Consider the following 57,671-nt stretch of genomic DNA (forward strand, 5'->3'; position numbering starts at 1 on the left):
TTCGGAATGCTACGACGAGTGCATATGGGTTGATGATCCAGATTACCCCGAAGAACCTGATCCTTGCGAAGATGTAGCGAATTGGGATGAATGTTATGGGGATGATGGAGGATATGATCAGCCTTCAGGAGGAGATGGCGAATATATTCCCTTTAATATTACAAACCAATTAACGGGGAAAGCTAATTGTGTATATGGCAAACTTGTAGGAACGGCTTTGGACAATCACAATATAATTAGACAAACATTTATGGATTTTGGTAATGGTCTTAATTATGATCAAAGTCAATTGATATATAAACAACAAGCGGGACTAACTGGCGAAGACGGAAAACCGATTAATGGATCGACTGGAAAAGCAGGGAGTGTTTATACCGTAACTTTGAACTCTGATTTTATAGACAATAGAGCTCCGATTGAAATAGCCAAAACAATTCTTCATGAATCCGTTCACGCTATAATAAGAAGACAGTATAATGTAACCACAGGGGGTTTTTTGGAATATTTTGAGGCGTATGTAAAAGATAAAGTGGGATATAGTATGGAACTTAGCCATGATATAATGAGAGATTATTATATTATTCCTATTGCCAATAATTTAAAGCAATTTGATAACAACCAGGAACCATTTGATTTCTATGAAAATCTTGCGTGGGAGGGACTGCATCAATTTCTTTCGGCTAATGAAATAAGTGCAATAGCGAATGACATTAACTATGCAAGAGGGAAAGGGCTGGATTGTAATTAGATATAATCAATAAGAAGATTATGAAAAAAATATTGCTTATACTAATTTTTTTTGTACTTGGCTTAATAATAATTAATCACAAAAAAGTCGGAAATATATTTTTTAAAGAAAAAGTCTATATCTTATTTGATAGGGAAAGAGATGTATTTAAGAAACCCGACTGGTCCAAATATATCGGATTATTCCCTCCGGATTTTGATCCTGAAAAAGCCAGTGATATTGAGCAGTTGGCCAAACTGAATGAAAAACAGCGAAAACAATACGATAATATTAGGAAAATATTGTATAAATACCCACGGAAGGTAATATCTTTTACTAATGAAAATAGAAAATATGTTATCATGCTGTCTTCTAAAGAGGCCATAGAGTATACAATAATAAGTACAAAACCTGTGGATTATGAAGAAAGTAAGAGTTTCGATGTCATCCCTGTGGATTCTGTAGTAAATATTACTCCCGGGGTAAGGTTTGCACATTCTGAAGAAAAGAATAATAATTTACTGTTTAATATTATTGAAATAGATAGCATTAATAAAAAAGCGTTTATTAGTCAAGTAAAACCAATTATTGTGGAGTATGATTAGGGTATGAATATTGGGAAGAAAGTATAGTCATTCATTTTTATTTTTCCGGGAGCCGGAGTTTCCCAATCCCTGCATAATAATAGTTCCAACACCAATGCAACTTTATATGGATTTAGCTTGGGAGGGATTAAATCATAGTAGTATTGCCGCTTGGCAAAATATAGCATCCGAACAAGAAAGAGACAGAATAGATCAAACTATTTCAAATTATATTACCCAATATAAAAATGAAAATTGTACGCCATGAAAGCACTTGCTCATTTGTTTATATTTTTATTCGTTACAATAGTGTCTTATGTGCAGGAAAAATAAACATTGAAAAATAAAAGAGATGAGAAGTGTAAAAACAATATGGAAAAAAAGCGGGGTTTTCGTTGTTTTGGCGATGTGTTCAGGTCTTGTACACGCGCAAACCCCACCCCAACCAGGGGATAATATCCTTGATCCCGAATCGGATAAATTTATCGGGGAATGGCGATGGGTAAACGGGCAGGACACCTTGGAAATAAGCCTGAAAAAAGGGAACATCGCCGACCCGTTTGGTGTGGGGTATCGGCTCGATGTGTTAATCGGATTTCACCGGTATAAAAAAGGAAACACCGTCATTGAAAGTTCATATGCCAATATTTCAACAGATGCCGCTGATAAAAAATGGACGCTGTTAGGTGGCTCAGACAATGATGACGCAATGGTATTTTCAGGAAGGCTTAAAGATATATCCAAAAATAAATCCGGAAACTTGCGAATGGTACTAAATGCAGACAGGACGCAGTTAACATGGGAACTGAGCAACAGTGAAGGGGTCCGGATTGGAGAGTATGACTGGGGTTTTACGCTTCCCAAACAATTAACGCTGCACAAGGTAGATTAGGTGCAAAGTCATCCGTATGTTAGGATTGTTTTTAAACTATGGCAAACATGAATAAATTAATAATTCTGGCAATTTTTAAAAGAACAACAACATTCTTTTGTGGTGTTTTTTTCTGTTTATCATCATATTCGCAAACCATAGATATTAAGGAAATTAATGTGGGAGATTCTATCCTGAAGGAACAGATAAAAGCATATATAGTTGATACAAAAAAAAGAAATACCCTGTTTTCCAAACGAGGATATATGGAAGTAAGACTATTATACTCAAATAATGAAGCAATTAAGGACCAATTAAAATTAAGTTATAGAATTAAAGATCAATATTACAATATACATGTTCGGAGACCATCCGAATTCCCGATATTCTATGGATACATCTCTGACAAATTGGTATTATTTTATGATCTTATGCCTGGTTTGATTTGTGCTTCAGATATTTCTAAGAGAAGCAGGCGACGTTTATCTAAGAGGATTAAACCTTATTTAAAGGAAAGAGAACATATTATAGCAAAAGACAGTGAAGGAAATGTAATAATTAATGACAGAGATTTTGTTGACGAAACCTATAATATTCATGGAGGTATCATATTGAAAATATACAATGATGGGAAATGGGAAGTTGAGCATTAAAACGAATGGTCAGCATTAAGAAATATAAAAGTAAGGTTAATGAACAAATTACATATAACATTATTACTTTTTAGCACAGTATTGTTTTCCTGTTCCGATCCTGTAGTTTCCGGTCCGGCAAGGGAACAGAGATCTCTCGATCACCATTGGCGCTTTTATCCCGGGGACGTGAGTGATGCCCATCAAAAGGATTTTGACGACAGCACATGGCGGATGCTCGATCTTCCGCACGACTGGAGTATCGAAGGAGCATACGACAAAAATAACCCGGCCGGGATTGCCGGGGCTTTTTTGCCTACGGGGATCGGATGGTACCGGAAAGCGATCGACTATCAGCCGGAATGGGACAACAGGAGGGTCGCCATTCTTTTTGACGGGGTGTATATGAACTCGACAGTGTATATCAACGGCAAGGTATTGGGAACACGCCCCTATGGCTATATCGGGTTTCAGTACGACCTGACCGATTACCTCGTGCCGGGAAAGAATGTCATTGCCGTAAAGGTGGATCATTCGAAAGCTCCCAGTGGAAGGTGGTACACGGGATCAGGGATCTATCGCCATGTCAATCTCCTGGTAACGGGACAGCTTCACCTGTCCAGGCACGGAGTTCAGGTACAGAGCGAGCTGGAACGCCTGGACCTGGCCACGGTACGTATCACATCTACCCTTGAAAACCATTCCTCCGGACCCGGATCTGTAGTGCTGCACCAGATCTTAAGGGATAAGGAAGGACGCGTTGTGCACGAACAGCGGTCGGAAAAAACCGCGATCGACCGGGAGGAAGTAGTCGATCAGCAATTCACGCTTGAAGATCCCCTGTTGTGGTCTGCCGAAAGCCCCGAAAACCGGTATGTGCTGGAAACAAGGGTGTTGGATGGCCGGGAGAATGTCATTGATGAGGTTTCCAATGTCATCGGTTTCAGGAAAATAGAAGTATCCGCAGAAAAAGGGCTGCTGGTCAACGGGAAAAAGACGATTATAAAAGGGATGTGTATGCATCACGATGCCGGTCCCGTAGGAGCGGCAGTCCCGGAAGATGTATTGCGCAGAAGGCTGGAGCTGCTCAAACAGATGGGATGCAATGCCATAAGGACCACTCATAACCCCTTTGCCCCCGAATTTTACAGGATGTGTGATGAAATGGGGTTTTATGTCATGGATGAGGCCTTCGACGGCTGGGAAGTGGCCAAGGCCGAGCACGATTACGGCAATTATTTCGAGGAGTGGTGGCAGCAGGATCTCACCGAGTTCATTAAAAGGGATATGAACCATCCGAGTGTGATCTTCTGGAGCATAGGCAACGAGGTACGGGGCTTTACGGATAAGCGGCAACACGAACTGGTCGGTTTTATTGAACGGCTCGACCCTACCCGCCCGGTTACCCAGGGAGAAGGAAGCGAGGGAACGGCCATCGGGATAGCCGGGATGAACGGGCATGGAGAAATGAAAGGAGCCATAGCTGACTTCCACCGGAAACATCCCGGAAAACCCATTATCGGTACCGAGATCACCCACACCTATCAGACCCGGGGAGTGTACAGGACCAGAACCAGCTACCGGAGACGGGATTTTCCGGCCCCCTGGGAGCAGGGGCAATCCTTTGACGGGTTGAAAGACAAAATATACCTCATTCCCGACCTTTCCGAAAAGGAGGTCTTTCCCGAATCCGGACTTCCCTACCAGTCTTCTTACGACAATTCGATTGTCCGGATGGGGATCAGGGACTATTGGAGGGAAACCAAAGACAAGCCGTATTTTCTCGGAGCATTCCGGTGGACGGCATTCGACTACCTCGGGGAATCCTTCGGGTGGCCGGCACGTACGGCTCCTTTCGGCATTATGGACCTGTGCGGATTTCCGACGGATAATTATTACCTGTACCAGAGTATCTGGAGCGATAAGCCCATGGTACACCTGTTGCCGCACTGGACGCATCCTGGCAAGGAAAATGTAAAGATCCCCGTAGTGGTCTATACCAACACCGGGGGTGCCGAGCTTTTCCTGAACGGGAAGTCCCTGGGCAGAAAGATGCTGAAAGAAGATGAACTGCAACTGGTATGGCAGGTGCCCTATCAGCCTGGTGAGCTGAAGGTGGTTGCCCGTACCGATGCAGGAAAGGAAATCACAAAAAGCTATAAGACGGCCGGTACTCCTGCTGCCGTAAAGATCAGTACCGATCGTACGGGGCTGTCGTACAAAGAAGGAGATGTCGCTCACCTGGAAATCACTATTGTGGACGACAAGGGAACAGAGGTCCCCCAGGCCAACCGCAAGCTTCATATTGAAGTCAGTGGCGGAGGCAGATGCCTCGGATTGGAAAACGGGGATATACTCGATCATACCCCACACCAAAGCCCGTACAGGAAGACTTTCAACGGAAAGCTGCTCGCACTGGTCGGGGCCGACGACACAGCACAGGATATCGGAATCACGGTATCCGGAGAGGGATTGGCCCCGGCCCGGCTGACCCTGGAAAAACTGGATTAGAGCGGGAAATATAATATGGCCTGTATTTTTGCGATGTGGCAATAATTTGTTTTTCTTCTTGCCGATTCCGGAAATTCCACCCGGAGGGGGAAGGTATTTTTTGTGGTGGGCACAAAAAATAAACCTTTCGGATTCTCCCGAATGACTTCTTATAAGCCCGGGAATTTATTATATCTTTAAAATATTCCTAATTTTGGGTTAAATATGCACTGGTCAATCTACTGTTGCCTGGAAAATGTCACATGCTCAGGTCAGTGATAATGCCCCTTTGAAACAGAATACTGCTTAGAGACATATGGGCAGATATGCTGCAATGGTATGATGCTGAAAAGGAGAACACGGGCTATATCCGGGTTTTTGGTAAACATAGGGAAAGACGGTAATGAAAGCAGATTTCAGATTGGATTACGGGGTATCCGAAGAATCCGGACAAGAGGGGAAACACCCCCCGGGGGCGTTGTCTCCGGATGCGTTGCTCTGGACCAGGTTTCAATCCGGTGATCCGGATGCTTATGAGGAGATATATGTAAAACATATTCCTTCCCTATACCGTTATGGCCTGCGGCTTACGGACGATCCGGACCTGGTGAAGGACAGTGTACAGGAAATTTTTATGGAGCTTTGGGACAAGAGGGAAAACCTGGGTAAAGTCAGTGCTATCCGTCCGTACCTCTATACCGTATTGCGCAGGAAACTCCTGGCCCGGGCACAGGGAAACGCCAGATGGCTTCAGCTGGAAGAAGAGAATGAAAACCAGCTTCAGGCAAGCGGCTCTCCGGAAAGTGAAATTATCGAATCGGAACGGTCTGCAATACTATCCGGAAAACTTCGGGAAGCCGTAAAAAAGCTGAACCCGCGTCAGCAGGAACTCCTTCACCTGAAATACCATGCCCGGCTGAACAATATGGAAATCGCGGAGATCACCGGGATGCATTCCAAAAAAGTATCATACCATATCAGGACAGCTATCGGGATCCTTCAGGGGATGATGTATGGAAAAGACCTGTAAATTGGATTTACTTCAATAAAAAGGCCCTTTTTATCTTGTTGTCTTATAGTGCTTTGTGATTTGTTCTGAAAAAAATGAATTTTTTTTTCGGAAAAAACGGAAACCTCCCCTCTCTATATATAAAGGCAATTCCTTTTTTTTAGTGTAAAGAGACCAGTCACCATGAAATACGAAAAATTTCAGGAAGAAGATTTTATAGCGGATGATGATTTCCTGCAGTGGGTATGGTACCCGGATCAGCAGAACGAGTTGTTCTGGAGCCGTTTCCTCGAAGAGTACCCGGAAAAGCAGAATACGGTGCAGCGTGCCAGGGAGCGCGTGTTGTCATTATCTGAAGAGGAGGATGTACCGGGGGAGGTCTTTTCGGAAATCAGGGATAATATCAGGAAATATACCCATGCGGAACCGGAACGGAAGAGAAGGAGATTATTCGGTACGGCATTTATAAAATATGCCGCTGCTGCGGTGATCCTGTTGGGTGTTGCCGGAGGGCTGCTGTTTTTCGATGGCCGGGAGCAGGAGAAGGCTCCGGTTCAGCTTGTGGCCGGGTCGGGAAAAGCCATGCTCACGCTCGATAACGGGGAAGTGATCGAACTTTCGGAGGAAACCGAATACCAAAGCGGAGGGGTACAGGTAAAGAACAGGCAGTTGCTTTACGACCGCAGGGAGGCCCCTTCGGAGGCATTGAGTTATCATTACCTCACCATTCCCAGGGGAGGAAAATTTACGGTGGCATTGCCTGACGGAACCAAAGTATGGCTCAATTCGGATTCGAAACTGAAATACCCGGTTCATTTCAGGTCCGGGCAGCCCCGCGAAATAGAACTGTTGTACGGAGAAGCCTATTTCGAAGTGTCGCACAGTACGGAACATGACGGAGATTCTTTCCGGGTGATTACCGGAAACCAGGATGTTGAAGTGCTGGGGACACAATTCAATATCAGGGCTTATCCCGAAGAAAGCGAGGTGTATACAACCCTTTCCGAAGGAAGTATAGCCGTGAGCAACGGGGAGGAACATGCAGTGATTATGCCGGGACAGCAGGTGATTACCGGAAAACCCGGTATACCGATGAGGATAAAGGATACAGATACCGGGTATGCCGCGGCCTGGAAAAACGGCCTGTTTGTGTTTGAAAAAGAAACCCTGGGCAGAATGATGGACGAGCTGTCCAGGTGGTATGATGCGGAAGTTGTATTTGAACATCCCGAAAAGGCTGCCTACCGCTTTTCCGGTGAACTGAAAAGGGATGAAGACATCAGGCTCCTGCTCGATAACCTGGAACAGACCGGTGAGGTCGGATTTGAAATAAACGGAAAGACAATCACCATAAAATAGACAGTAAAAAAAGGAATTAAAGTTCGCACCTTCCACAGCAACAAACTGAAATTCCTTTATGTGATTATTTAAAACAATGTTTAATTAACCTTCTACAAATTTATGAAAATTAATTTTACCAGCCTCCGCGGTTTCCCGTGCCGCGGCTTTTACAAATTCTTTATGAGAACGTTTGTATTTCTGCTTTGTAACGCCGCGTTGGCATTGAATTCCGGTATCGGGTTTTCCCAGGATGCCCCGATTGTTGTCGATGAAAGCAAAACTCTTTCCCTGGAAGAAGTTTTTACCTTGATCCGGACACAGACTGATTATCAATTTGTTTACCGTTACGACAGTATTAAAGATGCTCCTCCCGTGTCGGTGGAACAGGGTGTTATAAAAACCTCAGAACTTCTGAAAAGGAGCCTGGAAAGGTCGGGGTTGACCTTTAAATTCAAGGATAATACTGTAATTATCAGTAGAGAAAAAGAAATTCCGGCTCCGAAACAGGCCGTGATCGATGTTACCGGTACGGTGAGAGACACTCTCGGGATGCCTTTGCCCGGGGTTACCGTTCTGGTCAAAAACACGGACAAGGTGGTAGCTGCCGATATGGAAGGAGCATTCCGGATTGCCAATGTCCGCATCGGCGCTACTATAGTATTCAGCCATATGGGGTTTATGGAGCGTGAGGTGATTATTTCTCCCGAAAATGCAGAAAATATGGTGGTTGTACTCCGCGAAGATGTCAACGAACTGGAAGAGGTGGTTCTTGTCTCTACAGGATATCAGACCATTTCCAAGGAAAGAAGTACAGGTTCTTTTTCAAAACCGGACATGGAGGTATTTGAGAACCGAAGTAGTAGTATGAATGTGGCCGAACGGTTGGATGGCCTTGTGCCGGGACTTACAGTAAACAGAAGCCCGGGCGCAGAATTGTTCAACCCGTTGTTGATACGGGGCTTGTCTACCCTGTCATTGCTTCAGACCAGTCCGCTGATCGTTGTAGATGGTATTCCAGTTGCCGATATATCAACACAGACGAACAGTGATGTGGCCTTGTCGGGGCTGCTGAATATCAATCCGCAGGATATCAGGGACATTACCGTGCTGAAAGATGCTACTGCAGCTTCTATATGGGGAGCCCGGGCAGCCAACGGAGTGATCGTGATCAATACGAAAAAAGGATCTTCGGCCGGAGGAGTGGAATTCCAGTACGATGCTTTCGTGACTATGGAGGGACGCCCGGACCTGGATTATCTGCGTACACTGGACAGCAAAGACTTTATACGTGTTGCAGAAGAAATTTTTGATCCCGAACGCAATGTCTACGAAGAAGTTACCGGGTATACCACTTCGGGCAACGGGGTCTCTCCCCACGAACAGATCCTTTACGACCGTTATCGGGGCACAATTAGTGTAGCGACCGCCGGACGGCGCCTGGATAGCCTGAGTGCTATCAATAACAGAGGGCAGATCAAAAATTTGTGGTATCGCCCGTCTGTATTGACCACACATACTTTATCCGTATCTGCCGGTAAGAAGGGGTATACCTTTTATGGCTCGGGAAACTACACCAGTACGCAAAGTCATAGTCCGGGAGAAAAGAACAACCGCTATAAGCTGAACCTGAGACAGAATTTCGAAGTGGGAAAGCGGTTTAAATTTGATCTGATCACGGACCTTACCTATCAGGACAGATACTCTCCCAACAACATACAGGCAGACAGCCGTTTTCTGCCTTATCAGCTGTTCAGGGATGCTGATGGGAACAATATCGACATGTCATTTATGACTGAACTGAACGATTCGATACGAGGGGTGTATGAAGACGCAAGCCGGCTGGACCTGGGGTATACACCGCTTGACGAAACCGGCTATGCCTATACTAAAAACAAGACCAAGTCTATACGGAACATCCTGGGAGTTGAGGTAGATATAATAGACGGGTTAACTTTTCAGGGAAAATACGGCTATACTTCAAATACGGTAGATAACGAAGAATATACGGATCACCTGGCGATAAGACAGCGGACAGAAGTGGCCGAATTTGCCGTAGTGTCCTCACCGGGGGCAGAACCGGTATATTATCTGCCGGCTACCGGGGGAAAATACACCACCAGGAACACCGGTGTGGAGGCCTGGACGGTAAGGAATCAGTTGTCTTATGTAAAGAGCTGGAACGACAGGTTACACCAGCTCAACCTGATCGCGGGACAGGAGGCACAGGAACAGGTGAGTGTACTCAAATACAGTAGTGTAAGGGGGTATGACGATCGGTTACAGAGTTATGAACAAATTGACTACGGCGCACTGGCCAGGGTAGATAACGTGGTAAAACCTAATCAATATAACCTCCCCGAATACGGACTGGTTTTCAGCAGTCTCGACGGTGAAAGGTATTTCGGGCGTAGTGAAAGTACTACCAGGTTTGCTTCCTATTACGGCAATGCTGCCTATACCTATAATCAGAAGTATTCAATCAATGCCAGTATACGGAACGACCAGAGCAATCTTTTCGGACTCGACAAGTCGGCACAGAACAAACCAGTCTGGAGCGGAGGAGTCAAATGGGATATAGGAAAAGAATCCTTTCTCCAGGAAGTGTCCTGGGTCCATATGCTGGGGATAAGGGCTACTTATGGTATAGCCGGAAACGCGCCAAGACCGGGAACAGCAGCGTCTTTTGATATCCTGACCCCGGTAGCCTCTATCTTTTTCCCGGAAACCGGGTTGAGAATCTCAACACCTGGTAACCGTAAACTAAGCTGGGAACGCACTGCCACGAAGAACTTCGGGATAGATTTCGCATTTCTGGGACGTATTTCCGGTTCTATAGACTATTATGACCGCAGAACCTCTGACCTTTTGGGGGTTATTCCCACCAACCCTTTTACGGGATACAGCAGTGTTACAGGCAATCTGGGAGACCTTAAGAACAAAGGGGTTGAAATATCACTGAATACAAGGAATATAGTGTTTAAGGATTTTGCATGGAGTTCGAACCTGAACATAGCTTTTAATGAAAACAGAATTACCTATCTCAACGTGATCGATGAAACTACCTCTGGAGATATCAGGGTCGGGCAACAGTTTGTAACAGGTTATCCTTCTTTTGCGCTCTTTGCCTATGATTACGCCGGGCTTGATGCCAATGGCGATCCCCAGGTAAGGCTGGCAGATGGTACGGTGACTACAGAGCCCAATGTCACCACTCCCGACGACATCAAGCTGATGGGTACCACCCAGCCGAAATGGAACGGAGGTTTTGGAAACACTTTCCGGTATAAGAATATTTCTTTGAATATCAATACGGTTTACAGCCTCGGTCATGTGATGCGAAGGGATGTGAATAATTTCTATTACGGTACGCGACTGGATGCTGCCAACTATAGTTTTATTTCCGGAAATATCAATGAAGATTACCTCGACAGGTGGCAGCAACCGGGTGATGAAGCCTATACCGATATCCCCCGTCACCAGGATGTAGGCGACGGTTCACGCAATACCAATTATTATACGCTTGGAGACCATAATGTGATCAGCGCTTCATATATCAAGATCAGGGATATTAACCTGGTCTATCGACTACCTAATACCCTTTTCGGTAATACAGGCATCCAACAGATTACCGTAAGAGGACAGGTGTCCAATATTTTGTTGTGGGCGGATAACAAGTACGGGATAGACCCGGAGTATCATTATTACGGCGGGAGCCGGGTCTTGAGATATGGGCAGAGTCTGACCCTGGGATTAAATGTAAGATTCTGATGACTTGTACACAAAATTTAAAAGAGATGAAAAATATATATAAGAGATATTATAAGGTGCTTTTTGGAATTCTTGGAATAATGATATATAGCTCCTGCTCTGATGAGTTCCTTGAGGTCGTCCCCAAAGGGCAGCTGATAGGTGAAAAGGTGGTAGATTACGACAAGATGTTTTACAACCTGAATCTCATAAATATGACTTCGACCAATGCACAGGTTCCGCTTGGCGCAGAACTTGTTGCCTTCGAGCCTTATATTAGCGGCTCGGGCCTTCGCACGCAGCGGCTGTACCGTTGGGAAGCAGAGGTTTACAACGACGGTGACAATGCTGCGGAACTGGAGAATACCATGGAGAATATTTATATCTATAACAAGATTATCAATGAAGTTATGGAGGCCACGGAGGGTTCAGAAGCCGAAAAGCGTTCGTTGCGGGCTGAAGCGTTGGCCGGTAGGGCATGGACCTATTTCCTGCTGATCAATTATTACGGACTTCCGTATAACGAAGGGACGTCGGCTACGGATGCGGGATTTCCCATTGTAGAGGTAGCAGATCTTGTAGCCTCGGATTTCCGGCGCGCTACGGTACAGGAAGTCTATGATTTTATAGTGGACGACCTGACCACTGCACTGCAGGACCTTCCGGCACAGGTACCCAGCAGGTTCAGGTTTTCACAGGCGGCAGGGAAAGCATTGTTGGGAAAGGTATACACCTTTATGGGGAAGTTTGAAGAAGCCTCCCCATTGCTGACAGAAGCCCTTGATCAGATAGAGGATACAGGTACAGAAGTACGACTTCTGGATTATAATGAGGGTTATAGTAATCCCCGTGTAGACACCGATCCCGAAGGGATATACGGGAAGCAGTTTTCCAATAACTGGGCTAATACAGCCAGTGAGCTGGTGGTAAATCCCGAAATCATGGCACTGTTTGATGAAAGTGATCTGCGGCTGGAATACCTGTATACAGAAACGGCACAAAATGGTAATGAATACCCCCTGGAAGGCGTGTTCAGAAAACAGATAGGAACAGGGCAAACCTTCTTCGGGGTACGGGTACAAGAGGTGTATTTGTTCCTGGCAGAAGTAAAGTGCCGCCTTGGGGACCTCACAGCAGCGGTGAGTATACTCGAAGAATTCCGTAAGCACCGTATGCCGGAAGAAAATGCTATAGTCCCGCAGGAGATTGCTGCAGACCGTGAAACCCTGCTGCGCTTTGTCTTTGACGAACGGCTCCGGGAATTTGCAGCACAGGGAGTGTACTGGTTTGATATGAGAAGGTTAACCGTAGACCCCGATATTCCCGTGCCGGTATCGTCTTATACTCATACGATCTACGATACCGACGGATCGGTAAAGGGAGAATACCAGCTTACCAAAGAACGGCTGGTGCTCCGGTTCCCGAAAACCGTGACTGATCAGAATCCCAACCTGGAGAACAATCCCTGACCGCATTTTGTCGTTCCGACCGTAGTGGAGGGATCTCCGGGTTTTCCGCTATACTGTTGTAAGTTCTTCGGTCTGTCACTGAGATTCTTCGACTGCGATGCGCTCCCCCGATGCTCGGGACAGGCTGCTTAGCATGAAAATAGCGCTGTCATTCCGGCAGCAGGAGGAATCTCAGTCTGGATATTGTGCCTCAAATAAAAGCATAGTATAAATTTAAAATTAATGAAATGAAAAATAGTTGTTTTCTTGCTGCTGCCATGATGACTCTGATATCCTGTAAGGATAAAAGCCAGGCTGAAGGATTTATAATCAAGGGGACCCTGAACGATCTTCCCGAGGCATCCATGGCTCTACTTTCCTATACGGAGAATGAAGTTGAAGTTGTCGATTCGGTACCGGTAAAGAACGGAGCCTTTTCCTTTGAAGGAAAGGTCGATGCCCCGGCACAGGCCTATATCAGTATACGGCACGGTGATATATTTCCCGAAGCGTCGTGGGACAGAGATACTTTTCACTTCTTTATTGAGAATACGGAAATGCGACTTGTTTCGAAAGATTCCATCAAAAGAGCAACCCTTGAGGGTTCCCTGCTCAATGCAGAGGCTGACACTTTGAATTCGGCGGTAAGCCCGCTGCGGCAAAAAATTCAGGAATTGAGCTTTTCCCTACAGGGAAAACCCAAGGATTCTGCCTATATGGCTACCGTGGATACGATCAAGGCAACAGGAGAGAAAGCGGAAACCACAGTAAGGGAGTTTATCGAAAACCATCGCAATTCGTATATAGCCCTGCGCGCTTTTGCCAATTATGAAATGGGTTATGATTTTGATCCTGCAGTGGCGGAAAGGGAATACGACCAGTTTGGAGAAACCATAAAAAACACGCCGCTGGGGAAAAAAGTCAGTGCTAAAATAGCGCTGGCAAAGAAGACGGCGATCGGGCAGAAAGTGATAGATTTTACCCAGGAAAACCTTTCTGGGGAGGCTTTCACCTTAAGTTCCCTGAGGGGAAAATACGTGCTGGTCGATTTCTGGGCCAGCTGGTGTGTGCCGTGCAGGATGGAAAACCCCCATGTGTTAAAGGCCTATGAGCAATTCGGAAATCAAAACTTTGAAATCGTGGGCGTTTCACTCGATGAAAAACGGAAAAACTGGGAGCATGCTATTGAAAAAGACGGTTTGCCCTGGATACACGTCAGCGACCTGAAAGGGTGGAAAAATGAAGTGGCACAACAGTATGGAGTTACTGCCGTTCCGCAGAATCTGCTGATAGACCCGGAAGGTATCATAGTGGCCAAAAACCTGAGGGGAGAAGAACTTTCCGAGCGTTTGTCCGCTGTTTTCAACTGAGGAACCCCGTTCTTGATGTTGTGTTGCTGAAGTTTCGTTTAACTAAAATTTATCAGAATGAAAAAATACCTGTATATCAGCCTCGTTTTCACCTTGCTTTCCGGAGCATGCAAAGACCATAAGGGAACCAAGACCCCGGATGGGGGCTATACCCTTACCGGTACCGTAAAAAACCTGCCCCCGGCTTCACTGGTCATACTGTCGTATCAGCAGAACGACAGCACCGTGGCCGATACCGCTGTGATAGAAAACGGCAGGTTTACTTTCGGCGGAAAGGTCGTACATCCGTCGGAAGCCATGCTGCAATTGCGCCACGGAAGCCGTTTTCCCGAAAAGATGTGGGAAAGCGATACGTACCGCTTTTTTATAGAGAACAGCACCATGCAGCTAACCACAGAAGATTCATTGAAAAATGCGGTTTTAAAAGGTTCCGTCCTTACCGGTGAAGCGATTGAAATAGAAAACCGTATACGTCCCCTTACCGATGAGATCATAGCCCTGCAAAACCGTATGGACGGCAGAAGCAGGGAAGAAAAACTGATAACGTATGACACTGTTCAGGTTTATGTAGACAGCATACGTAATGTAACACACCGGTTTATCATGTCTCACCCGGATTCCTATGTGGCATTGCAACGTTTTTTACGCCACGAGCTGCCCAAGAACTTTGACCCCGATGAAGCCGATAAAAATTTTAATACCCTGTTTGGTGAAACCCTGCGACAGACCCCGACAGGGAAGCTTATAGCCGAAAAGATCGCCATAGCCAAAAAGTCGGATATCGGTAAAGTGGCCATGGATTTTACCCAGGAAACCCTTGAAGGAGAGCCGTTTACCCTGAGTTCCCTGAGAGGAAAATACGTGCTGGTCGATTTCTGGGCCAGCTGGTGCAAGCCCTGCAGGGCCGAAAACCCGTTTGTGGTGAAGGCATATGAAAAATATAAGGAGGATAATTTCGAGATCGTAGGCGTGTCGCTCGACGCCGGGAAAGAGGCGTGGAAAGCCGCGGTGGAAAAAGACGGGCTTCCCTGGATTCACGTCAGCGACCTCAAATACTGGAAAAATGAAGTGGCCGTGCAGTACGATATCAATTCCGTGCCTTCCAGTTTCCTGGTAGACCCGGAAGGGGTTATTATAGCCAAAAACCTTAGGGGGAAAGCTCTGGAAGACAAACTGGCCGAAATTTTTCCAGATAAATAAATATCAAAAGCATCCTTCTTATGAGACGTTACTTCTCCCTGTTCCGCATTTTTTTTCCGGGGGTACTGTTGATGGCAGGGCTTCAATCCGCCACCGGGCAGCAAGATACGCCCGGGCCGTTCCGCGCTGTCGCCCTGGCTTCCGGGGTTCTGGATAACGGCCTGCACTACTATATCATGCACAATGAAAACCCGGAGAAAAGGGCTGCGTTTTATTTTGCGCAGCATGTAGGCTCTGTGCAGGAGGAAGATTCCCAGCGGGGCCTGGCTCATTTCCTGGAACATATGGCCTTTAACGGGACCCTGCACTATCCGGGCAAGGAGATGCTGAAATTCCTGGAAAAGAACGGGATTAAATTCGGGGAAGAGATCAATGCATTTACCGATTACGACAAAACGGTGTACAGTATACGGAATGTGCCCGTGCATAACGAGAGTGTCCTGGATTCCGTATTACTGATACTGCACGACTGGTCTGGCGGTCTTACCCTCTCTGAAGAGGAGATCGACATGGAGCGGGGTGTGGTGCGGGAAGAATGGCGCACGAGATATCATACCCGGAAACGTGTAGCCGACAGCGTTAAAAACCGCGGTTTGCTCCGGGGTTCCAGGTATGCGGAGCGCATACCCATAGGGAAGATGGAGGTCATCGACAATTTTGAATACCAGGAGCTTCGCGACTATTACCGGAAGTGGTACCGGCCCGATCTGCAGGCGGTGATTATTGTGGGGGATATCGACGCCGGGAAGATGGAGGAGAAGGTCAGAAAACGGTTTTCAGGCATACCCCTTCGGGAGGGGCTTCCGGAACGCCTGCAATTCGACGTTCCCGTCGATGATGCATTTACCTATATCAATATCACCGACAAGGAACTCGGTCCCCCCGATATTGAATTCTATATCAAACACTCAGTAACATACCACCCCGGTGAAGAAGAAGAGATCAGGAGCAGTATAAAATCCGGTCTTGTCCATACTGTGCTTAACCGGCGGTTGGCACGGATGTCCGGCCGGCCGGACAGTCCGGTGTTGTCGGCGCGTTTCGATATCGAAGAAGTGGCAGGCCCTCTCGAAGTCCTGAAAATGACGGTCAAACCTAAAAAAGACAGTATCCTTCCGGCCCTGGAATTTGCGCTTTCCGAATTAAAGAGAATGGCGATATACGGGGCCACTGATGAAGAGTTTGACCACGTGAGATCTGTTTCCCTACGCAGCCTTGAACCTGGTGCCGGGGCTTCCCGCGGCCAGAGTCATGTATATCTTGCCATTAAGCTATATGAAACCTTTTTTAAAAATCAGCAACTGCCGGACCCTGACTGGGAACGGGATTTCCGAGGGGCATACCTGCAACAGCTCCATGCCGATAGCCTTACCGCCTTTCTCAACTCGTATTATACCGAAAAAGGAAATGTAGTAGCCATAACAGGATGGGAAAAGACACAGTATCCTGCCGAAAAAGAAATTTTGAAGGTTTTTGAAAGTGTACGCAACTCCCTGCCGGAACCCTACCGGGAAAGAGAAGTGCATGCAACACTGGAAATGCCGCCGGTGCCCGGGGGAGAAATTGTCAGGGAAACGTATGCAGACAGTGCGGGCAGTATAAACTACGTATTGTCAAACGGAGCCAGGGTACTCCTGTATAAAACGGACGGGGACAATGAAGGAATATATTTCGAAGCGTTCAGTCCCGGAGGGAGATCGGCCCTGGACGAAAACCTGTTGCCCAATGCCCTCTTTGCCACCGTATTTTCCGGGGCTTCCGGCCTTGCCAACCTCGATAATACAGCGTTGCGGCAATCGGAAAAGGTTATTCCCGTAAAGGTAACCATAGACGAATATGAAGAATCCTTGTCCGGACATGCGGCGGCAGGTAACCTGGAAAAACTGCTTCGCGGTGTATTCCTCGCCTTTACGGCCCCGAGGTTCGATCCGGAAGTATTTGACGGTACCAGGCAGCAGCTGGAAATGCTCCGGGCCACCCTTAAGGGAAATGCGCAAAGCATATTGGGCGATTCGATGCAGCGGGCCATAAACAATTACAGCAGTCGAACCGTACTCTTTGATGAGAAGCTGATGGACAAGCTGTCGATGCCGGATGTGGAAGCGGTTTACCGCGACCGTATCCGCAATGCCGCCGATTTCGAATTCGTATTTATGGGAAATCCGGACAGCCTGCAGTTCCGGGAGCTGGTCAAAAAATATATCGGGAGCATCCCCGGAGATGCCCGGATGCGGGAAGTACCGGAAGATCACGGCATGAAACCGGAAAGGGGTACACGTAATGTGCACCTGGTAACCGCCATGCAATCGCCCAAATCGGTGGTGAGTATTCACCTTGAAAGAGCGATAGACGATACCCCCGAAAACCGGTTGCTGCTGGAAATTACCGGGAAACTCCTGAATAAACGTTATATGGAGCGGATACGGGAAGATGAAGGCGGTACTTATGGCGTTAAAGTAACTTCCGGGCTTTTGCATGTGCCCGAAGAACACTTGACCCTGGATATCCGCTTCGACTGTAACCCTGAAAAGACCTCCCGGCTGGTGGCCATAGTCTATGAAGAGCTGGAAGAGTTGCAGCAAAAAGCAGATGCCACATCGCTGGCGGAAATAAAGAACCAGATGAAAAAGGAAATTTCGGAAAAGGTGGGCCATACCACTGCCCGTTTTGAAGAGATCATGCATAGTGCCAGGACAGGCATCCCGGTACCCGACGCCGGTCTGCCGAAAGCCATCGATGCCGTATCTGCACAGGATATCACGGAATTTGTTACAAAAATGATGGATGACCCCGCCATAGTGGAAGGGGTGCTGATGCCTGAAGAAAAGAGATAAAAAACGGACGGTTTTCAAGTAATGAATCCGTAATCTCCGGGTTGATCTCTCAAAACCACAGTAAACAGGGATAAATACTTTGTTTTTTATAAATATTTCCCCGGATTCATAAAATAGTTTAAAATATTTCTCCCGAATTAATAGATTTGTATCGCTTTTCACAAAGAACAGTGCCTTTGATCTTACTTTTTACAGATGGAGTGAGAGGTATACTAATCAATTAAAAAGGCGTATGATGCATAGTGGCCGGCTTCGGGACCATCACGGAGAGGAAAGGGATTTTCGGGAAAATGAGATCAATATCGGCAAGCTTTCCGATACGGAACTCTGGGAGGCATTCCGGAAGGGGAACCGTATGGCGTTTGAACTGATCTACCGGCGTAACGAAGAACGACTGTTTTATTACGGCATGAAAGTCGTTGCCGATGAAGACCTGGTCTGGGATACCGTTCAGGACCTGTTCCTGGACCTTTGGAAAAAGAAATCCGGTATCGGAGAGGTCCGGGTTATCAGGTCTTACCTGTATAAAGCCCTCCGGAACCGGTTGATACGGAATGTTGCCCGCCGCAGGAAGATACTTCACTTCGCAGGCGAAGAAGAAGCCGTCCCGGAACCCGGGCGTGTGCCTTTACGGGAACAGCCCGAAGAACAGGAAGATGACGGTGACCGGGAAAAAAGGATCAGGCAGGTCCTCTCCCTGCTGAGCCGTAAACAACAGGAACTCATCTACCTCCGTTTTTACGACGGCCTGTCTGCAGATGAGATCGCCGGAGTTACGGGGATGAAAAGGAGAACGGTGTATTACGGACTTTCCAGGGCGATGGAACTCTTAAAAGGGCTCGGTAAGGACGTCTTTCTTCTCGTGGTACTCCCGCTATCCCTGCAGTTGCGAAAATTAAACGGTATCAAATCTGCACGATAACTATTTTTATTCTCGTGGTTTTAAGACCTGTTTCGTCATATATCATGTCCTGTCCTCCTGCGTCAGCTATTACAGTATTTTTAAAGTTTTTTTAAAAAAAGTATCATGTTTATTGCACAAAGTGACCGGGTGAGGTATCCTGTAAATGGATGTTATGGTTTTCCGATAAAAAAATCCGGTCATGAAATACAAGAATTACAGCGGTGATGATTTTCTGAAAGACGATGATTTTCTGATGTGGATCTGCGCTCCCGATCCGGAGTCGGATGCCTTCTGGAAAGCCTTTCTCCTGCAACATCCCGAAAAATCGGGAACGATCGCTGCGGCCCGGAAAAAAGCGGAAGAATACGGCAGGCTGGCCATATATGACGAGCGGCAGAAATACAGCCGGGCGACCTCCGAGGCGGTTTATTCGGCCATTGTACAGGGTGTGGAACAGGCAGACCGTACCCGGAAAATATCCGGAAAAACCTTCCCGTTTTCACGGCTGTGGGCGGTGGCCGCCAGTATGGTCGTACTACTGTCTGCCGGATGGTATTTTTACCGTTATGTGCAGGATGCCGGAAGTCCGGAAGACCGTATAGAAGCCGGTAGCAGCAAGGCCGTACTGACCCTTTCCGATGGTTCGGAGGTACTCCTGCAGCAGGGAACGGACTACATTTCCGGGCGTGCCAGCAGTGACGGAACTTCGGTCATCTACAGGCATGCCGTAGCCCCGGAGAAAGAGATGGCCTATAACGAACTCACCATACCCCGCGGAGGGGAATTTTTCCTGTTGTTGTCCGACAGTACTAAAGTATGGCTCAATTCGGAAACCAGGATCAGGTATCCCGAAAGTTTTACAGACGGAAAACCCAGGGAGGTAGCGCTGCTTTACGGTGAAGCCTATTTTGAAGTCTCTCCTGCCGCAAAACACGGGGGCAACAGTTTTAAGGTACGGACGAAAAACCAGGAGATCGAGGTATTGGGTACGCAGTTTAATATCACCGCCTACCCGGAAGATCACGGAGTTACCAGTACCCTGATCGAAGGGGAAGTAGCTGTAACCGCCGGGAACGTCCGAAAGGAACTACAGCCCGGGCAACAGGCCGTGGCAGCAAAAAACAATACCATTACCGTAAAAGAAGTGGAGGTCTTTACGTATACCGCCTGGAAAGAGGGCTATTTCGGTTTCAGGAGCAAACCCCTGGCAGAAGTCATGAACACCCTTTCGCGGTGGTATGACGTAAATATCATTATCGAAAACCCCGAACTGGAAAAAATACGCTTTAACGGCATGCTCGACCGCAAACAATCCATTAAAGAAATCCTGTCCATGATCGATCACGATATCCGGTTTGATATCCGGGAACGCAATATTACCATATACTGAGATTCATCCGCAATTATGCCACAACATTACCAGAGATCCACGCGAAGTCCCTGAACAGAGCGGGTAGTAAAATAACAGCTTGTCAGACAAAAAAAGGGTAAAAAGTCTATCAACTCTCACATCGCCAGACTTCTACCCTTAACCATCATTAATTAATTACTAACCAATGAATTCACAAATGTATGAAAATTAAATACAGCAACCTCCGGTACCATAGGGTATACGGAAAAAAAATAGTACTCTTTGGCATGAGATTATTTATCATCCTTTTTTGTACGATAACCTTCGGGTTTACTTCTCCGGATATCCTTGCGCAGCATTCAATCACGGTAAAAGCAACTAAAACCATAGGACCAGACGAACTGTTTGAACTGATCATGCAACAGACAGACTATGTGTTTTTTTACCCGGAACACATACTCAAGGGGCTTACGCCTCTTACGCTGCACAAGGGAAAAATAAAAGTGTCGGAACTGTTAGACCGATATCTGTCATCCACAGACGTGGTTTATGAAGTCGATAAAAAGGTCATTAAGATCTTCCGGAAAACGAGTTCCCCGGATACACCAAAACAGCACCAGAGGCCCGATTCGTCCCAGCAACAATACCTGCGTATCGGAGGTGCCGTTACCGGTTCGGAGGGAGAGGTTCTGCCAGGGGTAAATATTGTCGTTAAAAATACGGGCAGGGGCACCATGTCGGATGAAGCAGGGGAATATAACCTGCGGGCAAACCCGAACGACACGCTTGTTTTTACATACATCGGGTTCAAAAAAACAAGTATACCGGTAAACGGCCGGGAACAGATCGATGTGGTCATGCAGGAAGATATCATGTCTCTGGAAGGCGTGGTAATCAATGCCGGGTACTATAAGGTAAAGGACAGGGAGCGTACGGGAAATATCACAAAGGTAACATCAAAAGATATAGAAAATCAACCGGTGACCAACCCGATCATGGCATTGCAGGGGAGGGTAGCGGGACTGGATATTACTCCTTCGAGCGGAATTGCCGGTGGTGCATTCCATATCGAAATAAGGGGCAGGAACAGCCTGTCAAACACCAATGGTTCCCGGCCGCTCATCATCGTAGATGGAGTGCCGGTAAACCTGGAACAGATCAATTCTTCCAATCCGCTCTTGAACGCCTCGGGAGGATATGACCCTCTGAGCACCCTTGATCCGGGCAATATTGAAAGTATGGAAGTGTTGAAGGATGCCGATGCCACGGCGATTTACGGGTCGAGGGGAGCCAATGGCGTGGTCCTGATCACCACCAAAAACAACAACAGGAAAACCGGTACCCATATCAATGTGCGTTTTTCTTCCGGTATTGCAGAAGTTCCCCATAGGCTCCAACTACTCAACAGTTCACAATACCTCGAAATGCGCCGAGAAGCATTTGAAAATGCCGGACAGGAACCTACTGCCGCCAATGCCCCCGATCTTATGGTATGGGACACTTCAAGGAATACCGATTGGCAAAAGGAACTTCTGGGAAACACCGCAAATATCACCGATTTTCAATCCCGTATAAGCACCGGAACGGGCAACACCACCTTTAGTTTCGGAGCGGCGTATCACAAGGAAAATTTCGTGTTCCCGGGAGACTTCTATTACGAAAGAATGAACCTTAATTTCAATGCCAACCACCTCTCGGAAAACGGGAAGTTCAAGGCCGTGGTTTCCGGAAATTACGGGATTACCAACAACAGGTTGTTCTCCGGGCAGGACATAACGGGTGTAGCCCTGAACCTTCCCCCGGTAGCACCGCCGATATATGATGAAAACGGACATCTCAACTGGGAGAACAATACCTTTAACAATCCCCTGGCAGTGTTGGAAAAAAAAGATAAGAACCGGATCAATAATTTGATCTTCAACACAAATATGTCTTATACCATATGGCCTACCCTATCTGCGTCGATAAGTATGGGCTATAACCGCCTGGACCGGAAAGGGCACACCATAGCTCCGATTAGTGCTCTCAATCCCAGTAATATAGGTCCTGAAACCACAGGCTCCGGAGAGTTTTATGTCAATGACCGGACCTCGTGGATCATGGAACCGCAATTAAACTATGCCGAATCGTTCGGAGACCATGCACTGGATATGCTCGTAGGGACTACATTTCAGAAAAACAGTTCTTCATACCAGCGTATCGAAGCCCTCGGATATTCTTCCGATTCTCAATTGGAAAGTCTCGTAGCTGCTTCAACCATCAATTATGTAACAGATGATGAAATCATTTACAAATACGCCGCCATATATGCCCATATAGGATATAATTATAAAAGCAGGTACTTTGTAAACCTTACCGGAAGAAGAGATGGTTCTTCCCGTTTCGGGCCCAATAACCGTTTCGGGAATTTTGGGGCTTTAGGTGCGGCGTGGATCTTCTCTGAAGAGCATTTTCTCAGGGACAATGCTGTGCTGAACTTCGGAAAACTGAGGATGAGCTACGGAACCACGGGAAGTGACAACATAGGAGATTACAGTTACCTGGACCTCTATACCAGCAAGTACTATTCATATTTAGGCGTTACCCCCGTATCTCCTCTGGCGCTTTACAATGCCGATTACCAGTGGGAAATTACCAGAAAATTGGAAGCAGCAGCAGAAGTGAGCTTTCTGAATGATCGTATTCATCTCGAAACAGCCTGGTACAGAAACCGCTCTTCCAACCAGCTGGTCGATTACCGTTTGGCAAACACTACAGGGTTTAGTTCGGTGATCACCAATCAGAATGCTGTTGTGCAGAATACGGGTTGGGAAATTTTATTGAACACCCGGAATATATCGGGCGATGACTTTTCCTGGATGACATCGTTCAATCTCACCATACCCAGGAATAAGCTGATAGCCTTTCCCGATTTCGAGAATTCGTCCTATGCGTCTGTTTATGAAATAGGGCAGCCCCTCAGCCTTGCCAAACTGTACAGGTTTAAAGGAGTAAACCCCGACACCGGGGTTTATGAAGTAGAAGATGCCAATGCCGATGGTGTTATAGATAATAATGACAGGGTGGTCTATCAGAATACAGGACGAAAGTTCTACGGAGGCTTACAGAACACCTTCAGGTATAAGGATTTTGAACTCAACGTTCTGCTTCAGTATTCCAGGCAGGTAAACCGGACTCCGGTCTCGCTCATTGGGATGTACGCCGAAAACTACCCCGTACGTATCCTGGACCGATGGCAGGCTCCCGGCGATGATGCTTCCTTCCAAAAATATTCCTCAGACTCCTCTATTGTCCTTCCCTGGTCTTATGCCTCACAAAGTACCTTCGGGTTTGTGGACAATTCGTTTGTACGATTAAAAACACTAAATCTCACCTATCATGTTCCCGGAAAGATCAAGAAATCCCTGAAGCTCAAAAGCGCCAAGGTCTATCTGCAGGGGCAGAACCTCCTGACATTTACAAAGTCCGGGGATTACCAGCTCGATCCTGAAACCAACAACGGGTTTCCTCCCCTGCGTATGATGCTCCTCGGGATAGATGTCAACTTCTAATACTAAAAAAATGAAATACACACTTCTGAACATATGCTGTACGATCTCCGCGATATTCCTCTGTATATCCTGTGAAGATTTTCTGGATGCCGAACTGAACAAGTCGCTGAGTACCAAAGAAACCATTTTTGCAAGCGATGAAGGGGCTACTTCAGCCATGTTTTCGGTCTATTACGACATGATGTCTTACAGTAAACTGAGTGGTTATCCCGAAGGGCTTTTCGATATGGCCGGAGTTGGTGCCGATAACCTGCATTACTATCCCGAAAGCGGGAGCCTCTACGAATTTGAAACACACAATATCGATCCCGAAAACACCCATGTCAGTGCATTGTGGAACCTGATGTACAATTTGATCTATCAGGTCAACGCCATTATTGAAGGAGTAAATGCTTCCGGAAGTATTTCCGCCGATACTAAAGACCAGTTATTGGGAGAAGCAAAATTTATGCGGGCCTATTTCTATTTTTACCTCACGGAGCTCTTTGGAGATGTCCCCCTGATTACGTCAACAGATTACAATGAAAATACCTCTACACCGAGAACACCCAGGGAAGAGATAGACCAGCGTATTCTGGAAGACCTTTCGGAGGCTTTGGGGCACCTGGGCGACGACTATATCACTTCAGGGCGTATTCGCCCTAACAAGGCCTGTGCCCAGGCTATGCTCGCCAGGGTATATCTCTTCAGGAAAGATTGGGAAAATGCGGAACAGAAAGCCACGGAGGTCATTGAAAACCCCGCATATCACATATCTCCGGTAGACGAAGCTTTTTTAAAAGACAGTGAGGAAACCATATGGCAATTAAAACCTGTAATTCCTACTTACGGTACCCCGGAAGGGTACAATTATATTCTGACCGCCACGCCCCGGAACACCGTGCTTACCGAAGCATTGATCCGGTCTTTTGAAGAAAATGATCTTCGTCTGCACCACTGGATAGGGACATTTACAGGAGACACAGGGACCTTTTATTATCCTTATAAGTATAAGGTCAGGACAAAGGGAGATACTGAAGAATGGATCGAGTATTCGAAGGTATTCCGCCTGTCCGAACAATATCTCATCCGCGCGGAAGCCAGGGTACAACTGGGGAAACTCGATGAAGCGAGGGCCGATCTCAATGTGGTGCGTAACCGGGCGGAGATAGGAAAGACCGGTGAGCAGGAGCCACTTGACCTCCTTGCATCCATAGCCGTGGAACGCCGCCATGAACTGTTTGCCGAATGGGGGCACCGGTGGCTGGACATTAAACGTGAATTGTCGCCTTCCGGAGTATTGACCGATCCCGATAAAAAACTATGGCCCATACCACAGGACGAATTTTACCGGAACCCTGGACTGGGAGATCAGAACCCGGGTTACCCGCTTTATTAATACTATCGTATAACATTATAATTTGACAAGATGAATATCATATACCGAATAAATATCTTAATAACCATACTCTGCCTGGCAGCTTGTACGGACGGAAAAGAACGGAAAACCGGAGAAGGAAAGCATATCGGTAATCTTTATGTGTCAGGGGCCCAACCTGCTGCCGGAGACGAAATCCGGCTGCGCTATCAGGACAATCCCCGGGATACCTCCCGGACAGAAACAACAGTAAATTATATCGTAGGCAAAAAAATATACGCCAGCGATATCGACATGACAACAGATTCTCTGGGAGTCATGAAAGGCCAAATCCGTATTCCCGATACGGCGCAGGCCATCAGCTTTAATTTCAGGAAGCACGGAATTTACGATAACAACCGGAAAAGGGGATACATACTTCCGGTGTATGACAAAAACGGAACATACGTGCCCGGTGCAGCAGCAGCCATCGCCAGCTATGTTACCCTTTACGGGGAAAGATATGGTATAAGAATGGAAGCCGATTCTGTTATTGCATTGCTGGAAGCCGATCTGCGAAACTATCCCCGTCTTAAAAGCACCTACATGGTTACGTATGCAAGGCTGTTGGCAGAAAAAGACAGGAAGGCCGGAACAGATTACGCCATGAAGCAGGTGCAAGCGTATCAGAATAAGGAAAGTCTGGATTATCAGGATTACGACAACCTGTACCGCCTGTATGCGTTGCTGAATATAGGCAAGGAACAACTGGATTCCCTTCGTACGCTGATAATGGATAAGTTTCCTTCTTCTCAACTCTCCCTCTTTAAATACAAGTCACGGTTTTTTAAAGCATCTTCAATAGCCGGAAAACTGGCCATCCTGAACGAACTGGATAGCATGCATGTCCGGGATGAAGATACCAGAGATTACATGGTGATGCAAATTGCCGAATCTTATGCCCGGGAAGGAAACTGGACAAAATTTATGGAATACGGCAGTATGGTGCGCAACAAACTTTCACAGGCCCAGTTATACAATTCCAATGCATGGACCCTGGCAAATACCGGAAAAGATCTCGAACGATCTGCCGGCTTGTCCCGCAAATCCATTGCGATCATAAAGGAAGACGAAATGACATTGGCATCCAGACCCGGTTATCTTTCCCGGAAACAATATGCACATGAGCTGGAGGTCAACCGGGCCAATTTTATGGATACTTATGCCTATATCTTGTACCGGAAGGGAGATATCCGACGGGCCCTGGATGTTCAGGAGCAGGTCGTTGCCATGTATACCGGCCAGGAGCAGAATGCCCATCATATCCAATACCTTATGGAAACCGGTGATTTTGTGCGGGCAAGAGAATTTTCTGAGAAATACATCGAAGAACAGCAGGCAGGAGATCAGATCAGAACATACCTGGAAGAAGCCTACCGGAAAACCGAAAATACCGACAAAGGGTATGAAAGGTATCTGGCAGGTATCGAAGCTCGGGCCAGAAAGCACGGTATGAAGGAATTCCGTTATCATATGACAGAAGAGAACGCGCCGGACTTTAGTCTCATGGACATGGAAGGGAACACCGTAAGCCTGAAATCCATGAAAGGAAAGATTGTTATTCTCGATTTCTGGGCCACCTGGTGCGGGCCGTGTAAGGAATCCTTTCCCGGAATGGAAAAGGCCGTAGCACATTACCGGGACAACTCCGATGTAGTATTCCTTTTTGTAAATACTTTTGAAGCCGAAAAAAACAGAAAAGAAAGGGCAGAGGCATTTATAGCGCAACACCGGTATCCCTTCCGGGTCTTGTATGACACAGGAAAGAAGAATGGTGCCACGGCCACGAGTTACGGTGTAACGGGTATACCGACTAAAATAGTCATAGGCCCCCGGGGAAAGATTAGGTTCCGAATGGTGGGATATGACGGAGACATAGCCCGGATGATGGAGGAGATCGGTTACGCCGTCGATATCCTGGAGAAGCAAAAAAGCAAGGCATCCTGATCTGAGGTTCCTTTTCTGGCGAGACTTAAAGGGGGCAGGCGGCTATGCCTGTAGTCCTCCCGGACGTAGCTGGTAATATACTATGCTTAAATGGTGACACTGAGTGCCATCGTGGATCATGATGATACTACACGTTGAAACGCATACTAACCCGACGAGGTCGCTTTCTGGGTTTATCACGACGTATTTGAATTGTGAGGTGGAATACGATCAATCCTTGACTACTTTAGTATGATAAAAATAAGTTTTGTTCACCTATTTAAAATCAGAAAATTATGAATGTAGAGCATTTAAGTGTAGAAGAATTAAGTGTGAAGGAATCAACGAAGATCAATGGAGGCGGACTGAATTATACCAAAAAGGAACTGGATATGATCTTTCAAGTGGTTATTACTGACGAGTTGACTAATTGGTTTGCGTACGCTCCTTGAAAGAGATTAGTACACTCCTTTTTAACGATAGACTAACGTTTTGGTACAATGATTCAGGTGCGGGTATTGCCCGCACCTTTTTTTTGAAATAGTTTTTGTTACTGATATGCTTTAAACTCCCGGACAACATTCCGGATTTATGTAAAAAATTCCTTTTTATAAACATCCAATACTTCTGATTGAATACCTGAACCCGGGCCGGTTTAGGCTGCCAATTCCATGATATGAGCTATAAAAATAAATTTATAGCCCATATAATACTATTGTTGGAGCCTGTCGGAAATGAGTATTTGCCAAAGAAATTTAGTCGTGTTATAAGTAAAAGCTTTCGCGATTCGACCGTGTTTATCCAGGGCGATACCTCCCGTCTTTCAGACCGGGAAGTGCTGGGGCTGCACCTGTTCCGTACTAAGGCAAGGTGTATCAATTGTCATAATTCGCCCCTGTTTTCCGATAACAAATTCCACAATACCGGGCTTACCTATTACGGCCGTAAGTACGAAGACCTGGGCCGGTATGGGCATACGGGCAAAAAGGAGGATGTCGGTAAGTTCCGTACGGTTACTCTGCGGGAAGTTGCCCGTACCGCTCCCTATATGCACAACGGGATCTTCCCGCACCTCAGAGGGGTTATCAACCTGTACGACGCCGGAATGCCGCGTCCTGTACGCAAACCGCATCAGCAACGCGATTCCCTTTTCCCCGAAACCTCACCCCTGCTGAAAAAACTGCACCTTACCGATGACGAAAAACTCTCATTGCGGGCCTTTCTCCTTACGCTTACGTCCCGGGCCAGGAGGGAAGCTCCCCCGGGACTGCCGAAATGACCTGGATATGAAGTGAATAATCCGGGAGTTTACCCTTATGTTTATTTCCGAAAAACACGTGTTCGTAATTATGAAATAAACACGTATATTTGTTGTAAAAAGAAGTCATGAATACTAAGTTGACCCTGACCATGGAAAAAGAGGTGATCAGAATTGCCAAGGAATATGCCAGAGATAAAGGACAGAGTCTTTCTGAAATGGTTGAAAATTACTTTAAACTGATTACCGTAAACAGAAGGAAAATTAAGCCTAAGCAGCTTTCGCCCAAGGTTCAAAAACTTCGGGGGATCATCAAAACCGGTGAAAATGTTGACTACAAAAAAATCTTAACCGAAGAATTGTCAAAAAAATATGGTGTTTAAACTGTTTATAGACTCCGATGTTGTTATAGACTTTTTTACGGACAGGAAACCTCATGTCAACCCGGCAAGTGAGCTTTTTGAACTCAATGAAAAAGGAAGTGTTATTCTGTATTTATCTGCTATCAGCATTAATAATATCTATTATATCGCAAGGAGGTTTTTAGGGCATAAAAAAACGCTGGAAGTAGTGGAAACACTGACAGAAATAACGGAGATCGTAGGAATCACAAAAAAAGAGATTTTGCAGGCCCTGAAAAATGACTTTTCCGATTACGAAGATTCCATACAGTATTCGTCGGCTTCAACCATTAAGGGACTGGATGCAATAATAACCAGGAACATCAGGGATTACAGGAAATCGGATATCGCGGTAATGACTCCCCTCAGTTTTTTAAAGATGAAGGATAAGATCGATGGTTAAACCGAGAGTAAAAACAACACCATGGAAGAACCGGTAGGTATAAAACAGATCGCTCAGATGGCCAATGTATCTATTGGCACGGTAGACCGGGTGCTGCACCGCCGGGAAGGGGTGTCCAGGCATACCCGTGAGCGGGTGGAAGCGGTGATCAGAAAAACCGGGTACAAGAAAAACACGGCGGCCAGCCGGTTGCGGCTGGGGGCGCATAAAAAGATCAGGATAGCAGTGCTGATCCCGGAGGTGACCAATAACTGGGGATACTGGGAACTGCCCAAATGCGGCGTGGAAAAAGCGGTGGAGGACTTGCACGACCTGGGAGTAAGGGTCTCCTATTATTACTTTTCAGATCCTGTTTCTTTTACGAAAAAAAGCGAGCAGATCCTCGGCAAGGAGTTCGACGGTATTGTTACGGCCCCCTTTTTTGCCGAAGAAAGCAAGGCACTGCTCGAAAATTGCAGCGACAGGAATACCCCGGTGGTCCTGCTCGATACCCGGGTGGCCCTCGAAGGGGCAAATTTTATATGCCAGGATGCCCACAGGGCCGGTATGGTAGCGGGAAGACTGTTGTACGGACTTGCCGGGGAAAACGGGCTCTATATCGTGGTAAACCTGGTCAATGCCGGGGGATTGCATGAAAATAACCGGCAGCGAGAACAGGGGTTCAGGGCATTTTTCGATACTGACCTTCCCGGGAAGAATGTTGAAATCCACACGGTAGACTACCCCCTGGACAGGCCTTTTGACATATCCCCGGAAATCGGGAAATGGTTGAAGGATAAAAGGGCAAAAGGAGTGTTTGTCACTAATTCAAGGGCCTATGTTATTCCCGGAATACTCCGCAAGTACCATGTGGATAATGTGCATATCGTGGGCTTTGACCTGAACCGGGAGAACCTGGAATGCCTCAGGAACCGCGATATTTTCTTTCTCATTAACCAGAAACCCGAAGAACAGGGATATCTCGCGGTTCGCGGACTTTTCCGGTATCTCACCGAAAAGGATGCTTCCGGGCTACAGGCCGATATTCCCGTGGAAATAGTAGTACGGGAAAACCTTTTTACCGTATAGGAACGCACCGGGAACCAACCTTGTTTGTTCCGGAATCCGTGACCCTTCAAATCCGTTAATAGCACAGTCTGCCCGGTATATCCGGCAACATGGCATCGCCCCTGCTTTGTCATTCATCTTTTCCGGCTTGTTATTGATCTAAAAATTTTTGAAATATTAAAATGATTGCTAAAATTTAGCTCATAGGTTTTAGCACTGCCTCAATAACTTTTATCTACTCTCACCGTTTTTTAAGGATTTTATAATTGTGTATCTGCCGGACAGACAACTTCGGGAATAAGGTGTGGTATGTCTGAAAATTTCCGGGAGGTGTAAGAACTAAACTCAAATGACTATGCTGAAAAAACAATTACTACTGATGTGGGCATGCGGGCTGTGTGGCCTGAATGTTCTCCTGGCACAGGAAAAAACGGTGACAGGTATAGTTACGGACGGGGCCGACAAGGCCCCTCTCCCGGGGGCCAATGTGGTGGTAAAGGGGAGTACCACCGGAACTGCTACCGATTTTGACGGAAATTATACCCTGAATGTACCCGAAGGTGCAGTGCTCGTGTTTTCCGCCCTGGGGTACAAAACCCAGGAAATTGCTGTCGAGGGAAGGGAACAGGTAGACGTTTCGCTGAATTCCGATACCGAACAGCTGGAAGGAGTTGTGGTAACAGCTCTCGGGATAAGGCGGGAGAAAAAGGCACTTACCTATGCTTCACAGGAGGTGGGCTCGGAAGAACTGACCCGGATCAAGGAAGTAAATCCGTTGAACAGTATGGCCGGGAAGGCTGCCGGGGTGGTGATCAACAGGAGTTCTGCAGGTGCCGGAGGATCGGTAAAGGTGGTGCTGCGGGGAAATTCGTCCACACGTAGTAACCAGCCCCTGTACGTCATCGACGGGGTCCCCATGCTGAATACCCCCGATGAAGGTCGCGGGGCAGAGGGCGTTTTCGGGGGGACGGGGGATACCGGCGACGCACTGTCCATGCTGAATCCTGATGATATAGAAAATATTTCCGTACTCCGGGGAGCTTCTGCAGCGGCATTATACGGTAGCCAGGGAGCCAACGGGGTAATACTTATCACTACGAAATCCGGAAAGGACGGGAGAACAACAGTTACGGTATCCTCCAATACGACTTTTGACAAGGCTGTGAACCTTCCCAGGACACAGTATTCCTATACAGCTATGGACGAAGAGGGAAATGCAGGCTCCCAGTCCTGGGGCGTAAAAGGGAATTCCCCTGATCATATGAAAGGTTTTTTCAATACCGGGGTCACCTCCATCAATTCGGTGTCCATGTCGGCAGGTACCGAAAAGGCCCAGACCTATTTCTCTTATTCCTATACCGATGTAAAGGGGATAGTCCCTACCAACGAATTGCAGAAACATACCTTTAATTTCAGGGAAACCGCCGAGTTTTTCGAGGGAAAGCTGAAGGCTGATGCCAATATCACACTTTCCGACCAGGGAGTGGCCAACCGCCCGGTAGCGGGTTTTTACTACAATCCCATAAATGGAGCCTATCTTTTTCCGAGGGGGCTGAATTATAACAGCTATAAGGAGAATTATGCGGTCTTTGACGAGAGCAGGAACCTGTATACGCAAAACTGGCCACAGCTGGAAAATGAACAGCAAAACCCGTACTGGATACTGAACCGGAACAGGTCTGAAGAAGATAACCAGAGGCTGGTTGCCGCGATAAAGCTGGACTACCGGGCCACCGACTGGCTTACTGTTAAATCCCGGATGAGCTATGACCGGCTGTTCAACACCTTCGAACGCAAGATATACGCAGGAACCCTCGGGGTACTGGGCGGAGAATTCGGAGCCTATAATTACAGCGAAAACACCAATACCCAGCTGTATGCCGATATTATTGCCGTAGCCAATGCCACTGCGGGAGATTTTGACGTCAGCGCTACCGTGGGGTCCAGCGTTACGCGCTATACTTTCGGGCAGGGGGTGTCTTTTGCCGGGACCCTGAAATACGCAAACCTTTTCAATGTGGATAATTACCTGAACCCTGCCGGGACATTCCATAGGAAAACTGATGCGAGAAAAGAAATACAGTCGGTCTTCTCCAGTGTAAACGTCGGCTTTAAAGGCATGGTATACCTCGATGTTACCGCGCGTAATGACTGGTCTTCCACCCTGGTAAATTCAGGGGGTAATATATCCTATTTTTATCCGTCGGTCGGACTTACGGGAGTGTTGAGCGAGATGTTTACCATGCCGGATTTTGTCAGTTTCCTGAAGCTGAGAGGGTCGTATTCCGAAGTGGGGAATGACATTCCCGCCTTTGTGACCACACCGGTACAGACCATTACGGCAGGGGTATCCTCCTTTCCGGAAAAGGGATTACTCGACGGAGAACCGTTAAAACCGGAACGGCAGAAATCGCATGAATTCGGACTGGAAGCCCGGTTTTTTAACAGCAGGCTCAACCTCGATGTCACCTACTATAAATCGAATACCGTAAACCAGTATTTTGAGATAGAGGCACCGTCTACCAACCCCAACGGCTTTACCTATTTCGCCGTCAATGCAGGGGATATCCAGAACAAGGGATACGAGATATCCCTCGGGGGAAAGCCTGTGGAAGGAGAGGAGTTCGGCTGGGATACGCAATTCAACTTTGCCTCTAATGAGAATACGGTAAAGAACATACATCCCAAATTAAACGGAAGGGCTAATATATCCACATCCGACACCTATCGCTATGCTATTGTAGAGGGAAGGCCTTACGGGGTCATAGAGAGCAAGACCTTTGTGGAAGATGAGCAGGGAAGGATAATACTCAACCCTGACGGAACACCGAAAATAAGTGATGATTACAGCGAGGTGGGAAATGCCAATCCGGACTGGACGCTGGGGTGGAACAACCAGTTCCGGTTTAAGAACCTTACTCTTAATTTCCTGGTAGATGCCCGCGTAGGAGGTGAGGTCATGAGCCTTACGGAAGCCTACCTGGACCAGTACGGGGTGTCGCAGCGCAGTGCCCGGGCCAGGGATAATGGCGGGGTACGGGTCGATGCGGTTATGGAAGATGGTACCCCGGTGTCGCAGATCGATGCCAGAACCTATTACAATACCATAGGCGGAAGAAACGGGGTAGGGGCCAATTATGTGTATGATGCTACCAATGTGCTGATGCGTGAGATAGGGCTGGGATATACCTTTGATATGCCCGAAGACCATTTTATCAGGTCGCTTAAGATTTCCGCCATAGCGAGGAACCTTTTCTTTTTCTATAAGGAGGCTCCTTTCGATCCCAATATCACCCTGAATACGGGCAATAAATTCCAGGGTATAGAATTGTTTTCGGTGCCCAATACCAGGAGTATAGGGGTCAACTTCAACATAATATTCTAAAAAGAGACAAGCGATGAAAAAAATGATATATAAGGCAGGTGTCGCAATAGTATTACTGGTAGCAGGATGTACCGGTAATTTTGATGAACTCAACAAAGATCCCGACGGTTTTACCAATGACGAATTCGAACAGGATAATAATCTTATGGGAACCTTGTGCGGGGCGATGCTGCAGTGGGGCATCCCGGCCCAGGAGAATTCGTACCAGGTAGGTACCAACCTCAGCGCTGATATCTATTCGGGATATATGATGACCGGTACACCGTTTGAGGGTAACCAGAATAATGCCAGTTATGCCCTGGTCCCCGGATGGAACGAGGAAACCTGGAACAAGGGATACCGGGAGGTGATGTCGAGGGTCCTTAAAGTGGAGCAGTTCGGGGCAAAAGAAAATTTTCCGGACTTCTATGCCTGGTCCCTTATCCTGAAAGTGGCTGCGATGCACAGGGTAGCCGATTATTATGGCCCCATGGTGTATTCGCAGTACGGACAAGGAGAGTCCGACAATATCATCCCCTATGACAGCCAGGAAGATGTTTACGATGCGTTTTTCAAAGATCTCGACGAAGCTGTGGAGATACTGACTGCCGCTGTGGGTGGTGGCGGGGATACCGGGAAATTTGAGCGGTTTGATATTTCCACTTATAAAAAGAGGGGATTTGAATCGTGGATAAAATTTGCCAACTCGCTACGCCTGCGCCTGGCCATGCGTATTGTCAAGGTAGACGGACAGCGGGCCAGGGAAGAGGCTGAAAAAGCGATACACCAGGATTACGGGGTTATTGAGGATAACCGGGACAACCTGATCATGGTTTCCGAAGGAGGGTTCAGGGCTCATCCGCTGCAGATCATTTCTACGGAATGGCTGGACACCCGTATGGGAGCTCCCATGGAATCTTATCTGACCGGGTATGATGACCCGAGAATAGAGGTGTATTTCAGGACCTCGGAAGAATATCCCGGAGAATATAAGGGAATACGAAACGGGATCGAGATCACGGCCAAGGATGTGTACCAGGGTTTTTCTGCCATAGGCACACTCATAGATAAACCTGAAATACAGTGGATGAACGCGGCCGAAGTGTATTTTCTCCGGGCAGAAGGAGCGCTGAGGGGCTGGAACATGGAAGGGGAGGTACAGGATTTTTACGAAAGGGGGATCAGGAGCTCTTTTGAGCAGTACGGCCTTGCGGGAAGTGATGAGTATATCGCGGATACAACCAGCAAACCGGTCCCTTATAACGACCCGAAGAACAGTGAGAACGATGTGCCGGAAGGTGCCCCATACCTGAGCAATATGACTATTGCCTGGGATAACGGGGCTTCGGACGAACAGAAACTGGAGAAGATCATGACCCAGAAATGGCTGGCGGTATATCCTAACGGAGCGGAAGCCTGGGCGGAGTTCCGCAGGACAGGCTACCCGAAACTTTTCCCGGTGGTCATAAACAATAGCGGGGGAACCATATCGACATCAGAATTTATCAGGAGATTGCCGTTCCCCCAGAGCGAACGGCAGAACAACACGGCCGAATATGAAAAAGGAGTACAATTGCTGGGGGGTACAGATAACGGCGGTACCCGTATATGGTGGGACGTGAGAGGGGGGAACTTCTGAGACGAGACCTGGCTTTATAACCGTATCCTGAGCTCCGTATTACTTATGTTTTAGGTGCTGTATACCTATTGTATACAGGTATTTTAACTTCGTTATATTGTAAGAATATAACGAAGTTTTTTTTGTGCTTAACGCTACTTGTTAGTACTATTTTAACTTTTTAACAATGTGATGATTATTGCTTTGTATAAATATATGTTATAAAAATAGCTATAAATTTATTTATTTTTTATAATTTAGGCTTCAAAATAATAATAAGGAAGTTTTGTGTTAATATCAAATTATATGTTATTAACAAAAAATTAGTAGTCTTTTAGCGATGGGATGAGGTTTTGTATGCTGATGACATAAATATGGCTGCATTTTGACTAATTACTTTTTTTGAAAGAAAAAATATGATTATACGGTCGTTAATTATTTCGACATTTAAAATTTTTTCTTAATACCAACCGGAGATAAAAATTGCCTTGAATGAATACAACTAACAAACTTTATTTATGGAAAAAAGAATTTTTACGAGAATTCGTACGGAGTTGCAGCACGTGTCGGGCGTGCTGCTTTTTTGTGGAATACTGCTTACCTGTAGCCATGCCCTGGCTTCTGCCGGAGACCGGTATTCGGGAGAGGCTTTATTTTTGAGCATTACCGGTAAGGTAACCGCCGAAGACGGTATGCCGCTGGCCGGGGCCAGTATCATGGAAAAAGGGACCTCTAACGGGGTGGTCACCGATTTTGACGGGAACTACGAGATAGAGGTGCACAGTGACAAAGCCGTACTGGTGGTCTCTTATGTTGGGTTTAAAACCCTGGAGGTGCCGGTAGACGGAAAGGCAATGGTCAATGTTACACTTCAGGAAGACCTGGCCAAACTGGAAGAGGTAGTGGTTGTGGGTTACGGTACACAACGCAAAAAGGACCTTACCGGGGCAGTGGCCGTAGTAGATGTAAACGAACTGAAACAACAGCCCGCTGCCAGTCCCGTTGAAGGTCTGCAGGGAAAGGCCACCGGGGTACAGATCATTAACAGCGGGGCGCCCGGGGCAACCCCACAAATCCGTATCCGGGGGTTCAGTACCATTAATAATAACGACCCGTTATATGTCATAGATGGAATGCCCTATGAAGGGAAACTGAGCTGGCTGAGCGCTAATGATATCGAGAGTATGCAGGTGCTGAAAGATGCTTCTGCAGCATCCATTTACGGTGCCCGCGCCAATAATGGGGTGGTGATCGTAACCACCCGAAAGGGGGTAAAGGGAAAGCCCCGTATCACCTTTGATACCTACTATGGTGTGCAGACCCCCAACCGCAGCCGTTTTCCCGAGTTCCTCAACCCACAGCAGTACGGGGAGTATGTGTACCGGCAATATATTAATAAACCGGGAGCAACACCCGGTACTGATGCTACCACCGGGGCGAATTACGGTTCCGACCCGACCCGTCCCACCTTGCCGGAATACCTGTTGGCCGGGACAGCGGAAGGACATAATATTACGGCGGCAGATGCCGATCCTTCCAGGTACCGTTATGTGATGGACCCTGAACAGTACTATACCATTGTCAAAGCCAACCAGAAAGGAACCGACTGGTTCGACGTCATCACACGCGATGCGCCCATTCGCAACCACCAGCTGAGCATACTCGGTGGTGGGGATAATGCTACTTACGCTTTCAGTGCCAGTGCCTTTAAACAGGAGGGGACTTTCCGCCATACCGGGTTTGAGCGGTATACCGTTCGCAGCAACAGCCAGTTTACGTTTCTCGACGACCGGCTGACGATCGGGGAGAATATACAGTATTCCGCCACCAAAGGCGTCGGTTTCGGGGTCAATGAAAATACATCGGGCTCTTACCAGGCGGAGGATTCGCCTATAGGCTGGGCCTATCGCATACAAACCATCATCCCGGTATACGATATCAACGGTAATTTTGCAGGAACCAAGGGCGATAAAATGGGCAATGCCGATAACCCGCTTGCCGTATTGTACCGTGCCAAAGACAATATTAATAAAAGCAATCAGTTTTTCGGGAGCGCCTATGCAGACCTTGAGCTGCTCAAAGGGCTCAATTTCAGGACGACCTTCGGTATTCGCTATGAAAACTTTGACGGTAAATCTATCGGGTATCCCAACCCGGAACGCTCCGAGGGGAGTTATACCAATAATACCCTGGAGGAATACCAGGGATACAATAAGGAATGGACGTGGTCTAATACCGCGACATATAAGGCCACGTTTAACGATATTCATGACCTTACCGTGCTGGCGGGGACCGAAGCTGTGGAGTCCAATTACCGCCAGTTGACCGGTACGGGAAATGATTTCTTTATATCCGGTGATCTCGATTATTATTACCTCGGTACGGCGGCCAATACTTCTGCCAACAGTGAAGGGGCCAACAGCTCCCTGTTCTCTGTTTTCGGACGGGTCGATTATTCCTTTGATGACCGGTACCTGTTTTCAGCTACCGTACGGCGCGACGGTTCTTCCAATTTCGGGCCCGATAACCGTTACGGGACTTTTCCCGCGGGTAGTTTTGCCTGGCGGTTGTCTAACGAGAGATTTATGGAACCGCTTTCCTGGGTAGACGACCTGAAGTTCAGAGCAGGCTATGGGGTTACCGGTAACCAGAGAATCCCTACCTTCCAGTACCTGCGGCAGTATGCTTCCGGTATTAACCAGTCCTTTTATCCCATAGGCGGAGGGAATGATCTCAGCAGTGGGATATGGACCAGTAATTACGACAACCCGGATGCAAAATGGGAGGAGCTTAAATCGGTAAACCTGGGGCTCGATTTTACCCTGCTCAACAATAGTCTGGACGGGTCGGTCGAATGGTTCGACCGGCGTACAGACGGTGTGCTTTACCCTGTGCCACAACCGTCCGCAGCCGTAGGTACCGGGGCCTCTCCCTTTATCAACTCAGGTAAGATCAAGAATGCCGGTGTGGAGATAGAGCTCAATTATCACTTTAATCCCTACGCAGCCGAAGGTGATTTCCGGTTTGATGTGGGGGCGTTCTTTTCGAAATACAGCAATGATGTCATGGAACTGGCACCGACCGTTTCCGAACAGCCTTATCTGACACTACGCGGAGTGACTACTTCGGTATTAAAAGCCGGGGCACCTTTTGGTTCATTTTATGGGTATCAGGTAGACGGTATCTTTCAGAGCGAAGAAGATATTGCCGGCAATCCTTCTTATGACGGCGCCCGGGTGGGAGGATTTAAATTTGCTGATGTGAATCATGATGGAGTGATTGACGGGGACGATCGTACGGTAATAGGTAATCCTCATCCGGATTTTATCTATTCCCTCAGCCTGAATGCGGAGTATAAGCGTTTTGATATCAGTATGTTCTTCAACGGTTCCCAGGGTAATGACATTTTTGACCTGACCCGTCAGTATACCGATCTTTTCGCTTTTCCCGGTGCGGTGAGTACCCGTACCTTAAATGCCTGGAGCCCGGAAAACCCCAATAGCAGGATGCCTTCGGCTTATGCCGATGCGCCTTCTTTTGAGCGGCAGTCTTCCAGCTACTATGTTCAGGATGGTAGCTTTTTCAGAATGAAGAACCTGCAGATAGGGTATACTGTCCCCGTGGAGGATATTTTCCAGGGGTATGTGTCCAATCTGAGGATCTATGCCAGTGCAACCAACCTGTTTCTCATTACCGGTTACAGCGGGATGGACCCGGAGGTAAGCCAGTACTCTTCTACATTTTCAGCTCCCGGGGTAGATATGGGAGTTTACCCGGTGCCACGCCAGTATTTGCTGGGATTCAGTGTTACGTTTTAAGAAAGAGATAAAGACTGATAGTGTTTTTAACCAATACAAATTTTTCAACAATGACTATACGATACAGATATATAAAGGTGCTGGCGATGGCGTTGCTGCTGGGAATGGCCAGCTGTGGTTCGGATTTCCTGGAGCAGAAACCGCAGGGAAAACTGACAGATGACCAGCTCAACAACACCAAAGGCGTGGAATGGCTGCTTACCGGAGCCTATGCCTTGATGAATGGTAACCGCGACGGTACTTGGGGTAATTACGCGGCTGCTCCGAGCCAGTGGGTATTCGGTGACCTGGCCGGGGGGGATGCCCATAAGGGAAGCGAGGCCGGAGACCAGGCTACTTTATTTGATATTGAACGGCATACGGCCATCCCGGTGAATGAACACCTGTCTGCGATGTGGAACAATTACTACGAAGGTATTAACCGTTGTAATACCACACTGAGGCAGCTGAAGCTGTTACAGGAAGGGGAGGGAGAGACGTTCACCGAAGAGCGGGCTACCGAAATAGAAGCGGAAGCAAAGATGCTGCGGGGACATTATTATTTTTTCCTCTGGAGGGTGTTTAAGAATATTCCCTATATTGATGAAACCGTTTCTACTGCAGATGCCGCACAAACGCCTAATGATGTAGATGTGTTGCCGTTTATCGAGGCGGATTTCCGGTTTGCCGCCGACCACCTCACAAACACCCCGCCGAACGGGGATGAAGGCCGGGTAGACGGTATTGCGGCCAAGGCCTATTTGGGTAAGCTGTACTTATATCAAAAGAAATACGAAGAGGCCCTGGTCCTGTTTAAGGATGTTATCGCAGATAGGCCGGAGCTGGAAACCTTACCGTTCCTGGATAACTTCAACATCAATACCGAAAACGGACCGGAGGCAATTTTTTCGGCCCAGCACGCCATCAGCCCGGATGGTAGCGGGGACAATGGCAATGTGGGTGACATGCTGTCGGGGTTATACGGTTCGGCGCCGGTAAACTGCTGTGGTTTTTTTAACCCCTCTTTTGACCTTGTCAATGCGTTTCGGGTAACGGAAGAAGGGCTCCCCATGCTTGACGGGGCTTTCCGCAATGATCCTTATGTGTCGGATTTCGGGTTAACCGGTGATGCCCAGAAAAATTATGAGGTAGATCAATCCCTTGCCATAGACCCGCGGCTCGACTATACCGTAGGGCGCAGGGGCGTACCCTATCACGACTGGGGCATCATGCCAGGCAACGACTGGATGAGGGACCCTGCCTATCACGGGCCTTTTGTGTCGTATAAACGCCTGCTGGACCAGGCAGATTTTGCCGGAAATACCCAGTCGGGAGGAGTGTACTACGTGACTGGGCTGGATGTTATCATTATCCGGCTGGCCGATGTGTACCTGATGGCAGCGGAATGTGCGACGGAAACAGGCGATTTGCCGTATGCCCGTACCCTGGTCAATAACGTGCGGAAACGTGCGGATAACCTGCCGCGCAAACAGATCAATGGCAGTGATGCGGCTGCTTATAGCGTACAGCCCTATCCGGAGTCGGCATTCGGTTCAAAAGAGGATGCCCTGAAAGCTATCCGGTTTGAGCGCAGACTGGAACTGGCACTGGAGGGACATCGTTTCTTCGACCTGGTACGATGGGGTATTGCCAGGGAAGAACTGGAAAGCTACTCGGCATTTGAAGGCAGCCTTATCGGGATATACGGCGGACTCTCTTTTTCTGAAAACGACACTGTTTTCCCGATCCCGCAGGACCAGATCGACCGCAGCGGAGGGGCACTGAAACAAAATCCGAATTAACGGGGTTGGGTTATTCAGGCAAACTTATTAACTACCTATCCGAAAACGGGATATCCGGGTTGCATATTTCGGAGATGATATGGTACAGTTGTGTGGTAAAATGCTCAAAGGTCTCTTCGGAGATGATATGGTTTTTATCAGACCGGGAGGCTCCTTTTTTGGCGAACCTTAAAAATCCTTTCTGAAGGTTTTTAAAGGAAATGATGGCAGCTTCTACCGGTAGCGGGTATGAAGGGTCACGTGTAAGCATATAGGCGTAGCACAGCAGCTGGAAAGCCTTGCCGTATTTTTCGCCGGAGGATAATACTTCCCATTCGGGCAGTTCCAGTTCCGGGGGGTCTACCCGGCCGGTCTTGTAGTCGATAAAGCGGAGGGTCCCGTTGATCTCCTCTACCCGGTCTACCTTGCCCCTGAGATAAACGGGAAAAGCCACACCGGGAACACGGACCGGGATACGCAGGTCGGTCTCCACCGCAATGATCCTGATGGTATCCCCGTTTTCAAGCCGTTTCTGTTCGAGTTTGAGGAAGTTTTTCAAGTACCTTTTGGCTACTTCGTAGCTGAGCAGGTTTTTCCCCCGGCTAAAGTCCCCGCCCTGATATACGGCGGCAAAGTTTTTACGGATGAGGGATTCTGCCTCTTGCTGCATGGCGGCTATATGCTTTTTTTTAAGCACGGTGCCTTCAAGGGGCTTGTACAGGTCTTCGAGCGTGTCGTGAACGATGGTTCCCAGGGTGTTGGCGGCAATGGTTTCTTCCACATCGTACTCGTTGCGTATGCCCAGTACGGACTGTTGATAGAACTCCATGGGGTTCCGGATGTAATTCGTAAGGGAAGTGGGAGAGAACCCTCTTTCGGCATGTTGGCGTATGGCCTCCATCAGGGAGGGTGTTTTGGGAACGGTGGACACTCCGGAGGGAGGGGGCGCAGCCTGTGCCAGGGCTATTTTTTCGGTTGTGATATGGAGGGGTTGCGAAAATGTGGTAAGCTGTTGCAGAAACCGGCTTTTTTCGGCCCCGTCAAAAGAACCGGCATCGGTGTTGTAAAGGAGGTAGATCTTCCGGGCCCGCTGTAGCAGCCTGTAAAAATGATAGGCATATATGGCGTCTTTTTCCTTGTATGTAGGCAGCCCGTAGGCCACCTTAAGGTCGAACGGAATAAAGGAATTGCCCGATTTTCCGGAAGGCAGGTTGCCTTCGTTGGCAGAAGTGAGGATCACGGTATCGAAGTCGAGGTTCCGGCTTTCCAGTACTCCCATGACCTGAAGCCCTTCCAGGGGCTCTCCCTGGAAATCCACGGTTTGCTGTAAAAGTAATTCCGTATACACCTGGGTAAGTGCGGAAAGGGATAATACCTGGTAGGTCTTATTGAAAAAAAGCAGCTGGTTGAAAATTTCGTGAAAGTGGAACAGGTATTCGAGAAAAAGCGGGTTGTTTTGCGGGCTGTATGCTTCCCTGAACTGTTCTGTCAGCGAAATACACTTTTGTATGACCTCGTCCGAAGTATGGTGCCCGGGGGAGAAAAAAAGTAATGCCCTGAGCTCGGCGGGTAAAGCGCCCTCCTGCTCCCCGCCGGTAAAAATATGATCCAGGTGCTCCCGGGTAACAAAAACGATATTGTTGTCCTGTATGTATTTGAGGAATTCCGAAACGGTATCGCGGCCGTTCCTGTTCAGCAGGGTTCCGGACACCGGGTGCGAAATAAGATGGATCACATGCTGGTAATACCACGTCCCGGAGTTCTCGTTTTCCATAAGCCGGAAAAAGGCGCGGAACCAGGAAGCCAGGGGAGAATAGGCCAGGGGAAATCCCCCGGTGATATTGACTCCCGTAATGTGATCGGGGATGGCGTTGAGCACCGGGTTAAGCAGGGCTTCATCACCCAGAATGAGGGCTGTTCCCGAAAGGTCTCCCTGCTCCTGAAGTGATGAAAGTATATTTCCGGCATACATGGCCTGCCCGGTCTTTCCGGGAATCCCGATGATGTTGATGTTCTTTTTTTCCGAAAAATGGCTGCTGATCTTTTCAAAAGGATGTTCCTGGTAGTATCTCCAGTTTTTTTGGTATTGCCGCATAAAAAGCCCTGCGTCGTGCTCCGTGTCGTCTATAAAGACCTTGTCGGTGTCCCAGTATATCCGTGCCCCTTTTCGGAGAAATTCCTGTATGATGGTGGTCTCGGCATTATTCAGGGCATTAAACCCTACAAAGATAAAATGGCGGTCACTGCGACGTGTGGTATAAGCCTCCAGATGTCTTAGGGTCTGGCGGTAGATCAGTCCCTGGTAACCGTTCCCGGAACTGACCAGGGAATGGCTCAGTGCCCGGTAATAAGAACCCAGCGTGTCCCAGAAACGGATGTATTGTTGTTGCAGGGGTGTTTTTTCTTCGGAAAGGTACCAGTGATCCATTTCCTTTATGGCGGAAAGATGTGAAAAAATGGCTTCGGGAGGGATGAGGTAACGGTCTATCTCGTTGAAATCCTGCAACACCGTTTGTGCCCATCTCGAAAAACTGTTAAAATCTTCCTGCTGTTCCCCGGGGGTGAGGTCCCGGTAAATATTGTAAAATTCAAAGAGTAGCTGGATATTGGACATCAGCCGTATGCCGGAAATTTCCTGGACGAATTCTTCTATACTGTATATCTCGGGGGCAAAGGCGGTTTTTGTACTGCGTGATTGCAGTTCCTTTTTCAGAAAGATCCCCGCCCTTTTTCCCGGAAGGACAAAGGTGATATGGCTGGTATCCCGGTTTTCGGAAAGTACGGCATCGACGACTTCAGAGAGAAATGTTTTCACGGTTGCGGTTTATCGGTTAGAGCAGGCTTCCGGCCCTAAAAATAAAAAAAATCCCGCCCGGGTCATCCGGGCGGGATTATATTATTTTATCAAAAGGGGATACTTATTCCTTTACCAGGTTTATTTCCACCCTTCTGTTTTCTTTTCTACCTGCGGCAGTGGCATTGGTAGAGATCGGTTTGTCCTGTCCGTATCCTATGGAAGACAATCTCGAAGCATTGATGCCTTTCTCTGCAAGATATTTTCTTACGGATTCTGCTCTTTGCTCAGATAATTGCTGGTTGAATTTGGCACTTCCGGTACTGTCGGTGTGTCCTTCAACGGTGAATTTGGATTCGGGATACTCGTTGAGCACGCTTACGATCTGGTCGAGTACGTCTGCCGATTCGGGCTTGATCGTAGATTTTCCGGTATCGAACAGAATGGTTTTTGCAAAGTCGTTCAATTTTTTCTGAACTTCTTCTGTTACTTCGGGACAACCGTTGTTGGCTACGGTTCCGGCTACATCAGGACATTTGTCGTCCTTGTCAGGCACACCGTCTCCATCCCTGTCGGGGCATCCTTGCAGTGAAGCAGGACCGGCTTCGTTCGGGCAGGCATCATCCTTGTCGGCTATACCGTCGCCGTCGGCATCAGGGCATCCGTTAAGTTCTGCCAGACCGGCTACATCAGGACATGCATCATCTTTGTCCGGAACTCCGTCACCGTCAGAATCAGGACATCCGTTAAGCTCGGCAGGACCGGCTTCGTTCGGGCAGGCATCATCCTTGTCAGGAATACCGTCACCGTCGGAATCGGGACATCCGTTGAATTCGGGAAGACCGGCCACTTCGGGGCACTCGTCATCCTTGTCGTAGATACCGTCACCATCGGTATCGGTTCCGCCGAATTTAATGGCGATACCGGCCAGGTGCTGGAAGTGAGGTGCGAGATAGTCTTCGAAAGAGTGCTTGTAGGTAGACTGCAGGTTGAAACCGATGTTGTCGGTAAACCAGATGTTGAAACCGACACCTCCGTTAACTGTTCCGGCCCCGATCTCGTCTATCCAGGTATATCCTCCGCCTACTTCGATAAACGGATCAAACCATCCTTCTTCTGTAAAGTTGTACTTTAACGTACCGTCAACACCATAGTATGATAGATCGTCTACATCTGCATCTCCCCATTTATCTATTTTGTTCAGGGATCCCCGGACGCCCAGGGAGAACCTGTTCCCTACATACCGCGAAACCGCTATGGTAGAAACAGAAGGTAGGATGTTGTAGTGGTCGCTGACGTTAAAGTATTCGTCAAACCACTTTCCGAGTCCTGCCTGGTTGGTGGGGTAAACATCAACGGCGTTTACACCAAAACTCACCTGCCAGGGATTGTTGGAGTCTTGCGCCTGAACGTTACCAAATCCTATTAATAGGAGTACGGCAACTAATAATTTGCTAAGATGTTTCATGTTCAAGTGTTTAATTTTAAGTATTAATTAAGAGCAAAAATAAGCCGTGAGGCCCTATAAACAAAGATAAATATAGTAAATTTTTTGGTTTTATTAAGAAAATACCACACTAATACTACGCTTTATATTATATGGAGTTCCCTGCCGGTTTCCGTAAATGCCTGAATGGCACGGTCCAGGTGTTCCTTCTGGTGTGCTGCCGAAAGCTGTACTCTTATTCTCGCTTTCCCCTTGGGGACTACCGGGTAAAAGAACCCGATAACATAGATGCCTTTTTCCAGTAGCCTGTCGGCCATCACCTGTGAGAGTTTGGCATCGTAAAGCATTACGGGAACAATAGCGGAGTCGCCGTCTATGATGTCAAAACCGGCTTCCTTCATCCCTTGTTTAAAATAGCGGGTGTTTTCTTCCAGCTTGTCCCGCAGTTCGGTATTTTCCGAAAGCATGTCAAAGACCTTTATGGAAGCGCCTACAATGGCGGGAGCCAGCGAATTGGAGAACAGGTATGGCCTGGAGCGCTGCCGGAGTATCTCGATGATCTCTTTTTTTCCCGTTGTATAACCTCCCATGGCTCCCCCGAGGGCTTTTCCCAGTGTGCCGGTGATAATGTCTATTTTCCCCATTACCCCTTTTTCTTCCAGGGTCCCGCGCCCGGTTTCCCCGATAAAACCGGCGGCATGGCACTCATCTATCATGATCATGGCATCGTATTTTTCGGCCAGGGCAGCGATCCTGTCGAGCGGGGCTACAAGCCCGTCCATCGAAAACACACCATCGGTAACGATGACCTTAAACCGGGCCCCGTCCGCATTGGCCTGTTTCAGCTTCTCTTCCAGGTCGGCCGTATTGCTGTTTTCATAACGGTAACGACGGGCCTTACAAAGCCGTACCCCGTCGATGATGGAAGCGTGGTTGAGGGAATCGGATATAATGGCATCCTCTGCAGTGAGCAGGGGTTCGAAAACCCCGCCGTTGGCATCGAATGCTGCAGCGTATAAAATGGTATCTTCGGTGCCGTAGAAGTCAGCTATCTTTTTTTCCAGCTCCTTGTGAATGTCCTGGGTGCCGCAGATAAAACGGACAGAAGACATTCCGAACCCGTGGGTGTCGAGGGTGTCTTTGGCTGCCTGGATGACTTCGGGATGGGAAGACAGCCCGAGGTAGTTGTTGGCGCAGAAATTAATAACCTCTTCTCCCGTGGATATCCTGATCACGGCATCCTGTGGAGAGGTGATGATGCGCTCTTTTTTATACAGGCCGCTATCCTTGATGTCCTGTAGTTCTTTTTGCAGATGTTCCTTTATTTTTCCGTACATGACTTTTGGTTTGTGTTAGGACACAAAGGTAATAAAAACGGTATGTAGTGAAATAAACGTGATTTGGCGGCACGTATTGTATGGCAAGAGATCTAAACCCTGTATATTTTGACCGGGTCATTGATAAAAACAATAAATCCGGCGGTGATCCGGTAGCCCATCTCACCGACAACCTCCATGTATCGGGTTACCTGGCGTTCGTATTTGCTGTCCGGGCTGCCGGTCTTGTAGTCCAGGATTACGGCAGTATGGTCGTCGGGGTTGATCGCTATACGGTCCGGGCGGAGGAGTTCGCCCCCGGCTGTGAAAATATCCCTTTCGTTATGAATGATATAAGGCGAACGGAAATAAGCGGCGATATCCGGATGAGAAACAATGGCCTTTAGCTGGATTAAGATCCTGTCTTTGTCGGATGCAGGGATACTGCCTTCCGCAATGGTCTTTACAAGGGTGTTTTCAATATCGCCGGCATGGTTTACCTGTGAAAGCAGGGTGTGATAGATATTACCTCTTTCTATGGCATCATTACGCCCCGCGTCCCAGAGCGAACCGGAGCGGGTAATGATCCTGAACCTGGCCTGTGCGCTGATGTTGGAGAAATAGGGAATAATCCCGGTTTTGCCGGAGGCCCTGTAGCTCCTGTCCGTTGGCTGGTATGGCGTGTTTCCGGGGGTGAGCTGATAGGAGAATTTTCCGTCTTCCCACCATCCTTCGGAACGGAGATAGCTTATCAACAGCCCCGAAAAGCTTTTGAGATTTTCCCGTCCGCTTTTGTCCATATCCGTTTTTCCTATAATATGCAGCTGTTCCACAGCCCTGGTCAGTGCTACATAAAGCAGGTTAAAGCTGTCCAGTTCCAGCATGGCATCGTAACGGGCCACCATATCTGCTGCCCGGTCGCTGAAGGCGGCAAGTTCCCTGTTCCTGGCTACGAGTGCATAGGGTATTCCGTAGTGTTCACGGTCTATGGGAAACCATAGCAATGGTTCGCGGTCGTCGTAAATATTGGTGTCGGCAAAAGGGAAGAGTACTACGGGAAACTGCAGGCCCTTCGATTTGTGGATGGTCATGATCTGTACAGCCTCCGCTCCGTCAGGGGCATTGATGGCCAGCGAATCTTTTTGCTTTTCCCAGTATTCCAGGAATTCCGACGGACTGCTGTGATTCCGGTTTACCTGGTTCAGGACTTCGTCGAGAAAAGTCTGCAGGTAGGCATCCGACGGGTCGTTCAGGGCAAAACACGATATGGCATACTGGATGGCGTCATACAGCGGTCGCTGCCGGAATATTCCCGGAGAAAAACCGTGTTCTTTCCAGACCCGTCCCGGATTTTCAAGCCCCGAAGAGAAATAGGCATGTTTGTCCTGTGTTTTTTCCTTTTCTGCAAGGAATTCCAGCAGATGCAGTAACACGTCCCTGTTGTCGGGTTGTTGCAGGTAGTGGAGCAGGTATACGAGGAATTCCACTTTGGGGTGGTTTTTCAGTAACAGGGACTCCGAGGAGATCACCGGAATGCCGTTTTCCTGTAAAAGGGTAGCCAGCATGGCCCCCTGGCTGCGTTTCCTGGTAAGGACACAGATGGCGCTGAGCGGATATCCCGCCCCGGTAAGGCTGTTGATCTTTTGCAGGGTTTCCCGGCAGTATGCCTCGTTGAGGTCGTCACTGTTCTTGTCGATAAAGGTAATGCTTACCGTGCCTCCCTTTTTGGTATTCGGCTCCTGGTAACTCTTGTTCTCATACAGGTCACGGTATTCGTCCTGCGACAGGAACCGGGAAATGTATTTAAAAAAACTGTTGTTAAAACCGATGATCCGGTCATAACTCCTGTAGTTTACGGGTAGCGGTTGTACGGCCTGTGCCACCTGGAAAGGTGCGGTGTTGCTGTTGTACAGGTCTATAAACTGTTCGGCCTTCCCCCCCCGCCAGCGGTAGATGGCCTGTTTGGCGTCGCCTACCAGCATCAGGGAACCTCTTTTCCCCGTCAGGGTTTCTCCTTCGAGGGCACTGCCTATAAGCGGCAGGAGGTTGTTCCATTGCATTTCGGAGGTGTCCTGGAATTCGTCGATAAAATAGTGCCTGTATTTTTCGCCCAGCCGCTCATAGATATACGGTGCGGGCTGATGGGCTACGGCTTCGGCGAGAATGCTGTTGAATTCTGAAATGAGCATCAGGTTTTCCGAATTCTTGATGGCGGTCAGTTCCTGATTGATGGCACTCAACAGGGAAAGCGGGATAAGCTTCCCCCGGAAGTTTTCCAGGAAACGCTTCAGGAAAAAAAGCTGTGATACCGTCTGGAAAAGTGTTGCGATGTGCGGCTGCAGTTCATCGAGCAACTGTGCTCTGGCAGGGTCTTTCTTTTCCAGGGTTTTGGTGTACAACGGATCGGTACTGATGTTTTCCTGCCACTTTTTGCCTTGAAGGTCAGTTCCTTTCAGGGAGTTTCCGGCAGCTTTTTCGAAAAACCCGGGAACGAGGTTCCTGTTGAAATCAGTTGTTTCTATACCGTTTTCTTCCAGGAGGTCAAAAAATGCCTTGGCATTTTCCGACAATTGTTTTTCGGTCTGCCCGATCTGCTGTTTCAATACGGCCGACAGTTGCTTCAGGTCGGAAAGGCTTTTGCTTTCGATCTGCCTGATGTGCTCATAGTGGTTTTCCTGAAGGAGCAGCCTGGCTGTTTTTTTGAGGTCGAGGCTGATATCCCAGCTTTTATCGTCATCGGCTTTTTCGAGGGCATAACTGACCAGTACTTCGGTAAGAACGGGATCTTCACCGGCTTTATACACCAGCCGGTCTACGGCTTCGTTGAGCAGGCTTACGGTATCTAAGGCCACTTCGAAATTCACGGGCAGTTGCAGGTCGTGGGCAAAGGTGCGCAACAGCCGGTGATTGAACTTGTCGATGGTGGAAATATCAAAGAAGGCATAGTTGTGCAGTATGCGTTTCAATACTCTTCCGGCCCTCTGGTGCAGGGTTTCCGGGGCTGTTTTCAGGGATTCACACAATTGAAGGAACATATCGGAGGGTTCGGAAAGAATCTCTTCCGAGGCCATTTCCCGGAGGCTGTCTATCACTCTTTCCTTCATTTCGTTAACGGCCTTGTTGGTAAAGGTAATGGCCAGGATCTGCCTGTAGGTATCCGGGGTTTCGGAAGACAACAGAAGGGTGAGGTATTCCCGTACCAGGGTAAAGGTCTTTCCGGCCCCGGCCGAAGCGTTGTATATCTTAAAGGCTGTTGAGGTCAATGTGTTTCTGTTTTTATCTACTGATATCTACTGAGGTTTTCCGTGTTGAAATGTTATCCCCTATTTGCAAATACTATGGCAAAATAAGCAAAGTTTATGAGTCCTTTACCATTAATTATTATGGATTGTTTAAGTTTATACTTAAATTTGTTAGTCGCAAGTATAACTAAATAAACTAAAAATTTAATATCATGGCTTTTGAATTACCGAAATTACCGTATGCTTATGATGCCCTGGAGCCTCATATAGACGCCCGTACGATGGAAATACACCATACAAAACACCACAACGGGTACACTACGAACCTGAACAAGGCAATCGAAGGTACTGCACTGGATGGTAAAAGTATAGAGGAAATCCTTAAAGGACTGGACCTGGATAATGCTGCCGTAAGGAACAACGGGGGAGGTTTTTACAACCACAGCCTGTTCTGGCAGATCATGTCTCCCGACGGAGGGGGAAAACCTTCCGGAGAACTTGCAGCGGCGATAGACGCTGCCTTCGGTTCGTTTGATGCCTTTAAGGACGAATTTGCCAAAGCGGCTGCCACGAGATTCGGTTCCGGATGGGCATGGCTTTGTGTACACAAAGGCGGGAAAGTGGAGATCTGCTCTTCTGCCAACCAGGACAACCCTTTAATGCCGGGTATCGGTTGCGGCGGAACGCCCATTCTCGGTCTTGATGTCTGGGAACATGCTTATTACCTGAACTACCAGAACAGAAGGCCCGATTATATATCAGCCTTTTTTAATGTCATTAACTGGGATAAGGTGGCCGAACTCTATGCGGCAAACAAATAAAAAAGCAGTTTTTTCAACTGTGATAAAGGACGGGGCGTAATGCCCCGTTTTTTTATGGGCATATATGGCTACTTCCTGCCTGCTCTCTCTTTGGCCATATACGAAAAGAGCTCACTGATAAATTCTTTGGGATCTGTCTCGAGGGCCGGGGCCAGTTTTTCGCAGATCCAGTAGAGGGTGGGGCTTACCTCACCCCGTTCTATGGCCGAGATATTCTGGTAATTGTTTCCCGCCCTGGCGGCCAGTACGGACTGCGACCACTTGCGCTCCAGGCGCCTGGCTTTTACAAAACTGCCCAGAAGGCGATTAAAGTCGTTTTTGTCCATTCACGAAAACTCCAAATTTTTTTCCACCTCCTTCTAACGGTATGCGATTAGTTTAGTGTTTTTAATTGCGTTTCTTTTGTTTGCGAACGTTGCCTGTAACGTGTGATTTGAGCCGGTACAGGCTTTCGTACAATTGATCCGTAGGTGAAATAATCTTCTGTTTGTGAGTGCTTTGTTGTGCGTTGATTGATATAATATGGGGTTAGTCAGCACAGTACAGGATACTGAAAGGTGTGATTCAGAATATATTTGAGTATTCAATCATTCTAAATAAACTAATCCGATATTTATGAAATACGTTTTGAAGAACATCTCATTGTTTTTATTCGGCCTGTTTTTTTCGGTTCCGGTTATGGCCCAGGAACCTGAAATTACGGGTACAGTTGCAGATGACAAAGGAGTTCCCCTGCCGGGAGTAAACATACTTATTAAGGATGCCGGTAAAGGAACACAGACTGATTTTGACGGGAATTTTTCTATCCGGGCCTCAGATGGTGATATCCTCGTTTTTTCGTATATAGGGATGAAAACGGTGGAAAGGAAAGTAGCCGGGCAAACTCATTATAATATTATTTTAGAACCCGACAGTGCCGAGCTGGACGAGGTGGTGGTGGTCGGCTATGGCAACCAGAAGCGGTCTGATGTAACTTCGGCGATAGCCACGATGAGCACGGAAGGTATTGACGAGCGGCCTCTTGCCAAAGTGGACCAGGCCATGGTGGGGCAAATGGCCGGGGTGAGGGTAAAGCAAACCAGTGGTTTACCCGGCCAGGGGTTTTCTGTGGAAATCAGGGGAACGGGATCTATTTCCGCGAGCAATCAACCCCTGTATGTTATCGATGGTTTTCCCCTGGAACCTTCCAGCCAGAGTGGTAGCGGAGGTTTTGCAACCGGTAATCCCCTGTCTAACATCAACCCGAACGATATAGCGTCCATGCAGGTTTTAAAAGACGCTGCTGCTGCTGCCATTTACGGGTCGAGAGCATCTAACGGGGTCGTTATCATTACCACAAAATCGGGTAGACAGGGGAAGCCCCGGATCAATTTCAACACGTATTTCGGGATTAACCGGACCGTAAAAAAATTAGATGTGTTAAGTACGGAAGAATGGATTGAACGGGCTACGGAAATGATAGATTACAACTGGGTTCATTCCGGGATTTCCGGGGCTTCGGCGAGTCAGTCCATAAGTGAAAGAAGGGATATATATAATAATTACCAGGTTGCTCAGGGTAATCCGAATGCCGTTTTGGGGGCCGGCGAATTTAATACAGATTATATGCAGGACCCCCGGTGGTATGAGCCGGGTTATGGCAATCTGGATGCCATAGACTGGCAGGATGAGATATTCAGGACCGGGGTGGTCAGAAGTTACCAGTTGTCTGCCCAGGGGGCTACCGATAATGTGAAATATTATGTTTCCGGAGAACACCTGGACCAGGAAGGAGTAGCGATAGGGGTAGATTATAAAAGATATTCTGCCCGTGCCAATGTAGAGGTGAAGGCGAGTGACCAACTTAAGATCGGGGTTAATGTGGCTCCGTCGTATTCCGTTTCGAACGATCCGGGAGTGGAAGGGAAAGATCGCGAACTGCACAGGGCCGTATCTACGGCTCCTCTCAGTGCAGATGGGTTAGCACTTAATGTGGGGGATAATACTCCCTATGCCTGGGGTGGGAGCAATGTAAGTCCTGTTGCCGCAGCGAAAAACAGCCTGGGGGAAGAGAAGATCTTCAGGACGCTCTCTACCTTATTTGTAAATTATGAGGTCATAGAAGGGCTCAATATAAAATCTACCCTTAATTTTGACAACGCCGAGTCGAAATCCAAATACTTTAAACCTGCTTCCGTAAGCAGTAACAGGCAGGCCACGGGGACTTTCAGTTCTTATCAGCGTCAGAATTTCGTAAATGAAAATACCATTTCCTACGATAAGGTTTTTGCCGAGAAACACAGCCTTTCGGCATTGGGAGGGATATCTTACAGTACTTTTAAATTTGACAACCAGCGAATAGCTTCGGCAGATGGTTTCGGAACAGACCTGGTGCCTACGCTCAATGGGGCCAATAACATCAGTGCAAGCGGCACCTATACCCTGGAGACCAAAAAGGTACTGGTTTCCTATTTCGGAAGGTTACAGTATAATTATGACGAAAGATATTTGCTCACGGCAAGTATCAGGCGTGACGGGTCTTCCAATTTCGGAAGGAGTACCCAATGGGGGGTATTCCCTTCGGCTTCCGTAGGCTGGAATATGGCCAAAGAAAAGTTTATGGCTCCTGTAGATTTTATTCAGAACCTGAAACTCAGGGCCAGTTGGGGGCTTTCCGGTAATAACGGTTTTAGCGATGATTATGCCAGTATAGCGAGACTGGGAATTTCCAACTATTCTTACGGCGGTTCTCTGGGAAGCGGTCTTGTGCCTGTAAATTCACCTAACCCGGATCTGAGCTGGGAAGAGTCCGAAACCATTAACGTAGGTGCGGACATAGGTATTTTCAACAACAGGATATTTACCTCTTTCGACTATTATATAAAAACCAATAAGGACCTTTTGCTGAATGTGCCTGTGCCTACGGCCTCGGGGTTTTCCAACGTAGTGACCAATATAGGAAAGATAGAAAACCGCGGTTGGGAACTGGAGCTTACCACGAGAAATCTCGTAGGCGATTTTCAATGGACCACCAATCTTAACTTGACCCACAATACCAATGAAGTTAAGCAGTTGGGTCCTGATAATTCCCCTATATTGGGAGGGTCCTTTGATATTGAACACAATATCCTCATGGTGGGACAACCCATGTACAGCCTGTATCTCGTGCATCAGGACGGTATCCTGACGCAGGAAGATATAGACAGCGGGGCCGCCCTGTATGGCAATCAGACCGTGGGGGACCCCAAATATGTGGATGCCAATGGCGATGGCGTAATAAGTCCGGACGACCGGGTGCTGTCGGGCCATCCCAACCCTGATTATATATGGGGTATTACCAATAATATTGAATATAAGAATTTTGACCTGTCGGTTCTGTTGCAGGGGCAATGGGGAGGAAAGATCTATTCCAACTACGGCCGTGCAATAGACCGTACGGGTATGGGATATAATGAAAATGTCCTGGGAACGCACAGAGACCGGTGGCGGTCTCCCGAAAATCCGGGAAATGGTGAAGATGGAAAGGCAAACTCCAATTTTGGACGGATCAAGAACACCAATTGGCTGTATCCTTCAGATTACTGGAGGATCAGGAATATAACCCTGGGCTACAATGTGAGTCCCGACCTGTTAAAGAGTAACTTTATAAAGGGATTCAGGATATATGTCTCCCTGGAAAACTGGTTTGGCGGAGATAAATATGTAGGCGGGTTTAATCCCGAAGCAGTCAATAACGACGGAGACGATTACGGGGCATTTCCGCTCTCGAAATCTATTGTAACAGGTTTGAATTTTACTTTTTAAGTATAAATACGATAAAGATGAGAAAACATTTAATGGCATTACTGAGTGGTCTTGTTGTGCTTTCCTCTTGTGAGAATGAGCTGGACCAGACCCCGATATCAGAGATAGGAAGCGATGATTATTACAATACGGTAGAAGAATACGAAATTGCGGTAAACGGTGTTTACAGTACTTTAAAAACCTATCCCAATTTCCAGTTTTATCTTTCCGAAGTAAGATCAGACAATATGTATTCGGTGACCCAGACCGGGGTCAGGGATTATGAACCTATCAATAATTTCTTTGTCAACTTATCCCCGAACAGCATTATCGGGGATCACTGGAACAGTAATTTCGAAGGGATATACAGGGCCAATGATTTTTTGAGCAAACTGGACGAAACTATTGTAACCGATGAAGAAACCTATCAGCGCATGGAAGGTGAAGCCAGGTTTTTGAGGGCATTCTTTTATTTTGACCTGGTCCGGACCTATGGCGGGGTGCCTGTCCTGGACCGGCCCTATTCACCGATAGAAACACTGGAAATAGGGAGAAGCCCGGTAAGTGAAGTGTATGATTTTATTATAGGAGATCTGGAAGATGCCATAGCGCTGTTACCGGAAAGTTATCCGGCCTCCGAAGAGGGTAAGGTTACCTCGTGGGCGGCCAAAGCTATTCTGGGGGAAGTGTATTTAACCCGGTCAGGCCCTGCTTACGGCATAGAAGGTCCGGGAATGGATAGCGGGGAATATGATCTGGCGCTCGGCCTGTTTAATGATATCATAAACAATGGCCCTTTTGGTTTTGTAGATGATTACAGTTCGATTTTTGGCTATGACAATGAAAATAACGAGGAGATCGTATTTGACATAGAGTTTATCAGCGGAGGTGTGGGTGCCGGGGGTGAATATCAGTCCCTTACCGTGCCCAACGGGTACCTGGTGGTCAATGAGGTCGGCTTTCCCAACGGGGAAGACCGCAAACCGGTAGCTACCGGCCTGATCAATGCCTATGAAGAGGGCGATATACGTCGCGGGTTTAATATCCTCGAAGGATATACCGACCAGAACGGTAACTTTATCCCTTCTCCTTTTTATGTCAAATTCATAGACCTGGAATATTCGGGACAGGATCGTTTTGACTGGGGTCTCAACTATCCGGTAGTAAGATATACCGATATTTTAATGATGAAGGCCGAAGCTGTCCTTATGGGAGGTACGGGAGACCAGTCTGAAGTAGATCATATCGTAAATATGGTAAGGGGCAGGGCTGGCCTGGGCGATGTTTCGGGGGTAGACATCGATATGCTGCTGGAAGAAAAAAGAAAGGAATTCGCCTGTGAAAGCAAGCGCTGGTACGATTTGGTCCGCACCGGAAAAGTTGTCGATGTGATCAACGGGTGGATCCCGGGTGAAGACATCCAGGACAGGATGAACCTGATGGATGCCAACCAGATTATCTATCCTATACCTTCTGCACAAATGACCGTAAAGGAAGGTCTTTATGATCAAAACCCGGGATACAATTAATGAAAAATTCATGAACTCAAGACGAGTTCGATCTATGTTATAAATGATAAAAATCCAGTTTGTTTTGAAAAATATACTATTTGTTCTTGCCGCTGTATGTATATGCCCGCTTATCGTGGCCCAGGAAACAGGCCGTGTCCGGAACATAAGTTCTGAGGGGGACAACAGCTTTCACCTGAAAACTTCCGACGCCGATGTGAAAATCAAATTCTGTACCCCTTCTATCGTCCGTTTCAGAACCTCCTGGAATGGTGAATTCAGGGAAGAGGAACCTTATATGGTCAGTAATTATCACTGGGATAAAGTAGATGTCCGGCGGAAAGAAACGGCAGATAAGGTCACTTTTCAGACAGACCGGTTAAACATTGAGATTGAAAAAGATCCTTTTCAGGTCAGTATTTACGATAAATCCGGAAACCTGTTGAGCTCAGATACTTCGGCAACACCGATCCCCGAAGGTCATTCCGGAATTGCGAAAAAGCTCCGGGCCGACGAGCATTTTTTCGGTTTCGGGGAACGAATGGACTTTCTTGACCGACGTGGGAAAGAGGTGACGCTTAATGTGGGCCGCGGTCTGGGGAAGCCCCATATTACCGGGGCTTATAACATACTGGAAGCCAATTATGCTCCCGTACCGTTTTTTATGAGTACCGGGGGATACGGAATTTTCTACCATACGGCTTATCCCTCTACATGGGATATGGGAAAATCAGACCCGGAAACCTATCGCTTTTTTTCCGAAGATCCGGAAGCAGATTATTATTTTATCTACGGCCCGGATCTGCCGGCGATCCTGGACGGATATACTTCGATTACCGGGAAATCGCCCATGTTGCCGAAATTTGCCATGGGGTTGCACGTAGGGACCTACAGCGGCGGTACCTGGGGTCACGAAGAGAAAACTTCTGCCCGCTACCCGGTGGCCCTGGTTGAAAAATTCAGAAAATTTCACATTCCTGTCGATGTACTTCACCTGGATTCTACCTGGAGAATGTTTGGTGAAAACGGGGGAAGTGGCGCCACTACATTTGAGTGGCGGGAAACTTTTCACGATACCGGAAAAATGTTCGACAGCCTGTATGCCTTAAACCTGAATGCGGTTGGTTTGCATGTTCGCCCGCGTTTTGACAACGGTAAAAAATTACGCTTGCTGGATAAAGCCAGGGAAGCGGGCTATGTGTACCCGGAGCCCGGCAATTCCGGGGAGTTTGTCAATTTTTTTGATGAAGACGCCGTTGACTGGTGGTGGAAAAACGGGGCGATGCTTGTGGCGCGGCAAGGTGCGATGTTCTTTAAAACCGACGAGGGAAGTGCTTTCGGAAGAAAAGCAAACGAGAGTGACAAAACCGGGCCGCAGGGACAGGAAATCAAATCGCTGCACAATGTATTTCCGATAGCCTATGCCAGGGCGCCTTACGAAAAGTACCAGGAATACAACAATATGCGGGGCATGAACCACACCCGTGAAGGTTATGCCGGTATCCAGCGTTATCCCTTTATATGGGCGGGAGACTGGCCCAGCGAATGGCAGTATTTCGAGCCGGTAATTACGGCCGGACTGAATATCGGGATGTCCGGGGTAGGGTACTGGAGCCACAATATGGGGGGCTTTGAACACGTGGCAGATCCCGAACTGTACATCAGGTGGTGCCAGTTTGGCTTTTTCAGCCCTGTTGCGCACCTTTTCGGAATGGAACATCCCAACTACAA

The 57,671-nt window shown here is 47.7% G+C and carries 34 protein-coding genes and 1 pseudogene (1 of these 35 running past the window's edge); 30 read left to right on the top strand and 5 right to left on the bottom strand.

All coding sequences use genetic code 11. From position 1 onward, the window contains the following. The 26 genes and pseudogenes from DN748_RS19110 to DN748_RS12835 all read left to right on the top strand — a co-directional run. Window positions 1-748 (top strand): annotated as a pseudogene (locus tag DN748_RS19110) (hypothetical protein); the annotation flags it as partial. Window positions 749-768: 20 nt separating this feature from the next. Next, window positions 769-1,332 carry a hypothetical protein gene (locus DN748_RS12720; RefSeq protein WP_112372209.1) on the top strand — a complete coding sequence of 188 codons (564 nt, stop codon included), beginning with the start codon at window positions 769-771 and terminating at the stop codon, window positions 1,330-1,332. Window positions 1,333-1,663: 331 nt separating this feature from the next. Further along, window positions 1,664-2,203: a DUF6705 family protein gene (locus tag DN748_RS12725; RefSeq protein ID WP_112372210.1), complete on the top strand. Its 540-nt coding sequence runs from the start codon at window positions 1,664-1,666 to the stop codon at window positions 2,201-2,203. A 47-nt stretch (window positions 2,204-2,250) separates the two neighbouring features. Beyond that, complete coding sequence (locus tag DN748_RS12730; protein WP_146746609.1) at window positions 2,251-2,835, top strand: hypothetical protein; 585 nt, start codon at window positions 2,251-2,253, stop codon at window positions 2,833-2,835. Between the two features lie 39 nt (window positions 2,836-2,874). After that, the gene (locus DN748_RS12735) at window positions 2,875-5,325 is read left to right on the top strand and encodes a glycoside hydrolase family 2 TIM barrel-domain containing protein (RefSeq protein ID WP_112372212.1); all 2,451 of its coding nucleotides are present in this window, start codon (window positions 2,875-2,877) and stop codon (window positions 5,323-5,325) included. A gap of 382 nt (window positions 5,326-5,707) precedes the next feature. After that, window positions 5,708-6,334: an RNA polymerase sigma factor gene (locus DN748_RS12740; RefSeq protein WP_112372213.1), complete on the top strand. Its 627-nt coding sequence runs from the start codon at window positions 5,708-5,710 to the stop codon at window positions 6,332-6,334. A 162-nt stretch (window positions 6,335-6,496) separates the two neighbouring features. Further along, a complete protein-coding gene (locus DN748_RS12745; protein WP_112372214.1) occupies window positions 6,497-7,672 on the top strand; it encodes a FecR domain-containing protein in 1,176 nt (391 codons plus the stop codon). 162 nt (window positions 7,673-7,834) lie between these two features. Beyond that, a complete protein-coding gene (locus tag DN748_RS12750; RefSeq protein WP_161554556.1) occupies window positions 7,835-11,422 on the top strand; it encodes a SusC/RagA family TonB-linked outer membrane protein in 3,588 nt (1,195 codons plus the stop codon). Window positions 11,423-11,448: 26 nt separating this feature from the next. Beyond that, window positions 11,449-12,870 carry a RagB/SusD family nutrient uptake outer membrane protein gene (locus tag DN748_RS12755; RefSeq protein WP_161554557.1) on the top strand — a complete coding sequence of 474 codons (1,422 nt, stop codon included), beginning with the start codon at window positions 11,449-11,451 and terminating at the stop codon, window positions 12,868-12,870. 227 nt (window positions 12,871-13,097) lie between these two features. Beyond that, window positions 13,098-14,219, top strand: a complete 1,122-nt coding sequence (locus DN748_RS12760) for a TlpA disulfide reductase family protein (protein ID WP_112372217.1) — start codon at window positions 13,098-13,100, stop codon at window positions 14,217-14,219. A 57-nt stretch (window positions 14,220-14,276) separates the two neighbouring features. Then, entirely contained in the window at window positions 14,277-15,419 is a 1,143-nt protein-coding gene (locus DN748_RS12765) for a TlpA disulfide reductase family protein (RefSeq protein WP_112372218.1), read from the top strand. A gap of 20 nt (window positions 15,420-15,439) precedes the next feature. Further along, window positions 15,440-18,253: a M16 family metallopeptidase gene (locus tag DN748_RS12770; protein ID WP_112372219.1), complete on the top strand. Its 2,814-nt coding sequence runs from the start codon at window positions 15,440-15,442 to the stop codon at window positions 18,251-18,253. A 232-nt stretch (window positions 18,254-18,485) separates the two neighbouring features. Next, window positions 18,486-19,175, top strand: a complete 690-nt coding sequence (locus DN748_RS12775) for an RNA polymerase sigma factor (RefSeq protein WP_112372220.1) — start codon at window positions 18,486-18,488, stop codon at window positions 19,173-19,175. Window positions 19,176-19,356: 181 nt separating this feature from the next. Further along, complete coding sequence (locus tag DN748_RS12780) at window positions 19,357-20,547, top strand: FecR family protein (protein WP_112372221.1); 1,191 nt, start codon at window positions 19,357-19,359, stop codon at window positions 20,545-20,547. 248 nt (window positions 20,548-20,795) lie between these two features. Further along, window positions 20,796-24,059, top strand: coding sequence for a SusC/RagA family TonB-linked outer membrane protein (locus DN748_RS12785; protein ID WP_161554558.1), 3,264 nt, complete (start codon window positions 20,796-20,798; stop codon window positions 24,057-24,059). Between the two features lie 10 nt (window positions 24,060-24,069). Further along, the gene (locus DN748_RS12790; protein ID WP_161554559.1) at window positions 24,070-25,437 is read left to right on the top strand and encodes a RagB/SusD family nutrient uptake outer membrane protein; all 1,368 of its coding nucleotides are present in this window, start codon (window positions 24,070-24,072) and stop codon (window positions 25,435-25,437) included. 30 nt (window positions 25,438-25,467) lie between these two features. Next, complete coding sequence (locus tag DN748_RS12795; protein ID WP_112372224.1) at window positions 25,468-27,402, top strand: TlpA family protein disulfide reductase; 1,935 nt, start codon at window positions 25,468-25,470, stop codon at window positions 27,400-27,402. A gap of 275 nt (window positions 27,403-27,677) precedes the next feature. Beyond that, the gene (locus DN748_RS19115) at window positions 27,678-27,833 is read left to right on the top strand and encodes a hypothetical protein (RefSeq protein WP_161554560.1); all 156 of its coding nucleotides are present in this window, start codon (window positions 27,678-27,680) and stop codon (window positions 27,831-27,833) included. 224 nt (window positions 27,834-28,057) lie between these two features. Continuing rightward, window positions 28,058-28,660 (top strand): cytochrome-c peroxidase, encoded by a 603-nt coding sequence (locus tag DN748_RS12800; protein ID WP_146746610.1) that lies wholly within the window; start codon window positions 28,058-28,060, stop codon window positions 28,658-28,660. Between the two features lie 107 nt (window positions 28,661-28,767). After that, entirely contained in the window at window positions 28,768-29,022 is a 255-nt protein-coding gene (locus tag DN748_RS12805; protein ID WP_112372226.1) for a DUF6364 family protein, read from the top strand. Further along, window positions 29,012-29,443, top strand: coding sequence for a type II toxin-antitoxin system VapC family toxin (locus DN748_RS12810; RefSeq protein WP_112372227.1), 432 nt, complete (start codon window positions 29,012-29,014; stop codon window positions 29,441-29,443). Before DN748_RS12805 ends, DN748_RS12810 begins: the two co-directional genes overlap by 11 nt. 21 nt (window positions 29,444-29,464) lie before the next feature. Then, window positions 29,465-30,511 (top strand): substrate-binding domain-containing protein, encoded by a 1,047-nt coding sequence (locus DN748_RS12815; protein ID WP_112372228.1) that lies wholly within the window; start codon window positions 29,465-29,467, stop codon window positions 30,509-30,511. Window positions 30,512-30,845: 334 nt separating this feature from the next. Continuing rightward, a complete protein-coding gene (locus DN748_RS12820; RefSeq protein WP_161554561.1) occupies window positions 30,846-33,875 on the top strand; it encodes a SusC/RagA family TonB-linked outer membrane protein in 3,030 nt (1,009 codons plus the stop codon). Between the two features lie 13 nt (window positions 33,876-33,888). Continuing rightward, complete coding sequence (locus tag DN748_RS12825; RefSeq protein WP_112372230.1) at window positions 33,889-35,493, top strand: RagB/SusD family nutrient uptake outer membrane protein; 1,605 nt, start codon at window positions 33,889-33,891, stop codon at window positions 35,491-35,493. Between the two features lie 497 nt (window positions 35,494-35,990). After that, complete coding sequence (locus tag DN748_RS12830; protein WP_112372231.1) at window positions 35,991-39,290, top strand: SusC/RagA family TonB-linked outer membrane protein; 3,300 nt, start codon at window positions 35,991-35,993, stop codon at window positions 39,288-39,290. A gap of 50 nt (window positions 39,291-39,340) precedes the next feature. Continuing rightward, a complete protein-coding gene (locus DN748_RS12835; protein WP_112372232.1) occupies window positions 39,341-41,071 on the top strand; it encodes a RagB/SusD family nutrient uptake outer membrane protein in 1,731 nt (576 codons plus the stop codon). Window positions 41,072-41,102: 31 nt separating this feature from the next. On the opposite strand, the gene DN748_RS12840 is transcribed toward DN748_RS12835, so the two are convergent. From DN748_RS12840 to DN748_RS12855, 4 genes are all read right to left on the bottom strand, one after another. Beyond that, window positions 41,103-43,865: a PD-(D/E)XK nuclease family protein gene (locus DN748_RS12840; RefSeq protein ID WP_112372233.1), complete on the bottom strand. Its 2,763-nt coding sequence runs from the start codon at window positions 43,863-43,865 to the stop codon at window positions 41,103-41,105. 103 nt (window positions 43,866-43,968) lie between these two features. Continuing rightward, window positions 43,969-45,312 carry an OmpA family protein gene (locus DN748_RS12845; RefSeq protein ID WP_112372234.1) on the bottom strand — a complete coding sequence of 448 codons (1,344 nt, stop codon included), beginning with the start codon at window positions 45,310-45,312 and terminating at the stop codon, window positions 43,969-43,971. 122 nt (window positions 45,313-45,434) lie between these two features. Next, window positions 45,435-46,628 (bottom strand): glycine C-acetyltransferase, encoded by a 1,194-nt coding sequence (kbl, locus tag DN748_RS12850; RefSeq protein WP_112372235.1) that lies wholly within the window; start codon window positions 46,626-46,628, stop codon window positions 45,435-45,437. 92 nt (window positions 46,629-46,720) lie between these two features. Then, window positions 46,721-49,870: a UvrD-helicase domain-containing protein gene (locus DN748_RS12855; protein ID WP_112372236.1), complete on the bottom strand. Its 3,150-nt coding sequence runs from the start codon at window positions 49,868-49,870 to the stop codon at window positions 46,721-46,723. A gap of 191 nt (window positions 49,871-50,061) precedes the next feature. Between DN748_RS12855 and DN748_RS12860 the strand changes: the two genes are divergently transcribed. Continuing rightward, window positions 50,062-50,670: a superoxide dismutase gene (locus DN748_RS12860; protein ID WP_112372237.1), complete on the top strand. Its 609-nt coding sequence runs from the start codon at window positions 50,062-50,064 to the stop codon at window positions 50,668-50,670. Between the two features lie 68 nt (window positions 50,671-50,738). Here DN748_RS12860 and DN748_RS12865 read toward each other — a convergent pair whose 3' ends face one another. Then, window positions 50,739-50,996: a helix-turn-helix domain-containing protein gene (locus DN748_RS12865; protein ID WP_112372238.1), complete on the bottom strand. Its 258-nt coding sequence runs from the start codon at window positions 50,994-50,996 to the stop codon at window positions 50,739-50,741. Between the two features lie 289 nt (window positions 50,997-51,285). Between DN748_RS12865 and DN748_RS12870 the strand changes: the two genes are divergently transcribed. The 3 genes from DN748_RS12870 to DN748_RS12880 form a co-directional block, all read left to right on the top strand. Then, entirely contained in the window at window positions 51,286-54,453 is a 3,168-nt protein-coding gene (locus DN748_RS12870; RefSeq protein ID WP_112372239.1) for a SusC/RagA family TonB-linked outer membrane protein, read from the top strand. 17 nt (window positions 54,454-54,470) lie between these two features. Further along, the gene (locus DN748_RS12875) at window positions 54,471-55,961 is read left to right on the top strand and encodes a RagB/SusD family nutrient uptake outer membrane protein (RefSeq protein WP_112372240.1); all 1,491 of its coding nucleotides are present in this window, start codon (window positions 54,471-54,473) and stop codon (window positions 55,959-55,961) included. Window positions 55,962-56,025: 64 nt separating this feature from the next. Continuing rightward, a protein-coding gene (locus DN748_RS12880) for a glycoside hydrolase family 31 protein (protein WP_236636859.1) crosses the window boundary here: on the top strand, window positions 56,026-57,671 show its 5' portion. 745 nt of this gene lie beyond the right edge of the window; only the first 1,646 of its 2,391 coding nucleotides appear in the window; it begins with the start codon at window positions 56,026-56,028; the stop codon falls past the right edge of the window.

It is taken from the genome of Sinomicrobium soli, from assembly GCF_003285545.1.
Classification (GTDB): domain Bacteria; phylum Bacteroidota; class Bacteroidia; order Flavobacteriales; family Flavobacteriaceae; genus Sinomicrobium.

What these genes read in the sequence shown, in the direction of transcription:
- DN748_RS12720 (WP_112372209.1), top strand. Translation starts at nt 769, where the DNA reads ATGAAAAAAATATTGCTTATACTAATTTTTTTTGTACTTGGCTTAATA.
- DN748_RS12725 (WP_112372210.1), top strand. Translation starts at nt 1,664, where the DNA reads ATGAGAAGTGTAAAAACAATATGGAAAAAAAGCGGGGTTTTCGTTGTT.
- DN748_RS12730 (WP_146746609.1), top strand. Translation starts at nt 2,251, where the DNA reads ATGAATAAATTAATAATTCTGGCAATTTTTAAAAGAACAACAACATTC.
- DN748_RS12735 (WP_112372212.1), top strand. Translation starts at nt 2,875, where the DNA reads ATGAACAAATTACATATAACATTATTACTTTTTAGCACAGTATTGTTT.
- DN748_RS12740 (WP_112372213.1), top strand. Translation starts at nt 5,708, where the DNA reads ATGAAAGCAGATTTCAGATTGGATTACGGGGTATCCGAAGAATCCGGA.
- DN748_RS12745 (WP_112372214.1), top strand. Translation starts at nt 6,497, where the DNA reads ATGAAATACGAAAAATTTCAGGAAGAAGATTTTATAGCGGATGATGAT.
- DN748_RS12750 (WP_161554556.1), top strand. Translation starts at nt 7,835, where the DNA reads ATGAGAACGTTTGTATTTCTGCTTTGTAACGCCGCGTTGGCATTGAAT.
- DN748_RS12755 (WP_161554557.1), top strand. Translation starts at nt 11,449, where the DNA reads ATGAAAAATATATATAAGAGATATTATAAGGTGCTTTTTGGAATTCTT.
- DN748_RS12760 (WP_112372217.1), top strand. Translation starts at nt 13,098, where the DNA reads ATGAAAAATAGTTGTTTTCTTGCTGCTGCCATGATGACTCTGATATCC.
- DN748_RS12765 (WP_112372218.1), top strand. Translation starts at nt 14,277, where the DNA reads ATGAAAAAATACCTGTATATCAGCCTCGTTTTCACCTTGCTTTCCGGA.
- DN748_RS12770 (WP_112372219.1), top strand. Translation starts at nt 15,440, where the DNA reads ATGAGACGTTACTTCTCCCTGTTCCGCATTTTTTTTCCGGGGGTACTG.
- DN748_RS12775 (WP_112372220.1), top strand. Translation starts at nt 18,486, where the DNA reads ATGATGCATAGTGGCCGGCTTCGGGACCATCACGGAGAGGAAAGGGAT.
- DN748_RS12780 (WP_112372221.1), top strand. Translation starts at nt 19,357, where the DNA reads ATGAAATACAAGAATTACAGCGGTGATGATTTTCTGAAAGACGATGAT.
- DN748_RS12785 (WP_161554558.1), top strand. Translation starts at nt 20,796, where the DNA reads ATGAGATTATTTATCATCCTTTTTTGTACGATAACCTTCGGGTTTACT.
- DN748_RS12790 (WP_161554559.1), top strand. Translation starts at nt 24,070, where the DNA reads ATGAAATACACACTTCTGAACATATGCTGTACGATCTCCGCGATATTC.
- DN748_RS12795 (WP_112372224.1), top strand. Translation starts at nt 25,468, where the DNA reads ATGAATATCATATACCGAATAAATATCTTAATAACCATACTCTGCCTG.
- DN748_RS19115 (WP_161554560.1), top strand. Translation starts at nt 27,678, where the DNA reads ATGAATGTAGAGCATTTAAGTGTAGAAGAATTAAGTGTGAAGGAATCA.
- DN748_RS12800 (WP_146746610.1), top strand. Translation starts at nt 28,058, where the DNA reads ATGAGCTATAAAAATAAATTTATAGCCCATATAATACTATTGTTGGAG.
- DN748_RS12805 (WP_112372226.1), top strand. Translation starts at nt 28,768, where the DNA reads ATGAATACTAAGTTGACCCTGACCATGGAAAAAGAGGTGATCAGAATT.
- DN748_RS12810 (WP_112372227.1), top strand. Translation starts at nt 29,012, where the DNA reads ATGGTGTTTAAACTGTTTATAGACTCCGATGTTGTTATAGACTTTTTT.
- DN748_RS12815 (WP_112372228.1), top strand. Translation starts at nt 29,465, where the DNA reads ATGGAAGAACCGGTAGGTATAAAACAGATCGCTCAGATGGCCAATGTA.
- DN748_RS12820 (WP_161554561.1), top strand. Translation starts at nt 30,846, where the DNA reads ATGCTGAAAAAACAATTACTACTGATGTGGGCATGCGGGCTGTGTGGC.
- DN748_RS12825 (WP_112372230.1), top strand. Translation starts at nt 33,889, where the DNA reads ATGAAAAAAATGATATATAAGGCAGGTGTCGCAATAGTATTACTGGTA.
- DN748_RS12830 (WP_112372231.1), top strand. Translation starts at nt 35,991, where the DNA reads ATGGAAAAAAGAATTTTTACGAGAATTCGTACGGAGTTGCAGCACGTG.
- DN748_RS12835 (WP_112372232.1), top strand. Translation starts at nt 39,341, where the DNA reads ATGACTATACGATACAGATATATAAAGGTGCTGGCGATGGCGTTGCTG.
- DN748_RS12845 (WP_112372234.1), bottom strand. Translation starts at nt 45,312, where the DNA reads ATGAAACATCTTAGCAAATTATTAGTTGCCGTACTCCTATTAATAGGA.
- kbl (WP_112372235.1), bottom strand. Translation starts at nt 46,628, where the DNA reads ATGTACGGAAAAATAAAGGAACATCTGCAAAAAGAACTACAGGACATC.
- DN748_RS12860 (WP_112372237.1), top strand. Translation starts at nt 50,062, where the DNA reads ATGGCTTTTGAATTACCGAAATTACCGTATGCTTATGATGCCCTGGAG.
- DN748_RS12865 (WP_112372238.1), bottom strand. Translation starts at nt 50,996, where the DNA reads ATGGACAAAAACGACTTTAATCGCCTTCTGGGCAGTTTTGTAAAAGCC.
- DN748_RS12870 (WP_112372239.1), top strand. Translation starts at nt 51,286, where the DNA reads ATGAAATACGTTTTGAAGAACATCTCATTGTTTTTATTCGGCCTGTTT.
- DN748_RS12875 (WP_112372240.1), top strand. Translation starts at nt 54,471, where the DNA reads ATGAGAAAACATTTAATGGCATTACTGAGTGGTCTTGTTGTGCTTTCC.